The organism is Pseudomonas fragi (assembly GCF_900105835.1).
GTDB lineage: Bacteria > Pseudomonadota > Gammaproteobacteria > Pseudomonadales > Pseudomonadaceae > Aquipseudomonas > Aquipseudomonas fragi.
Window position 1 is genome coordinate 1,087,702 of record NZ_LT629783.1, and the last position, 57,148, is coordinate 1,144,849.

Genomic DNA, 57,148 nt, shown 5'->3' on the forward strand with positions numbered 1-57,148 from the left:
GCGTACCCACCAGATACACCTGCATCTTGATCACATCACCCATGCTCAGGCCCAGGCTTTTGAGGGTGGCCTCGATATTTTTCAGCACATTGACCGTCTGCACTTCGGTGTCGCCATAAGCGGCGAGGGTCTTGGGGTCGGCCTTGCTGTCGGCAATGGGCGGCACCACACCACTGAGGTTGACCACGGTGACACCCGGCGGGATTTCCACGGCCAGGGAAATCGGAAAGTCGGAATTGGGCAGCTTGTGGCGGATCACTTCTGCCGCACTCACCTGGGTTGCCATCAGGCCGGCCAGCACCGAGGTCAAAACAAAAGCGGGGATCATTTTTTTAGTCATCGTTACATTCCTTTAGGGGTATGAAAAAACGCGCAGTCCATGATTGCTTGTCAGCGCCGGGTGACCGCGCGTACATCCTCGACGGTCACGGTGTCGGCATAATGGTTGCCAAAGTGGGTTCGCACATAGTTGACCACCTCTGCAATCTGCTGGTCATCCATGTATTTCTTGAAGCCCGGCATGCCGCCCTGCCCTGATGTCACCATATACACCGGGTACACCTTGGCCCCCAGTTTCTGGTTGGCAGCCAGCGCCGGATACGCGCCCGCCCCGTGGGAGCCCTGGCCATCAGCCATATGGCAACCCTGGCAGACCTGATTGAACAGGGCCTCGCCACTGGGCTGATCGAACTTGCCAGAGGTGGACAGTATCGGCGCATCTTCGGCAAACGCAGGCACACTGGCCAGCACGCCGGCCAGGATAGCGGTGGTTAAAGTCATTCGCATGGCTGTCTCCGGGCTCAGGCCGCTTTCGCGCTGGCGATGATATGGGTGTGCAGGCGTTTGATCGCATCCTGGGAAGACAGGATGGCGCCCTCCATCCAGGCCGGAATGTAAGAAGCATGTTCACCGGCCAGGACAATGCGCCCGTCAATCTGGCACAGGTTCTTGTAATGCTGCTCGCGGGTTTCGGGGGTCCACAGGCCGTAGCAGCCGTTGGTCCAGGGCACCCGGTGCCAGCCCACGGCGATGCCGTTTTCGAACTCTGCCGGGTATTGCGGGTGGATCTGGGCACCGTATTCAACGGCCTTTTGCACGCGCATTTGCGGGCTCATGGCGGTGAACTCGTAAGCGTTCGGCCCCCAGATATAGGCGCCGAGCAACACGCCTTTGCCCTGCTTGCCGTAATCGGTGCTCGGATAGCTGATCTTGCTGATGGGCGTATCGGTGTAACTGATGCCGCCATAGATATGCTCGTCCTGCTCCCAGAAACGGCGTTTGAATTGCAGCCCGACCTTTATCGAAGACTCGTAGGGCACGGCGCGGATCGCGCTCATCATCGGCGCGCTGACATCGATGGGCAGCTGTCCGAGGATCGACAACGGCAAGGTACACACGCACCAGTCGGCCTGCTCTTGCCGAGCCCCGCCACTGCCATCGCTGTTCTGGTAGGTAACGGTCACACCGTTGCCGTTTTGCTGGATACGCGTGACCTTGGCGTTGTACTGGATCAGGTCGTTGACCTGTTTCTGGAACGCCTGGGCAATCATGTCCATGCCGCCAACCGGCTGGAAGATGCTGCTCTGGAATTCGTACTCCTGGCCGCTGGCGATGCTTTGCCACAGATTGGAATCCAGCAGCGCCTTGCAGTCGATAGGCTCGGACGCCACCGCTGCTGGCATCAGGCCGCCGCCATCGTCCACGGCAAAACCGCGACGCATGCTGGTCTCCAGGGATTTCTTATAGGCATTGCTGCTATCGAGCGCGCCCCATTTGCGCATCACCTCCAGCAGGCGCTCGCGGTCTTCGCGAGTCAGAGCCTGATCCAGGCCGTGCTGGTTGACGGCCTTGCTCAGCAGTTCGGCCACATGCCCCTGAAAGTCGGCCTGCACGGCACGGTAACGTTGCGGCTTGCCCTCAAACGCCTGGGTGGAATGCACCATCGCGTTGTAGTTGACCTGGATAAAGGGCTCCAGGGCGACGCCGAATTTGTGGCAGTAGTCGAGCACGGCATGATGGTGATACGGGATGCGCCACGGGCCGGGATTGAGGTACAGGCCCTTGTCGAATTCGCAATGCTGGGTAGCGCCGCCCAGCTCGGTGAAACGGTCACCGCCACGCAGCGTCCAGCAGCGCCCGCCCGGCTTGGCATTGAACTCCAGCACCTTGACCTGATAGCCGGCCTTGCGCAGCTCATAGGCGGCGGTCATGCCCGCCAGCCCCGCCCCAAGGATCAGTACACGGGTGCCCTTTGGCGCACCGCTCAAGGCAAAATCCCGCTCATAGTTCGATTCAGCGGCAAAACTCAAGGCAGTCATTGCCTGATACATCGCGGCGGCGCCCGCTGTCACGCCGATCCAGTTGAGTACTTTGCGTCGGCTCACAACCATTGCTTGCTCTTGCATGACCAGTCCTTTGAATCGAAGGGAAATACGCAGGCAATGACAGACGAGCAACCACGCTTGCTGCGTCGCCCGACCACAGAGTTGTCTGCGCCCGGTCATCCTCCAGAGCAAGTGGTGTGCCATAAAACTGTAATGGGCGGAAAACTGAAGATGTAGGAAGTTTCATAAAACTTAGACAGGCAGAATGCTTCACCATGAATCAGCCAAGTCTGTTTTTGGTGCAAGACACTTGCGCCAGGATTGTGCAGTTTTTTAGTGAGTGTGCCGCATGAGCGCATCGTACCCGGTGACGAAAAACCCCCAAGATCTGATCTAGACGGTGATGCAATAAAACATGCCGAAACAGCCCCCCATCTAGCAACTTTCACATCATGCAAAGCCCAATGCCGCAGCACAGCTTCAACCTACAAATCATATAAACAACTGAACACACTCTTTTAGCCCGAAAACTTTAAGGCCAGTATTTCGCTGCCTGATTGCAGTGCTAATGTTGATATAAGCGAGCCTGACGCTCGCCTTATAAATCGTTACTTTATAAAGGCAGATCAAATGACAAAACACTACTTCTTATTTACATATTCGATTTCTCCGACAGGAGATACGGATATTGCAGCCAAAGCAGCCGACAAGGTCAGAAAAAGCATCGCCAATATACAAACCCCCGACTGGAGCAAACTGTCTACGGTTGAAACCACCTTTGCCGGCCAGGTGACCTTGACGGCTGAAACAGCCTGCGAAAAACGAGAAGAAGCCAGAAACATCATCGACCGTGAACTCAGAAGCGCCATCGACCTGTGTAAAGCCCGTTGCGAAGTACAGGCCCATATATCCGTGCTGGTCGACGGGCTCGGCCCGCGCATGGATATCATCATCTGACCGGGCCAGCACGCTCTTGCATGCACAGGGCCTGACAACTCGCCTATAACTCTTCCAGCCAACAGCGGGCGCTCTATTGCGGGCGCCCCATCGATGGCACTGATAATTACTATCGAAGTGCCCGCGTGTTTGATCGGCAAAACTGCCCCCTATAATCCCCTCCAGCTTCCCCCGCCCCCAGCCTGGCTTCAGGCGACATCTCCCCTTCTGGAACTCACCACCATGCCAAGCGCCAGCCTGCCGCCTCGCGGCCGCCCCGAACATCCTCAACAGAGCGTCAAACAGCAGTGGCTGGCGATTCTCTCGGTCGCCGTGGGCGCCTTTGCCCTCGTGACCAGCGAGTTTCTCCCGGTGGGCGTACTCAACGACGTTGCCAGTGACCTTGGCATCAGTGCCGGCCACGCCGGGCTTATGGTCACCCTGCCCGGCATAATGGCCGCGCTCGCGGCGCCCTTGCTGTCCATCGGCATTGGTACGATGGACCGTCGCTACCTGCTGGTCGGCCTGACGCTGGTCATGATCATTGCCAACTCAGTCGTGGCCTTCGCCAGTGATTTCAACCTGCTGCTGGTGGGTCGTGTGCTGCTGGGTATCAGCATCGGCGGTTTCTGGGCGACCGCCATCGCCCTGAGTGGCCGCCTGGCCCCCAAGGGCGTGGGCGTCGCCCAGGCCACCTCGATCATCATGGTCGGCGTAACCCTGGCCACCGTCCTGGGCGTGCCCGTAGGCACATGGCTAAGTGGCTTGCTGGGCTGGCGCATGACCTTCCTGGTGACGGCGCTGGTGGGCGTGCCGGTGCTACTGGCGCAGATCTTCCTGCTGCCGCGGCTCACCCCCGAGAAGGCCATTCGCGTCAGTGACCTGCCGGCCTTGTTTATCAACCCGCAATCGCGGGTGGGGTTGATTGCGGTATTGCTCATTGGCCTGGCGCACTTTGCCGCCTACACCTATGTCGCCCCCTTCTTCAAGCACAGTGCCGGTTTCGACGGGCCGACCATTGGCTCATTGCTGTTGCTCTATGGTGTTGCTGGGGTAATGGGTAATCTATTCGCCGGCTTTGCCGCCAATCGCAGTGTGCGTCACACCCTGTTGCTGGTGGCCCTGATGATTGGCACCAGCACCGCCCTGTTCCCCTACTTCGCCACCGGCATGACTGGCGCTGCGATGCTCATCGCCCTCTGGGGCTTCGCTTTCGGCGCCTTCCCGGCCTGCGCCAGTATCTGGATGTTTGTGGTAGCGCCCAAGGATGTGGAGCGCGGCATGCCGCTGTTCGTGGCTCTGTTTCAGGTGATTATTGCCCTGGGCTCGTTCTTCGGCGGGCAAATCGTCGACCAGTTGGGCAGCTCGGTGCTGCTGAGCCTGGCCACGGCCCTGGTGGGATGCGGTTTTGTAACGGTGCTGGTGTTAGGGCGTAACGTCAGCAATAACCTGGTGGCCCAGCCCGCCTGAGCAGCGCGCTGCCTGCCGGGCGAGTACACGGGGGGATTGCGTACTATCGCGATCTGAAAACGGGCAAGCAGGCTCTGATGCTTGCTGGCAAAGCCTCGACACTCTTCAAAACGCTGGATATCCAGGATCTCTGGGCCAGATGTGCGTTACATCATCTGTAACGCACATCCCGCGGGTCAGAAGCGATAGGTGATCGAAGTACCAAAACCGCTCGCGCTGTTTTTGTAGGTAGAGCTGTACGCGCCCTTGGAAGCCGAGCTGTCGTTGACCTTGGTACTGTCTTCCCACAGGTAGGAGTACGCCAGGTCGATCGTCATGTTACTGACCGGCGTCCAGCCAGCGCCGAAGCTGATGGCGGTACGGTCACCGGTAGGAATGCGCGGCGAACGATTGGTGTTGTTGGTTGGCGACTGGTCAACCGACAAGCCGGTGCGCAGCACCCATTGCGGATTCAACTGATACGCGGCACCAATGGCGTGGGCCCAGGTGTCATGCCAGTTCTGCTCTTCGGTAATGGTGCTCAACGAGCCGCCAAGACGCGGGCTGACATCACTGTTTTGCACGGTAATGTCCTTGAGGCGACTCCAGCGCGTCCAGGTGCTGCCCGCATACAGCGTCCAGTCATCATTGAGCTGGTGGGTAACCGAGAAGTCCACCGACTCCGGCGTATCCAGGCCCAGCTTGGCATCGTAGCTCTGGCCGCTCAGGCCCAGCAGGCTGAAGGTACCGCCAGTGACCTTGGTAGTACCCTTGAGGTTGTAGCTGACCTTGGAGTGATAGGTCAGGCCCACACGGGTGCTGTCAGTGGCCTGTACCAGGATACCGGCGTTGAAACCGATGGCCGTGTCATCGCCGCTGATCTTCACCTTGCCGTCGTTTGTGCCCGGAGTGAAGGCATTCGGCACCTGGGACGTCAGTTCACCGTCAATGCGGTTGATAGTCGGACCAAACCCGATCGATACCTTGTCATTGAAGGCATAGCTGACCGTGGGCTGGAACGTCATGACCTGAATTTTGCTTTTATTGGCGAAGTAACGCCCTGCGAAACCACTGCCATAGTCCGTAATCAAACCAAACGGCACATAGAAACCGACACCGAAGGCCCAGTGCTCATCAATCGGCTTGACGTAATAACCCATGGGCACCGCAGTCAACGGCACCATATCGCCGTCTTCCTTGCCGCCAAAGGTACTGCGCGTATGGCTGATATCGGTTTTCGCCACGAGCAAGGCAGCACCTGCACTCACCTGCTCCTGTTTCAGGCGCGCCATGCCGGCAGGGTTGCCGTATACGGTACTGGCATCATCGGCAGAGGACGATCGACCGGCGAAGCCGGTGCCCATGCCGCTGATACTTTGTTCATTGATTGCAAGACCGCTGGCAAGTAGCTGAGAAGACGCAAGTGCAACGGCAAGACCGAGGGTGGTCTTGAAGAATAGTTTTTTCATTATTAGAGGTCCAGTGATCAACGGGGCGCAAATTACCAATATTCCCGACCCGCTGCCATAGTCTGTTATATAGAAACCAGGCGCCTTGTCGGACAATACAACAAGAACTCACCGTTATTCAGCGTGCGAATATCCAGTGATCGGCAAACCTGATCAACTACCTGATTTCGCTAACATATTTAACCATTCAAGATCATTAAACATGACGCGACAAAGATGAAATCGCAATGTGCCTGCCGGGATCTGCCGGCGCCAGGATTGCATGAAGCGGGGCAAGTGCGCCCTTTATTGAAAGAGCGGCGAGCTTAAAATAAGCCACTATTAGAGTGGCCCTCTAAATAGCCCGCCCACTCTATGGCGAACAGCGCGAACATCATCGCCGTCTCAAGCTAACTTGCCAGAAAATACCACCCGGCTGCAGCTTCACAAGAGCGACTCGGCAAACCTGGATGAAATGCCAGAAACGAAAAAAGGACCCGAAGGTCCTTTTTTCTTGCTCTATCAAATTGCATACAATTCAACAGAGCCATATTTGGAGCGGGAAACGAGACTCGAACTCGCGACCCCGACCTTGGCAAGGTCGTGCTCTACCAACTGAGCTATTCCCGCTTGGTGATGCGCATTCTATAGAAATCTAATAACGCGTCAAGCCCTTGATTCAAAAAAGTTTTATTTATTTTACCGAGGTGGTCTTCAGGTGCGGCCAGGCAGCCCGCAAATACTGAAGCATCGACCACAGGGTCAAGCCGGCAGCCACCAGCAGCAGCCCGTAACCCACCAACACCCAGAAGCTGAAGTCCGAAGGGTTGGCCAGCAAGATCACCAGGGCCAGCATCTGCGCCGCTGTTTTCCATTTGCCCATGTTCGATACCGCCACCTGGGCCCGTGCGCCCAGTTCGGCCATCCACTCGCGCAACGCGGAAATGACGATTTCACGACCGATAATCACCGCCGCCGGCAACGTCAGCCATACGTTGTGATGCTCTTGCACCAGCAACACCAAGGCCACCGCCACCATCAGCTTGTCAGCGACCGGGTCCAGAAAGGCACCAAAAGGCGTGCTTTGCTCCAGTCGACGGGCCAGATAGCCGTCAAGCCAGTCGGTCGCCGCGGCAAATGCAAAGACTGAGCTGGCGGCTGCATAACTCCAGCTGTAGGGCAAATAGAACAACAAAATGAAGAAAGGAATAAGTAGAACGCGTAGTACGGTGATCAAATTAGGGATATTCATCGGCACAACTGGCTACGAGGTGAGGTGGCATTCTACTCGCTGTGCAGGTTTGCATAAATCAACTCAGCGAGCTTTTTACTGATCCCGGGTGCTTTGGCGATCTCCTCGATGCTGGCACGAGATAGCTCCTGTAAGCCACCAAAATGTTTCAATAAATCTCGGCGACGGGTCGGCCCTACCCCTGCAATGCCTTCCAGGGTTGAGGTTCGTCGGGTTTTACCCCGTCGTGCCCGATGCCCGGTAATTGCAAAACGGTGAGCCTCATCGCGGATCTGCTGGATCAAATGCAAGGCCGGCGAGTCGCCCTTGAGGGTGAATTCATGGGCTGCATCGTTCAGGTACAGGGTTTCAAAACCCGCCTTGCGTGTCGCCCCCTTGGCCACGCCGAGCAAAATCAGGTCAGGGACGGCCAGTTCATTGAGCACATCGCGGGCCATCGACATCTGCCCCTTGCCACCGTCGACCAGCAGAATGTCCGGCAACTTGCCCTCCCCTTCCTTGAGCCGGCTGAAGCGGCGCATCAGGGCCTGGTGCATGGCGGCATAATCGTCACCCGGGGTTACGCCTTCAATATTGAAGCGCCGGTAGTCCGACTTGATCGGCCCCTCAGGGCCAAACACCACGCAGGACGCCACCGTGGCTTCGCCACTGGAGTGGCTGATGTCATAACATTCCAGGCGCTGGGGTATCTCATCGAGCTTCAACACCTGGGCCAGGGCTTCAAAACGTGCCGCCACATGCAGACGGTTGGTCAGGCGAGCCATCAGGGCCTGCTCGGCGTTGGTGACAGCCAGTTGCTGCCAGCGCGCACGGGTACCACGCACACGGTAGCTGATCGCCAGCTCACGGCCGCGCAGCGCCTCGATCGCCTCGGTGATCGCCTCGAAGCTCTCGTGCTCGACGTTGACGATCAATTCGCCGGGCAGGTCGCGCTCGGGGCTGCTGATGTAGTACTGACCGAGAAAGGCGGCCATAACCTCGGCCACGTCTTCCTCGATGCCCACTTGCGGGAAGAAGTTCTTGCTGCCCAGCACCCGCCCGCCACGCACATTGATCAGGTGTACGCAGGCGCCACCCGGGTTCACAAACGCGGCAATCACGTCCACATCCCCGGTGCCGCCTTCCATGCTTTGCTGGTCCTGAACCCGGCGCAGCAGGGAAATCTGGTCCCGCACCTGGGCCGCACGCTCGAAGTCCAGCGTACTGGCGGCCTGCTCCATTGCGGCGTTCAGCTCATCGGTCAGGGCACTGCTGCGCCCTTCCAGGAACATGATCGAGTGGCGTACATCCTCGGCGTACTCCTGTGGGTCCACCAGCCCTACACAAGGGGCCTTGCAGCGCTTGATCTGATACTGCAAGCAGGGTCGCGTTCTGTTTTTGAAGTAGCTGTCGTCGCACTGACGCACCAGAAAAGTCTTTTGCAAGATGCTCAGGCTTTCGCGGATGGCGCCCGCACTGGGGTAAGGGCCGAAGTATTTGCCTTTGAGCTTTTTGGCCCCGCGATGGATGCTCAGGCGCGGATATTGGCCATCCGACAGAAACACATAGGGGTAGGACTTGTCGTCGCGCAACAGGATGTTGTACGGCGGGCGCCACTCCTTGATCAGCGTCTGCTCAAGCAGCAGCGCTTCGGTTTCGTTGGCGGTGATGGTGGTTTCAATTTGCGCAATGCGCGCAACCAGCGCGGCGGTCTTGGGCGCCAGGCCGGTTTTGCGAAAGTAACTGGCCAGGCGTTTTTTCAGGTTCTTCGCCTTGCCCACATACAAGAGCCGCGCTTCGCGGTCAAACATGCGATACACGCCGGGCCGGCCGCTGCAGGTGGAGAGAAATGCGCTTGCGTCGAACACGTCAGTCATGATCAACCAGCATCAACCATGCCATGACGAACGGCCAGCAAGGCCAGCTCCACATCGCTCTTAACCGAGAGTTTCTCGTAGATCCGGTAGCGGTATGTATTGACCGTCTTGGGCGACAGGCAGAGCTTGTCGGAAATAACCTGGACCTTCTGACAGCCGACAATCATCAGCGCGATCTGGATTTCACGCTCGGACAGGGCATCAAAGGGGGAGTCACTGGCAGGCTGGAAGGACTTGAGCGCCAATTGCTGGGCGACTTGCGGGCTGATATAGCGCTGGCCGGCGAAGACCTGGCGAATCGCCTGGACCATTTCGGCCAGGCCCGCACCCTTGGTCATGTAGCCCGCCGCGCCTGCTTGCAGCAAGCGCGTCGGGAAAGGGTCTTCTTCACACACCGTCACGGCAACCACCTTGATATCCGGGTGGCTGCGCATCATCTTGCGGGTCGCCTCAAGGCCACCAATGCCAGGCATTTTGACATCCATCAGGACCACATCCGGTTTCAGTTCGCGAGCCTTGAGCAACGACTCTTCACCGGACTCGGCCTGGCCGACCACTTGCAAGCCTTCGATATCGGCCAGCATTCGTGTGATCCCTGTACGCACAAGATCGTGGTCATCGACCACTAGAACCCGAATCAAGTCGACACCTCGCAAATTGGTCTTGGTTGATTGCCGACACCTTAGCAAAAACTAATGCACCAACCTACCGACTTGCGTCATCTATCGCTGGCAAAACGTTAATTCCTTGTAAAGACTCATTCCTTGACAGGCTCAACCTCCTCGGGATCACGTCGTTCCTTAACCGGTTGCGGCGCGGACAACTCTGCCAGGGTGACGGTCAGGCGGCGGATGGCGTCCTGATTCTCCTTGTGCAGCACCCGGTAGCTGATCAGAACCTTTTCTTCAATTTGACTCAAATTATCGATCAAGGTCGGGGTCGGACTGCCCGTCAATACATACAGCACGTCCACACCGCGTGCGGCAACGCGCGACAAATAATCCGCCTTGGGCGCACGATCTCCATTTTCATACTTGCCCTGGGCGTTGGCCTCGACACCACCGATTTCGCCAAAAATTTTCTGCGACAAACCAAGCCGCTCTCGCTCCTGCCTCAAGCGCAAACCAATTCCACTCATTTGGATGTAGGATCCCATTTTAAACACCCGCAAGGATGGTATAATCCATAAATATTAAACAACTTTGAACGGTTTTGAACTATGACCGGAATTCGTACCGCCGCACAAGCCAAGGCATGGCTGGAACACCAGGGAAAGTCCGTTCAAGAGTTCGCTCGGGAACATGGCGTCGACCCTGCTACCACTTATCAAGTGCTCGCCGGGCGCAAAAAGGGGAGGCGTGGTGAAGCCCACAAGGTAGCGGTTCTTCTGGGCATGAAAGACGGCATCATTCCGTCTCAGGGCACGCATCTGACAGAAGCAAAAGATGGTGAGTCAGCTTGAGTATGCGCTTAATTGAGGCAAGCTCCCGATTTACTATGCAGGCCCCGCAAACAGCGCCGTGCAAGGCATGACAGGGGCTCAAGCGAGGGCCATAGCCAGCACAATTGCGCCGCATGGTATTTTTTTATTGAATCCGCAGGCTCGCCTCAAGTAAGCTGCGGAACATCAATTGGAGACAACCCATGTTGCACCACGCCATCACTGCCGCCTGTAAGACCACACGCCAATCGCGTCTGGCTGCTGCCGTGTGCGCGAACAACATGCACTCCGCTGCACGATTTTATTTTGGGTATTGGTTTAGCCACTGGCGCGCCTGATACCCACACGGCGCCCACTACTTAGGGGTCGCCTGCCAGAGAAATCTAACCCCCGGTCGGCTCCCCGACCGGGGGTTTTGTTTTTTCAGCCCCGCACATTTTCTTGAATTGAGGATTTACCCCATGAACTACGCCACTTATTACCGCTTCGACCTTTGCACTGCATGGCGATTTATCAGCCGCCGTTCGGGACAGCCTGCCGCCTCCGAACGGACCCACATTGGTGGCACGCCTGTACTCACGGCCAGTCTGGCCAATTGTCGAACACCCCAGTAGGGCTGAGCGCGCGGGACAACCCGCCGCCTGCCCAGGAAGCCCATACCATGAACGCATCCGTTTCAGCTCTGCCAACCGTACACACTGCCACTGCTCCTGTTTCGACCCGTCGCCTGCCAACCGCAGCGCAACTCAAGCAGCAACTGCCGCTGAGTACCCCACTGGGTGCCCAGGTCAGCAGCCAGCGCCAGGCCATTCGCGCCATCCTCAACGGTGAAGACTCCCGCTTGCTGGTGGTGGTCGGCCCCTGCTCCATCCACGATCCCGTCGCCGCACTGGAATACGCCAGCAACCTCGCTGCCCTCGCCCATGATGTGCGCGATGACATGCTGCTGGTGATGCGTGCCTACATCGAAAAACCGCGCACCACCGTGGGCTGGAAAGGCCTGGCCTACGACCCGCACCTGGATGGCAGCGATGACATGGCCCACGGCCTGACCCTGTCGCGGGAACTGATGCTGGAAATGCTGCGCATGGGCCTGCCGGTCGCCACCGAGCTGTTGCAACCCATCGCCGCCGGCTACTTCGACGACCTGCTGGGCTGGGTGGCCATTGGCGCCCGCACGACGGAATCGCAAATCCACCGCGAAATGGCCAGCGGTCTTGATCTGCCTGTAGGCTTCAAGAACGGAACCGACGGCGGCGTTGCCATCGCCTGTGACGCCATGCGTTCTGCGGCACACAGCCATCGTCACTTCGGTGTCGACAGCCAGGGCCACCCGGCCATCGTCGAAACCCGTGGTAACCCCGACACCCATCTGGTATTGCGCGGCGGCCACAGCGCCCCTAACTACGACCGTGCCAGCGTCGCCAAGGCCCGCGCCGGGCTGCAGAAGTCAGGTATCCCCACCCGCCTGATGGTCGACTGCAGCCACGCCAACAGTGGCAAAGACCCGCTGCGCCAGCCCGAGGTGTTCAACGATGTGCTCGAGCAACGCCTGGCGGGCGATCACTCGCTGATCGGCATGATGCTCGAAAGCCATCTGTTCGAAGGCTGCCAGCCCCTGGGTGCATCGATGCGCTACGGCGTGTCCGTAACCGACGGCTGCCTGGGCTGGGATGCCACCGAACACCTGCTGCGCAACGCCGCCCGCAGGCTACAAGCACAGCGCCACACGACCAAGGCCACCGCCTGACAACCACGTTCGGCAAAACCGTGCGCAACCTGGGAAAAGCCCCACGGTTGCGCAAAGACGATCTCGGCTAAGGTGTTTTCATGGATCAAAAACACCCTGCGAGATTGAACATGGACGATTCGGTAAATACACGCTATCCGATCTTATTGGTACACGGCCTTTTTGGATTCGACCGGATAGGCTCGCATCACTACTTTCATGGTATCAAGCAAGCACTCAATGAGTGCGGTGCCAGCGTCTTCGTTCCAATCATTTCAGCCGCCAACGACAATGAAGCCCGAGGCGATCAACTGCTCAAGCAGATCCACAACCTGCGCAGGCAGGTCGGTGCACAGCGTGTCAACCTGATCGGCCACAGCCAGGGCGCCCTTACCGCGCGTTATGTGGCGGCCATCGCCCCTGAACTGATCGCCTCGGTGACGTCAGTCAGTGGCCCCAACCACGGCTCCGAGCTGGCCGATCGCTTGCGCCTGGCCTTTGTCCCGGGGAGGCTTGGCGAAACGGTGGCTGCCGCCCTGACCACCTCGTTCAGCGCATTTTTATCCGCCCTCAGCGGCCACCCGCGCCTGCCCCAAAATGCCTTGAATGCGCTTAACGCCCTGACCACCGATGGGGTTGCCGCCTTCAACCGCCAATATCCCCAGGGGCTGCCCGACAGATGGGGCGGCATGGGCCCCGCACAGGTGAATGCTGTGCACTATTATTCCTGGAGCGGCATCATCAAAGGCTCGCGGCTGGCCGAGTCACTCAACCTGCTCGACCCCTTGCACAATGCCTTGCGTGTGTTTGACAGCTTTTTTACCCGCGAAACCCGAGAAAACGACGGCATGGTTGGCCGCTTCAGCTCGCATCTGGGCCAGGTCATCCGCTCCGACTACCCCCTGGATCATCTCGACACCATCAACCATATGGCAAGAGGAAGCCGCAGGCGCATCAACCCGGTAGAGCTTTACATCGAGCACGCCAAACGCCTGAAGGAAGCGGGCTTGTAGCCTGTAATCAATTCATTCAAGCGCAGTTTGCCGAGAAAAAAATCACCGAATCCGGTAGGCTCAGCACCTTATTCAAAGGAGTACTCCCTCATGGCCAAAGCCACTGCCCGTCACATCCTGGTTGCCACCGAAGACAAGTGCAACGAACTGAAAGCGCAAATCGAAGGCGGCGCTGACTTCGCCGAAGTTGCCAAAGCCAATTCCTCTTGCCCGTCGAGCCGTCAGGGCGGCGACCTGGGTTCTTTCGGCCCGGGCCAGATGGTCAAGGAATTCGACACCGTGGTTTTCAGCGCGCCAATCAACGTGGTGCAAGGCCCGGTTAAAACCCAGTTCGGCTACCACCTGCTGGAAGTCACCAGCCGCCAGGACTAATCCTCCCAGCGCTGCGTGAAGACGGCCCACCTTTTGGTGGGCCGTTTCGTTTGGGCTACAGCAAACCCCGTGCTACGTTTCCTCATTCACGAACCCATCGTGTTTCATTGAGGAATTGATCATGAGCCTTAAGGGCAAAACTGCATTGGTTACCGGTTCTACCAGTGGTATCGGCCTGGGCATCGCACTGAGCCTGGCCAAGGCCGGAGCCGACCTGATTCTCAACGGCTTTGGCGATCCGGGCAAAGTGATTGCCGAGGTCGAACAGTTTGGCGTAAAGGTTGGCCACCACCCGGCAGATGTCAGCGACCCGGCGCAGATCGCCGACATGATCAATTATGCCGAACGCGAATTTGGCGGCATCGATATCCTGGTCAACAACGCAGGCATCCAGCATGTGGCCAGCGTCGAGGAGTTCCCGGTAGAGCGTTGGGACTCGATCATCGCCATCAACCTGTCCAGTGTGTTCCACAGCACCCGCCTCAGCCTGCCCGGCATGCGCAAGCGCGGCTGGGGGCGTATCGTCAATATTGCCTCGGTGCACGGGCTGGTGGGCTCGGTCGGCAAGGCCGCCTATGTTGCCGCCAAGCACGGGGTGATCGGCCTGACCAAAGTGGTGGGCCTGGAAACCGCCACCAGCAATATCACCTGCAACGCCATCTGCCCGGGCTGGGTCCTGACGCCGCTGGTGCAAAAACAGATTGATCAACGTATCAGCCAGGGCATTGACCCCTATCAGGCGCAGCACGACCTGCTGGCAGAAAAACAGCCTTCGCTGGAGTTCGTCACCCCGCCGCAACTGGGCGAACTTGTGTTGTTTTTATGCAGCGAAGCCGGCAGCCAGGTGCGTGGCGCAGCATGGAATGTCGACGGCGGCTGGCTGGCGCAATAAATACGCACATTACTGCATGGCTAACAGGCAAAAATGCACACCAACCCTGCACTTATCAGGGTTGTAATGGGCAAATTTGCACTGTTAGCATCGGTTATCGTTCGCCCGTGAACACCCACTAAAAATAATATAAAGCAGGGAGTTAGTGATGACTGCTCAGGTTTCATCCTCACCGACACCGGAAGTCGCGCCGCTTCCAGACACGATTCTGGCCGAGGTCCGCAACCATATTGGCCACCTGACCCTGAACCGCCCCGGCGGCCTCAACGCGATCAATCTTGAAATGGTGCGCGGCCTGCAACAGCAGCTGGATGCCTGGGCCACTGACCCGCAAATCAAGGCCGTTGTACTGCGTGGCGCAGGCGAGAAAGCCTTTTGCGCAGGCGGTGATATCCGCTCGCTGTACGACAGCTATCAAAACAACGACACCCTGCACAGCCAGTTCTTTGAAGAGGAATATGCCCTCGACCTGACCCTGCACCGCTACCCCAAACCCGTCGTCGCCTTGATGGACGGCTTCGTTCTCGGCGGCGGCATGGGCCTGGTACAGGGCGCGGATCTGCGCCTGGTCACCGAGCGTAGCAAACTGGCGATGCCGGAAGTGGGTATCGGTTATTTTCCTGACGTTGGCGGCAGCTACTTCCTGACCCGCACCCCAGGTCAGTTAGGCACCTACCTGGGCGTCAGCGGCGTGCAAATCCGCGCCGCCGATGCGTTGTACTGCGGGCTGGCAGACGGCTATCTGGAAAGCAGCGCACTGCCTGAACTGGACAAGGGCCTGGACAGCCTCAACTGGCAAAAGTCCCCTATTGATGACCTGACTGCACTGGTCGCCCGTTTCGCAGTAACCGTACTGCCCGACCCGCCGCTGGCCAGGCTGCGCCCGCTGATTGACAGCGTTTTCGCCCAGGCTGATGTACCGCGCATTGTCGCCCATCTGCGCGCAGTCATCGCCCCGGAAACCCGCGAATGGGCCAATCAAACCGCCGACCTGCTGCAAACCCGCTCACCGCTGGCGATGGCCGTGACCCTTGAAATGCTGCGCCGTGGCCGAGAACTGCCCCTTGAGCAATGCTTCGCCCTGGAGCTGCATCTTGACCGTCAGTGGTTTGATCGTGGCGATCTGATGGAAGGTGTGCGCGCATTGCTCATCGACAAAGACAAGAACCCGCGCTGGAACCCGCCAACCCTTGAGGCACTGGACAGCGCCCATGTGGCCAGCTTCTTTACCGAATTCAACGCCAAGGGAGCCTGAGCCATGCAAGATATCGAACTGAGCGAAGAGCAAGTGATGATCCGCGACATGGCCCGCGACTTTGCCCGGCGTGAAATCGCCCCCCATGCCCAGGCGTGGGAAAAGGCCGGCTGGATCGACGACGCGCTGGTGGCCAAGCTTGGCGAACTGGGCCTGCTGGGCATGGTGGTGCCGGAGGAATGGGGCGGCACCTATGTTGATTACGTCGCCTACGCCCTGGCGGTGGAAGAAATCTCCGCGGGCGATGCCGCGACCGGCGCCCTGATGAGCATTCACAACTCGGTGGGCTGCGGGCCGATACTGAAGTACGGCAGCGAGGAACAAAAACAGACCTGGCTGGCGGAGCTGGCAAGCGGCCAGACCATCGCCTGCTTCTGTCTGACCGAGCCCCAGGCGGGCTCCGAAGCCCATAACCTGCGTACCCGCGCAGAGCTGCGTGATGGCCAATGGGTGATCAACGGCGCCAAGCAATTTGTCAGCAACGGCAAACGTGCCAAGTTGGCGATCGTGTTTGCAGTGACCGACCCTGACCTGGGCAAAAAAGGCATTTCGGCGTTTTTGGTACCTACGGCAACACCCGGTTTTATCGTCGACCGTACCGAGCACAAAATGGGCATCCGTGCTTCGGACACCTGCGCCGTGACCCTGAGCAACTGCAGCGTGCCCGAAGCCAATATGCTCGGCGAGCGCGGCAAGGGACTGGCCATCGCCCTGGCCAACCTCGAAGGAGGCCGTATCGGCATTGGCGCCCAGGCACTGGGCATCGCCCGTGCGGCCTTCGAAGCAGCACTGGGCTACGCCCGTGACCGGGTGCAATTTGACAAGGCCATCATCGAACACCAGAGCGTGGCCAACATGCTGGCCGACATGCAGACCCGCATCAACGCGGCGCGGCTGCTGATCCTGCATGCCGCGCGCCTGCGCAGCGCGGGCAAACCCTGCCTGTCAGAAGCCTCACAAGCCAAACTGTTTGCTTCGGAAATGGCTGAGTACGTGTGCTCCAAAGCCATCCAGATCCACGGCGGCTATGGCTACCTGGAAGACTACCCGGTGGAGCGTTACTACCGCGATGCGCGGATTACCCAGATTTATGAAGGGTCGAGCGAGATTCAGCGCATGGTGATTGCGCGGGAGTTGAAGAACTATCTGCTTTGAGTGGTGCTACAAGAGCCCCTCACCCCAACCCTCTCCCAAAGGGAGAGGGAGCCGATCTGCGGTTAAGCACAAATCTGCTTTTAGTCCCCTCTCCCTCCGGGAGAGGGCTAGGGTGAGGGGCCTTTGATTTTTAGCGGTTTTTAAAATCAGCCTCGCGTTTTTCAACAAACGCCGCCATCCCTTCCTTCTGGTCCTGTGTGGCGAACAAGGCATGGAATACCCGACGCTCGAAACGCACACCTTCCGCCAGATTGACTTCAAAGGCACGGTTGACGCATTCCTTGGTTTGCATCAGCACCGGCAGGGATTTTTTGGCGATGGTCGCCGCCACTTTCAGCGCTTCGTCGAGCAGTTCATCCACCGCCACCACACGGGCTACCAGCCCCGAACGCTCCGCCTCTTCAGCCCCCATCAAACGCCCGCTCAGGCACATTTCCATGGCCTTGGCCTTGCCCACTGCACGGGTCAGACGCTGTGTGCCGCCCATGCCCGGCAATACACCGAGGTTGATTTCCGGCTGGCCGAATTTGGCATTGTCACCGGCCAGGATAAAGTCGCACATCATCGCCAGTTCACAACCGCCACCCAGGGCAAAACCTGCCACCGCAGCAATGATCGGCTTGCGTCGGGCCGCCACGCGGTCGCTGTCCGAGAACAGGTCGTCGAGGTAGATTTGCGGGTAGCTCAGGTCGGCCATTTCCTTGATGTCCGCACCGGCGGCAAAGGATTTTTTCGAGCCGGTAATGACAATGCAGCCAATCCCGTGATCGGCTTCCAGCGTGTCCAGCGCGTGGTTCACTTCGCCGATCAATTGCGCATTCAGGGCATTGAGCGCCTGGGGCCGGTTCAGGGTAATCAGGCCCACTTGCCCATGGATGTCCAACAGAATGGTTTCGTAGCTCATCGCTAATGTCCTCGATTCAAAGATTGCGCGAAATGACCATGCGCTGAATATCACTGGTGCCTTCATAGATCTGGCACACCCGCACATCGCGGTAGATCCGTTCCAGCGGGAAGTCGCTCAAGTAGCCATAACCGCCCAGGGTTTGCAACGCTTTGGAGCACACGCGCTCGGCCATTTCCGATGCAAACAACTTGGCTTGCGAGGCCTCGACCAGGGCCGACTGGCCGCTGTCACGCAGTGCGGCGGCGTAGTGCACCATCTGCCGGGCGACGGCGATTTCCGTCGACATGTCGGCCAGGCGAAACGCCACGGCCTGATGTTCAACCAATGGCTGGCCAAAGGTCACACGTTCGCGGGCGTAGTCGCGGGCCGCTTCAAAGGCTGCACGGGCCATGCCTACGGCCTGCGCGGCAATGCCAATGCGCCCGCCTTCGAGGTTGCCCAGAGCGATCTTGTAGCCCTGCCCCTCCTCGCCCAGGCGGTTGGCCACAGGCACCTTCAGGTCAGTAAACAGGATCTGGCAGGTGTCCGATGCATGCTGCCCCAGTTTGTCCTCAACCCGGGCCACGCTGTAACCCGGCGCGTCCGTGGGCACGATAAACGCGCTGATGCCGCGCTTGCCCGCCGCCGGGTCCGTGACCGCAAACACGATCACCACGCCAGCGTTTTGCCCGGAGGTGATGAACTGCTTGCAGCCATTGAGAATGTAATGATCGCCTTCACGGCGGGCCCGGGTTTTCAGGTCACTGGCATCGGAACCGGCCTGGGGTTCGGTCAATGCAAACGCGCCGAGCATTGCACCGCTAGCCAGCGCTGGCAGGAACTGCTGTTTCTGCGATTCGGTGCCGTACTTGAGGATCGGCACACACCCCACCGAGTTATGCACGCTCATGATCGTGGGACACGAGCCGTCACCGGCAGCGATTTCTTCAAGGGCCATGGCATAGGCCTGATAGCCCGTGTCGCAACCACCCCACTGTTCAGGCACCAGCATGCCGAAAAACCCCAGTTGCGCCATTTCGTCAATCGCTTCGCGAGGGAAGCGATGCTGCTTGTCCCACTCGGCGGCAAAAGGCTTCAGGCGTTCCTGGGCAAACTGTCGGGCTGCTTCGCGTATTTGTAATTGTTCTGCTGTAGGCAGCATACGAAATCCTTAATACAGACATTCCACGGCAATGGCCGTGGCTTCACCGCCGCCGATGCAGATGGCTGCAACGCCGCGCGTAGCCTTTTGCTGACGCAAGGCCGAGAGCAAAGTCACCAGTATCCGTGCGCCCGATGCACCGATCGGATGCCCCAGCGCACAGGCGCCGCCGTAGATATTGACCTTGCTGTGAGGAATCTCCAGCGCGCTCATGGTCACCAGGCTGACGACCGCAAACGCCTCGTTGATCTCGAACAGATCGACCGTTCCCAGATCCCAGCCGGTCTTGCTCATCAGGCGTTTGATGGCACCCACCGGCGCTGTCGGGAACAGCCCCGGCTCATCGGCAAACGCGGCGTGACCGTGGATCACCGCCAGGGGCTTGAGGCCGCGTTTTTGCGCCTCGCTGCGACGCATCAGCACCAGTGCCGCTGCACCGTCGGAAATCGAACTGGAGTTTGCCGCCGTCACCGTACCGCCTTCGCGGAACGCCGGTTTCAGGGTCGGGATTTTTGCCAGATTGGCCTTGGGTGGTTGCTCGTCTTCGTTGATCAGGCGCTGCTCCTTGCCCACCGTGACCTGCACCGGGACGATCTCGGCGCTGAAGCTGCCGTCCTTGATCGCCTGCTGCGCACGGGTCAGCGAAGCCACGGCAAACGCATCCTGCGCTTCACGGGTAAAGCCGTGGCTCTGGGCGCAGTCTTCAGCAAAAGTACCCATCAGGCGGCCACGGTCGTAGGCGTCTTCCAGGCCGTCGAGGAACATGTGATCCAGTACCCGGCCATGGCCCATGCGGTAACCGCTGCGGGCGCGGTCGAGCAGATACGGCGCGTTGGACATGCTCTCCATGCCCCCCGCCACCACTACATCGGCGCTGCCGGCCAGCAGCCGGTCGTGCCCCAGAATCGTGGCTTCCATGCCCGAGCCGCACATCTTGTTCAGCGTGGTGCAACGCGTGCCTTTGTCCAGCCCGGCACCCAGGGCAGCCTGACGCGCAGGTGCCTGGCCGAGGCCGGCCGAGAGCACGCAGCCAAACAGCACCTCTTCCACGCCATTGTCGGCAACACCCGCGCGCTCAACCGCAGCGCGGATCGCCGCAGCACCCAGTTGCGGCGCTGTCAGGCCCTTGAAGTCGCCTTGAAAGCCGCCCATGGGCGTGCGCGCAGCACTTACGATTACAACCGGATCATTACTGATTGTCATTTCACACCTCTTATTTCGCGGCCATGCGCAAGGCGCCGTCGAGACGGATCACCTCGCCATTGAGCATGCTGTTTTCAATGATGTGGCGCACCAGCGCGGCGTATTCGTCAGGCTTGCCCAGGCGCGGCGGAAATGGCACGCCAGCGGCCAGGGATTCGCGCACTTCTGGCGTCATGCCAGCCATCATCGGGGTTTCAAAAATACCCGGGGCGATGGTCATCACCCGAATCCCGAAGCGGGCCAGTTCACGGGCTGCAGGCAAGGTCAGGCTGGCGATTGCGCCCTTGGATGCAGCATAAGCGGCCTGACCGATCTGACCGTCGAATGCGGCAACCGAAGCCGTATTGATGATCACCCCACGCTCGCCTTCGGCATCGGCAGTGGCTTCGGCGATCGCCGCGGCAGCCAGACGCAACATGTTGAAGCTGCCAATCAGGTTGACGTTGATCACCTGGCTGAACGTCTCCAGCCCATGCGGGCCGTTTTTGCCGAGGATCTTCTCACCGCGCACAATCCCGGCACAGTTGACCAGCCCGTTGACCGTACCAAAGGCGGCCACTGTAGCGGCCACGGCCGCCTGGGCGGCGTCTGCCTGGCTGATGTCGGCCACAGCGCTGCGCGCCTGATCGCCCTGCTTCAGGGCCTGGGCGGCCACTGCTTCGGCGTTCAGGTCCACGAGCATCACTTTGGCACCGGCCTTGACCAGCATCTGCGCCGTAGCGGCACCCAGCCCCGAGGCGCCACCGGTAACGATAAAAACCTTGTTTTCGATTTGCATGATGATTCCTGACAGTTAGGCGCTGACGCTGGCACTTGCGGCCAGTTCAGCCTTGGCGATTTCCTGGTTGCGCAAAATAAAGCGCTGCAGCTTGCCGCTTGGTGTTTTCGGCAGCTCGCTGACAAATTCAATTTCACGGGGATAAGCGTGTGCCGCCAGCCGTTGGCGCACATGCAGGCGCAGGGTTTCGGCCAGTTGCGCGTCACCCAGATACTGGGGGTTCAACACCACAAAGGCCTTGACCAGCTCGGTGCGCTCGCGGTCGGGCTTGCCCACCACGGCGGCTTCAACCACAGCGGGGTGCTCGATCAGCGCGCTCTCCACGTCGAATGGGCCCACGCGGTAACCGGAGGTGGTGATCACGTCATCGCTGCGCCCGACAAAACTGATGCTGCCGTCCGGGTTCAGCTCCACGGTGTCACCGCTCAAGTAATAATTGCCAACAAATGCTTTGGTCGGGAAACCTTCGTAACCGCCAAACCAGCACATCGGCGACTGGCTGCGATCCACCGCCAGAATGCCCGGCTGGCCCACGGGTAGTTCCTGGTGGTTGTCATCGAGCACCACGATGCGGTGCCCCGGTGAGGCGAAGCCGGCAGCGCCCATATGCACCGCATGCTCGAGGCCGTGGTGGTTGCACAGCACCATGCCGACTTCGGTCTGGCCATAGTGGTCATGGATGGTGACGCCAAGCTCATCGGCAAACCAGCGGATCACTTCGGGGTTGAGTGGCTCACCGGCGCTGCTGACTACGCGCAACTGGCCCTTGATCTTGCTCGAGAAGGCGTCACCGGCGGCAATCAGCATGCGGTACGCAGTGGGTGAGCCGGTGAGGTTGGTGATGCCGAGCTTTTTGATCACCCGGCAAGTGCTCTCCACGGTAAACGGACCATCGTAAAAGGTGATCGGGTGGCCCATCGACAGTGGCCCGGTGATCCCGAAGTAAATGCCATAGGCCCAGCCCGGATCGGCCAGGTTCCAGAACGAATCCTCGGGGCGCAACCCCACAGCATCACGGGTGTAGCTCTGGAATGCGACAATGGCCTTGAGCGGCACCAACAGCGGCTTGGCCGGGCCGGTGGTGCCCGAGGTAAACATCAGCAGGAACGGGTCTTCGCCGCTCAGCATCAGCGGTTCGCAGGTGGCCGGATAATTGTCCAGCTCTGCCCAGAAACTGAAGTCGCCACGTACCAGGCCCTGCCCCTTGGCGCCCGCCACCGTGACAATCGCCGGGCAGGCCATGACCTCGTTGAGCTTGGCGCGGTTGACCGCATCGGTGACTACCAGGGCGGCGCCGGAACTGTTAAGCCGATGCTCGATCGCCTTGGGACCAAATGCCGTGAACAACGGCTGGTAGATGGCGCCGATACGCCACGCGGCAAAGGCCACGATCAACAACTCGACATTACGCGGCAGCAGGCCCGCTACCTTGTCACCACGCTTTACGCCTTGGGCCAGCAAGAAATTGGCAAAGCGTGCGGCCTGCTCCTGCAACTGGGTGAAGGTGTACGTCGCGCTGCTGGCATCACGCCCCTCCCAGAACAACGCAATACGCCCCGGCAAGGCGTGACGGTCGCAGCACTCGACACAGGCATTGACGGCCGTCAAATGGCCGTCCAGGGCAGCGGTGACCGTGCGCTGGTAGTCAAAATCAGCCATCGAAGTCAGATAGTCGCGCATCAGCAGAATCCCTCGGTCTTTATTTTTAGGATGGGAACCGTGAAAAATCCTGTTGATAATCGCCCCGGCAAGGCTCTGCAACAATGGTCAAAACACTCAAGGTGGCTGACTGGTTTGGCCAATGGTTACGCGCTTCTTGTGCTTAAGAGAACCGGATGGCATTCAGCCAGTCACTTATCTATATTTGAGCCTCATAAGGAGATGCCCGTGACCACTGACAACCGCCACAACAGAATCGACAACATCGAATTCAACGTCCATGACATCACACGCAGCAAAGCCTTTTATGGTGCCGTGTTTGGCTGGACCTTCACCGACTTTGGCCCCACCTACAGCGAGTTCAGCGATGGGCGCCTGAGCGGCGGCTTTACCACCGGCGAACCTGTACGCCCCGGTGGTCCGCTGATCATTCTGTACGCCGACGACCTGGCCCAGGCTCAGCAGGCCATCAGCGCTGCCGGAGGCCAGATCACCCGGCCTGAATTCAAGTTCCCGGGGGGCAGCCGCTTCCACTTCACCGACCTCGATGGCTACGAACTGGCCGTCTGGTCGCAGGCGTAACCCCCCCCTCTTACCCCCTCCTCCTGGCTGCGGTAATGACCTGTTGCATTACCGCCACCCGCCGCCGCTTCGCAAAGGCCTCGCGTGTAAAAAAACCTGCACAACCTTGCGATCCGTCCTAATTGCCCTTGAGACACCACAGCCCTAGCGTTCCGATGGTCACCCTCTATCAAATTGGATGTGGGTCTGATCAGACGAACAGCCGCAGATGGCGGTTAAAAAAAAATTGACCATGAGTAGCTTCAAAGCTACATTTCTTATGATCGAGATAAGACACTATGTCAGCGAAACGGGTAACGACCACTACCAGCAATGGCTGGACCATCTAAAGGATCGAACAGCCAAGGCACGTATCACCGTCAGGGTTAACCGGCTTTCAGCGGGTGCTTTTGGTGATTGCAAACCCTTGTGCCGGGGCGTTTGGGAGTTACGTATCGATCACGGCCCGGGCTACCGGCTTTATTACGCTCAAGACGGTAAAAAGCTGGTGTTGTTGCTGTTGGGCGGCGACAAGCGCCAGCAGCAGGCTGATATCGAGAAAGCCGTGGGCTGCTGGAATGAGTATCAGAAGAGGAAGCCATGAACAGAACCAGAAATCACGACGAATCCGTTATCGAGATGATCCGCCAGGATCCCGAATTTGCCATTGAATACCTGCGCATCGCCATTGAAGAGCTCGATGAAGAAGGCGGCCAGGCCAGTTTTCTGACCGCGCTGCGCCATGTGGTCGAAGCACGGGGAGGCATGGCTCAAACAGCCGAAAAGGCCGGGCTGTCCCGCGAGAGCCTGTACCGCGCCCTTTCTCCCAAAGGCAACCCCACACTGCGCACCCTGCGCCAGGTGGTTCATGCCACCGGCATGACTTTTGCCTCACTGACCTGAGCCAACGAAAAAGCCCCGCAGGCGTTACACCTGCGGGGCTTTTGCTTGCAGCTTGCCGCTGGAAACCTAAGGCTTAGCGGCCCATCGCGCGTGCCGCATCGGCGGTGTACTGGTCAGCGGTAAACTTGCCCTCGTTGAGGATCGGGCCTTTCTTGGCTTCGTTGGTCATGCCGTAGCCAGTGTATTGCCCCGAGTTCAAGTCCATGAAGAACTGCGAGCCGGCCTGCCAGCCACTCATGTCCGGGTGGTAGTAGTAGTTGATCATCGCGTGCTTCCACAACTGCCCACGGGCGTCGTAGTTGTCCGCCAGTACCGAGTTCCAGGTGTCTTCGTCGAGGAACAACACACGCTTGCCGTATACATGACGGTAGCCTTCCTTGAGGTCGGCTTCAACCACCCACACCCGGCGCAGCTCGTAACGCATCAAGTCCGGATTGGGATGGTTGGGCGTCAGCATGTCGGCGTATTTCACCGTACCCGCGTTGGGCTTGTAGGCGTTGGCCGGGATGTAGATTTCCCGCTTGCCCAGCAGCTTCCAGTTGTAGCGCTCCGGTGAGCCGTTGTACAAACGGTCTTCGTCCACGGTCATGGTGCCGTTGGTGCCGATCATCGGCTGGTCATAGCCGTAACCCGGCAACAGCCGGACACGGCGGGTCGAAGGGCTGTAGCTCCAGGCCTGACGCGGGTCGGTGGCGAAGTTGTAGGGTTCGTGGGAGATGCTCAGTGTGCCATTGTCCCGGGTCGGCTTGAGGGTCATGTTGTTGCTCATGGCCTGCAGCTTGTCTTCAGTCTTGGGCTCTACTGTTGGCGAGTTGGCCATAGCCAGGTTGCGGGCATAAGCGCGCCCCCAGCCAATACTGCCGTTGGGCAGCACGGAGGCCAGGTCACTGGTTTTTTCTTCGGTCCAGGCACGGGCCGGGAGCTGGTGGTTCCACAGGGCTTCCATGCCATTTTTCGGAATCGGGAACGGTACCTGGCCCAAGCCTTCAAAGCCCATGCCGTCATTGACCAGCTTGGCATTCAAGGCGTTGCTCATGACCCGCTTGCACACATAATCCGGGTAGCGGTAATCGCGGTGGCCGGGGTAGATGTTCATCTTGTAGGTGGTCGGGTAGCGCTTGAGCAGGGCCTTCTGGCCCTCGGTCAGCTTGTCTTCGTACTGGGCCATGTTTTGCGCAGTAATCACCAGGATCGGCTTCTCGGCGGCGTAGGGATCCACCGGCTGGTCACCGGAAAATTTTACATGGTTCCAGCCCGGCACTTCCCCCAGGTACTTGCCGGTATACGGCGGGATGGTCCCTGCCGCGTTACCCGCCTGCTCGGCCCCGACACAGGTCAGTTCCTTGCCCAACTTGGCCGCTTCTGCGGGCGATACCTGGGCGGTTGCCGTACCGATGGCGGCCACGTTGACGGCCATGGCGGCTGCGAGCATTACGCCTGTTCTTGTTATTTTCATGTATTGCCTCCTACGCGAATAAGGCTTGCTGGGGGTATGCACCCATTCTTCGCCAATCAGCAGCGAGTACATCGTCCACTAAGACTATTCAGGCCGTTACAAGCAGCTCTTTGAGCACACTTTTGAGTGTCTTGCCCGAGGCATTGCGGGCAAACGGCGTGTGCTGGACATGAATCTGCGCCGGCACCTTGAAGCTCGCCAGGCGCTGCGCAATAAAGCTGCGCACCGCGTCGCCATCCGGGGTTGACGCCGGCTCGCCACGCACCACCAAAAACACCACTTCGCCCAGTACATCGTCGGGTACGGCAAAAGCCGCGGCTTCAATCACACCGGGCATTTCACAGGCACAGGACTCGACCTCGGCAGCGGCAATCTTCTCGCCGCCGCGATTGATCAGGTCCTTGGCCCGGTCGGTGATGTAGAGGAAGCCCTCCTCGTCCAGCAGGCCGATATCACCGGTGTCCAGCCAGCCCTGTTGCAGAGTCTGGGCGCTGGCCTCGGGCAGGTTCCAGTAAGCGTTCATCAGGGTCGGTGAACGGACCCAGATCAGCCCGCTGACACCGCTGGGCAACGGCCGCTCGGGGCTGTCGCCAATGCGCACATCGACAATGGGCAGCGGCCAGCCCGCCGACGCCGGTTTGTAGACAAACTGGTCGCCGCCGATCGCAGCACAAATGCCATTGCTTTCGGTCAGGCCGTAGCCGCTGCCGCCGATGGCTTCAGGCTTGCGCTGGGTCAGGTGGGCCAGCAGGCTGCTGGACGGAGCCGCACCGCCCAGGCCCAGACCGAACAGGCTGGCCGTGTCGGGGCTACCAAAGCGCGGTGAGGTCAGCAGTTGCTGCATCATGACCGGCGCCCCGTTGAACTGGGTGCAGTGCTCATCGCGGATCAGGTCAAAGGCTTTGTCCACATCCCACTTGTACATCAGCAACAATCGCCGGCCGCTGCGCAAGGCCAGTAAAAACTGCGCATGCAGGCCACTGACGTGGAACAGCGGCACGGCCATCAAGGTGGTGGGGGCATAGCCGCTGTTGATCACCACGCTGATGCGCTCCGGCGAACTCAACGCACAGAACGCGCCCTGAAACTCCAGCGCCACCAGCGCCTGGCACACCGCACCGTGGGTGGACAGCACACCCTTGGCCAGGCTCGTGGTGCCAGAGGTGTAGAGGATCATGGCCGGGTCCTGGGCCGTGACGGGCTGCACCGGCACATTCAGCGTCGGTGCCGCCAGCAGGTCTTCGAGGCGCTGGCAGTGTTCCTCCAGCAGCACGCCGTCGTCCAGGCCCACCACAAGGGTTGCCAGCCCTTGCGTACGCAGGTCGTCAGCCAACAGTTGCAAGCGCGGCGGGTCGCACAGCAACAGGTGCGCGCCACTGTCCTGCAAGCCGTGGAACAACTCGTCACGCAGCCCCCAACTGTTGAGCGGCACACACACCGCACCACAGCGCTGGATAGCGGCAAACGCGACCAGCCATGCTGGTTGATTGCGCATGGCAATGGCCACACGATCGCCCTTGCGCACGCCGAAGCGCTGCACCAGTTGCCCGCCCAGGCGGTCCACCTGATCGAAGAACTGGGCGAAGGTCAGGCGCTGCTGCTCCCACACCAGAAATTCACGATCACCGTGTACGCGGCCACTGTCGATCGCGGCCCAGACGCTGGCTGCACTGTGGCGAAAATACTTCACCCCGCCATCCGCTGGCGTCAGGACTTCAAAAGGCGAGCCGGCACCAATCAACTGCTGCCAGGCGCTCTGCCATTGCTCAAGTTTCATTTTATTATTCTCCTGACTCGAACCGTTCGCTACAGGCTCAAGCGTGCGCCAGCTCCAGAGCTGCATAGCGCTCGCAGTGAAAATCGGCATCGCCCAGGCAGGCCTGGGCCACGCGAATGCGCTTGAGAAACAACCCCACATCCAGCTCGTCGGTCACGCCGATGCCGCCGTGCATCTGTACCGCCTCATTGACCACCTTGAGTGCCATCTGCCCCGCTTTCCACTTGGCCAGGCTGGCTAGGCGCTGACGCTCACCCTCGCTCAGGCTGATGGCGTCCAGTGCGTCCAGCCCGGCCATCACCGCGCTGCGCGCCAGTGCCAGCTCGACAAACAGTTGTGCCGCACGGTGTTGCAGCGCCTGGAAGGTGCCAATCGCCACATCGAATTGCACACGGGTCTTGAGGTAGTCGAGGGTCATGTCGAAGAGTTTTTCGGACATGCCCAGCATCTCGGCCGCCAGGCATACGCGGCCACGGTCCAGGGCTCTGTTGAGCGCCGGCAAGGCCGACCCGGCGGCGCCGAGCAAGGCATCAGCCCCGACCTGTACCTGATGCAGGTGCAAGCGCGCATGGTTGCGTGAGTCAATCAGCGGCAACGGGTTGACGGTCAGGCCCGGGGCAGCTGCCGGTACCAGGAACAGGCTGATCCCCGACGTGCCGGTCTGTGCCGCTACCAGATAAGCGTCGGCGCCCACACCGTCGATGACGAAATATTTATCCCCGCTCAGGCTGTAGCCGCCGCCATTGGCCACGGCTTGCATCGCCACTTTTGTCGGGTTGTGCCGGGGCTGTTCGTCCAGCGCCAGCGCTACACGCCGCTCACCGCTGATAATCGCCGACAGCCAGCGGTCCTGCTGCTGCGCATTGCCTTGCAGGTGCAGCAGCGTACCGCTGAGTACCACGCTGGAAAGCAGCGGCGTAGCGCTAAGGTTGCAACCGATGGATTGAAAAATCGGCCCCAGGCCCTTGCAGCCGAAATCCAGACCACCGAGGTTCTCGGGAAAAGGAATCGCGCTCCAGCCCAGTGCCACGGCGTCTTGCCATAGTTGCGGGTCAAAGCCGCCCGCCTGGGCCTCATCGCGCAAGGCGCGCTGGCGCGATACCGGGCTGCGCGCGGCAAGGAACTCACGGGCACTGTCGGCCAGCATGCGTTGATCTTCGTTGTAAAGCAGGTTCATGGTGAGTTTCCTTACTTCACGTCAGGCAGGCCCAGGACCCGCTTGGCAATAACGTTGAGCTGCACTTCCGACGAGCCGCCAGAGATGGTCAGGGCAAAGCTGTTCAGCCAGCCACGGGTGATGGCCTGTTCCTGGGTTGTGAAGGTGCCCTGGTCCCAGCCGAGCGCGTGATAGCCCATGACATCCAGCAGCACCTCGAACTTGTCACGTTCCTGTTCGGTGTGGACCAGTTTCATGATCGCCATCAACCCGCTGACGTCCTGCCCGGCGCGGGCTTCTTCAGCCATGCGCTGTACGGTCAGGTTGTAGCTGTGCTCGTTCATCGCCGTGGCCACTGCCCGCGCCATCAGTGCTGACTCGCTTTGCCCCGAAGGGTCGGGCAAGTACTGGCTGACCAGAGGCAGCAGATGAAAGTGAGTGGGCAAGCTGAACTCGCCAAACTTGGACATGGCCTTGCGTTCGTGCTGCAACAGCCGCTTGGCCAGGTTCCAGCCACCGTGCAGTGGCCCGATCAGTTGGCTTTTCGGCACTTTGACGGCGTCGAAAAAGACCTGGCAAAACGCCGACTTGCCGCTGATCAAATCAATCGGCGCGACGCTGACACCCGGGCTTTTCATATCCAGCACGATCAGGCTGATGCCCGCATGCTTGCCGGCTGCTGGGTCGGTGCGTACCAAGGCATACATCCAGTCCGACTTGTCGCCGTAGGAGGTCCAGATTTTGCTGCCATCGACCACAAAGTGGTCGCCGGCATCCCGGGCTGAAGTTTTCAGGCTGGCCAGGTCAGAGCCGGCATTGGGCTCGGAGAAGCCCTGGCACCAACGCACCTCGCCGCGGGTCATGGGGGTGAGCAGCTGTTTTTTCTGTGCTTCGGTGCCGAATTCCAGCAGCACCGGGCCCAGCATCCAGATACCCAGGTTGATCTGTGGCGGGCGGCACTTGAGGCGGCGCAGCTCGCTCTCGAGCACTGCGTTGTATTCGTCACTGAGCCCTGCGCCGCCGTATTCGACCGGCCATTCGGGGCAGAACCAGCCTTTGTCGCGCATGCGCTCGAACCACACTTGCGCGTCTGCACTGGGGAACTCCATCTCGCGGGCGCCCCAGACCATCTCGCCTTCCGGGATGGCCTTGCGCTGCGAGGGCGGGCAGTTGGCCTCAAGCCAACTGCGGGTTTGTTCTCTGAACTGGTCAATCGTGCTCATGGTTGTTCACCTTTCGGTTCTTGTAGCCGCTGACGAGGTACGAGGCTGCGCCGGTGATCTGAAGGGCCTGCGCCCCTTGTCGCAGCCTCGTACCTCGTCAGCGGCTACAGGCTTTCGGCAATGTTTAACGCTGGGTACGCGGCATGCCCAAACCGAACTGGGCAATCAGCTCGCGCTGGATTTCATTGGTGCCACCGCCAAAGGTCAGGGTCACCGAAGCACGCACTTCGTACTCCAGGTCGCCATGCAACAGGGACGCGGCAGAACCACTGCGCACCAGGCCATTGGCACCGACGATATTGCTCAGCGTGCGCAAGATTTCGATCCCCGATTCCGAGCCGTAGACTTTGGTGGTCGAGGCCAGTGCCACGTCCATGCGCTCGCGCTCAAGGTCGGCAGCAATGCGCAGGTTAATCAGGCGCATGGCCTCCAACCGGGCATAACACTGGGCCAGCCCTGCACGCACCCAGGCCTTGTCTGTCGCCCGCACGCCGTTTTCATCCGCCGCCCTGGCCCACGCCAGCACCCGGCCAAACAGCCCCACGACCTTGTCCGACCAGGCCCCCAGGCCCAGCCGTTCATGGTTGAGCTGCGCGGTGATCAGCTTCCAGCCACCGTTCAGCTCGCCTACCAGCATGTCTTTGGGTACCCGTACGTTGTCGTAAAAGGTGGCCGTCGTCGGGTTGCTGGTGGTGGGGATCACCGTGGCCGAGAAACCCTCGGCCTGCGTATCGAGAATCAGGATCGACACCCCTTTGTGCCGTGGCCGCTCGGGGTCGGTACGCGCCGCCAGCCAGATGTAATCCGCCGACTCCGCGCCCGAGGTCCAGAGCTTGGCGCCGTTGACCACAAACGTGTCACCCTCAAGCCGTGCCGCGGTCTTGAGCACCGCCAGGTCACTGCCAGCATCCGGCTCGGAGTAGCCGATGGCGAAGATGATTTCCCCCGCAGCGATACCCGGCAAGAACCTGGCCTTTTGCAGTTCGGTGCCGTGGGCCATCAACGCCGGCCCCACCGTGCTGATGGTCACGAACGGCAACGGCGCACCGGCAATATTGGCCTCTTCAAAAAAAATGAACTGCTCGGTGGGGCCGTAGCCCTGGCCACCGTGTTCCTTGGGCCAACCCACGGCCAGCCAGCCGTCGCGCCCCATCTGGCGGATGGTGTCGCGGTACAGTTCGCCGCCCTCTTTGCCGCGCAATTGCTCACGCAGCTGCGGGGTCATCAGGTTCTGGAAGTAGTCCCGCACCTTCAGGCGCAGGGCGTGTTGTTCGGGCGTGAGGTCGACGTACATTCAGGCTGCTCCCAAAATCAGGCCGCTGGTAGGCACGCCGGTACCGGCAGTGACCAATACGTTTTCTACATGGTCGACCTGGTTGACCGCGCTGCCGCGTACCTGGCGCACCGCTTCCGCCACGCCGTTCATGCCGTGGATATAGGCCTCGCCCAATTGCCCGCCGTGGGTATTGATCGGGAACTTGCCGCCACGCGCATGGTGCCCGGCGCGGATAAACTCCTTGGCTTCGCCGCGTTCGCACAGGCCGAACTCTTCGAGTTGCGGCAGCACGAACGGGGTGAAGTGGTCGTAGATCACTGCCGTTTGCAGCGCATCAGGGCCAAGGCCCGACTGGCGATACAGCTCTTTGGCGACCACACCCATTTCCGGCAGCCCGGTAATGTCATCGCGATAGAAGGAGGTCATGATCTGCTGGCCTGAGGTGATCCCCTGCGAGCCGGCCTTGATCATCACCGGCTTCTGGCGCAGGTCCTTGGCCCGCTCGGCCGAGGTAATCACCATCGCCACCGCGCCATCGGATTCCTGGCAGCAATCGAGCAGGTGCAGCGGCTCGCAGATCCAGCGCGAGGCCTGGTGCTCTTCGAGGGTGATCGGTTTGCCATAGAAAAACGCCGCCGGGTTGGTGGCGGCAAAATCGCGCACGGCGACCGCCACGCGACCGAAGTCTTGCGAGGTGGCACCGTAGGTGTGCATGTAGCGCTGGGCAAACATCCCGACCCAGGATGCCGGGGTGTGCAGGCCGTGGGGCATGTACCAGCCGTAGTTGACGTTCTCGAAGATCGGCGTCGACGCAAAGCCGTAGCTGCCACTGCCAAAGCGATACCAGGAGCGTTCGTTCATGGCGCGGTACACCACCACCACTTTGGCCACGCCGGTGGCCACGGCCATGGCCGCGTGCATGATCGGCGCACAGGCCGCTCCCCCCCCGTGGGGAACCTGGGAGAAGAACTTGACGTCCTTGCAGCCCAGCAAGCGGGCGATTTCGTATTCCGGCACCTTGTCCACCGAGTACGAGCTGAAACCCTCGACCTCGCTGGGGTCGATACCGGCGTCCTGCAGGGCTGCCAGGGTCGCTTCCAGCGCCAGGCGCAGCTCGGTGCGCCCGGAGTTTTTCGAGAATTCGGTTGCGCCCAGGCCAACAATGGCTGCGCGGCCCGAGAGTGACGATTGCGTCATGTGCGTTGTCTCCCGCGATCAGGGCAGAACCAGCGCGACCGTACCGGTCACGTGGTTGCCCATGGAATTTTTGCCGCTGAGGGTGATTTCCACCGTGCGGGTGGCCGCGTCATGGCCGGTTACCGCGCCATTGAAGGTCATGCTGTCACCGGGGTAATTCGGCGCACCGAGCTTGATTTTCAGCGCGCTAAAACGCGCCTCGGGCCCCGCCCAGCTTTCGACATAACGCTGCACCAGGCCGTTGGTGGTGAGGATGTTCATAAAGATATGCGGCGATCCCAGGGCCTGGGCCGCATTGAGGTCATGGTGGCCGGGGAAGTAGTCACGGGTGGCAATCGCGCCGCCGGTGACCAATGCCACGGTGATCGGGATGGCCAGTTCCGGCAGGGTTTCGCCGGGGCGCACGTCGTCAAAGCGCTTGGTGTTCTGCAAGGTCATATTTCCATCCCAGCTTGTCGTTATGGCTCAGCCAGTCGCCGAGGCGTTCAAGGCATGCGGCCGACCCACCCAGGGCACAGCCCAGGGCGCGGCTCCAGTAGAGAAAGCGATGCATCGGGTAGGTCAGGTCGACGCCGATGCCGCCGTGCACATGCTGGGCGTTGTGCCCGATCAAGTGTCCGGCTTCGCAGGCTTGCCAGGCCGTGGCCAGGGCTTCGCTCGGTGCCGGCAGCCCGGCGTCGAGGCGGTAGCACAGCTGCCACAAGGTGCTGCGCAGGGCTTCGAGGGCGATATGGGTGTTGGCCATACTCATTTGCACCGCCTGAAAACTGCCGATGCTGCGTTCGAACTGGCGCCGCTCGGTGACGTACTCCACAGTGCGGCGGATCTGCTCGCTGCTCACCCCCAATTGCAACGCTGCCAATGCCGCGATGGCACGCGGCTCAAGCCAGTCGAGGGCTGCGGCCGGGAGCAGGTGTTCGGCGCCAATCAGCAGGCCGTCGATATGCAGGTCGGCTATCGCTTCGCCGTGGGTCATGCGCCCGGCGACAGGCTTGATCGCCGTGTTGGCCAGTTCGATCAGCGCCAGCCGCGGCTGACCGTCGACACTCACCAGCAGCAACGCCGCCTGTGATTGCTCGGCCAGCGCCAGTGCGCCCACCTGACCGTCGATGCGCCAGCCACCGTCAGCCGCTCGAGCGTGCAAGCGCATACCCTGGGCGGTATGCAAACCGCTCAGGTCAAGCGTCAGCAGCGCCCTGCCCGCCGCGGCTTCGACGGCCCATGACGACAAAGAGGCCTGGGCAAACTGCGCCAGGGTCGCGGCCGCCAACTGGTGACGCCACAACGGCACTTGCCCCAGGGCCCCGCCCTGCGCCTGCAACACCAGCATCAGCTCGGTCATGCCCAGCCCGCTGCCCCCCTGAGCTTCCGGGATGGCCAGGGCTTGCAGCCCGGTTTCCACGCACAGCTGCCACAGGGGCTGCATATAGGCCTGTTCGCAGGTGTCGAACTGGCGCAAACGATCATCGGTGCAATAGTCGGCAAACACACTGCCGGCCATTTCTGCGATGGCGCGCTGGTCTTCGGTAAATTCGAAATCCATGCTGGCTCCCTTACTCGGCCACAGGCCGGAACATTGGCAACGTCAGCTCGCCGTCAAAGGTGTGAAATTCCAGTTGCAAGGGCTGACCGATGCGCAACTCGTCACGCGCTGCCCCCGCCAGACCGGCCACCAGCCGCACACCTTCCTCAAGCTCGATCAGGCCGATCGGGTTGGGGTGGTCGAACGGTGCGACTTCGGGGTAATGCATGATCACGAACGAATACAGGCTGGCGCGGCCGCTGGCCTGCACGCTGTCCCAGTCGAAGGAGTGGCATTCGATGCACACCGGCGCCGGAGGATGGCGCAGGGTCTGGCATTGGCTGCAGCGCTGGATCAGTAGCTTGCCCGCGTCGCAACCTTCCCAGAAAAACCGCGTGTCATCGCTCATGCCCGGCTTGGGGCGCTTGGCCGCAGGCGGGGCTTCGGCCTTGGCCGGCGCCGCTGCAACGGCATGATTATTGGCCGGGCGAAACTTGAACACGCGAAACAGCAACTGGCCCACGGCCTCGTCACCCGCTTTGTGTTCAACGAAGTAATCCATCACCAGGGTGACAAAAAAACCGGTGCCCAGGCCGGTAGTTTTCTCATCCCCCACCGACTCCAGCCGGGTGGTGTAGTAGAGCTTTTCACCCGGGCGCAGATTGCGCTCGAAGGTCAGCTCGGAGTTGACCGCAACCACCGACGGGTAGCCGTAGGACTCGATCAGCTTGAGCACTTCATAGGGGTTTTCGCGGGTCGAACCCGGGGCGTAGTTGTTCTGGTGAAAACCTTCCATGCACCACACCTGCAGCATTGCAGGCGGTGCCACCAGGCCGTCGTGGACGCTGCTGGCGGCAACCGCCGGGTCGCTGTAGAGCGGGTTGTCCACACCCATGATCTCGCACCATTGGCGGATCATCGGGGCGTTGACTTCGTCCCAGGCGTAGACGCGACCATATTCACGCCCCACCAGGGCGCGCACGTCGGTTAGCAATTGAGAATCAGCCAAGTTCGTCTCCTGCGTGTCAAGGGCAGCGACCCGGTGGTCGCCGCTGAAGGTCGTCAGTGCGCGGCGCTGAGAAACGCCGGGCGCTCGCCGCCACCGTGCAACAACAAATTGCAGCCGCTGGCATAACCGGCCAAAGGCGAAGCGATAAACAGGCAGGCGTTGCCGATGTCCTCGGGCAGCGCCATGCGCCCGGCCGGGATCCCGGCGCTGACAGTGGCGATGCCCTGTTCGTCGCCGTAATGCAGGTGTGCCTGTTCGGTAAGCACCAGCCCCGGGCTGACCGCGACCACCCGCACTTTGGGCGCCCATTCCACGGCCAGCGATTGCACCAGGGCCAGCACCCCGGCCTTGGCTGCGCCATACGCCGCTGTGCCGGGCGATGCACGCAAGGCGCTGATGCTGCCGATAAACACGATGCAGCCACCTTCGGCCTGTTGCTGCATCAGGGCATTGGCCTGCTGGGCAACATTGAGGGGGGCGATAAGATTGAGGCGGATGATGCCTTCATGAAAACGTGGCGATACGCTGCCCGCTTCGGCCGCAGGGCTGCCACCGGCATTGTTGACCACCACATCGAGGCGACCGAAATCGGCGCGAATGCCGTCGAACAGCGCCTTGAGCGAATCCCCGTCACGCACATCGCAGGCCATGAACACGGCCTGTGCCGAACCTGCGTGAGGCAACACCTCAGGCGCTGTCCTGGCGCAGACGATGACCTGCGCGCCGGCCTGTAGAAAGCTGCAGGCAATACCGGCACCGATGCCTTTGGTACCGCCGGTAACCAGCACCACCTTACCGCTGTAGTCCAGCCCTGAGAGTTGGCCCATGACGTGCTCCTGTTCTACTGATGGAGCCACTCTAGGGGCAATCGGCGGGCTGCTCGTCGTCTGAACGGACGATGAACCACACTCGGTCGGGCGCAACAATCCAGCGCACGCTGTGGTGACAGCCCCCGTTAATGAGGAACCCCATGTCAGACCCATCTGCCGCGCCGGTATTGCTTGAATTTCCGACCCCGGGCGTGGCCCTGCTGCGCCTTAACCGACCCCAGGCCACCAACGCCCTGAGCCTTGAATTGCAGGCGCTGTTATCACATTACTTCACGCAACTGGCGGCAGACCCTGATGTGCGCTGCATTCTGCTGACCGGTGGTGACACGGTGTTTGCAGCAGGTGGCGATATCAACAGCATGGCGGGGGTTGGCCCCATCGATATTTACCAGCGCCATACCGAGCGGGTCTGGGCGCCGATCCAGCATTGCCCCAAACCGGTGATTGCGGCGGTGTGCGGCTATGCCTACGGCGGTGGCTGCGAGCTGGCCATGCTGGCGGACATTATTGTGGCCGGGCGCAGCGCCAGGTTTTGCCAGCCTGAAATACGCATCGGCATCATGCCGGGCATCGGCGGCACCCAGCGCCTGGTGCGGGCGGTGGGCAAGGCCAAGGCCATGCGCATGGCCCTGACCGGGCAGCCGATCAGCGCTGAGGAAGCCTGGGTAGCAGGGTTGGTCAGCAACCTGGTGGACGATGATCAGGTGCAGGCTTACGCCCTGGAGATGGCGCAAGTGATCGCGGCCATGCCGCCATTGGCGGCCGAGCAAATCAAGGAAGTGATACTGGCGGGCGTGGACGGGCCGCTGGAGACCGGCCTGGCCCTTGAGCGCAAAGCCAATGCGTTGCTGTTTGCCTCCCGGGATCAGAAGGAAGGGATGCAGGCGTTTATCGAAAAACGTGCGGCGCGGTTTGAGGGTAACTGAGCCTCTTAAAGCAAAAGCGCCCTCACCCTGGCCCTCTCCCTTAGGGAGAGGGGACTGATCGGGGGATGCTGTAGATTTTTGCCGGGCTGAAGGTATTGCACTGAATCCAGGAACGACTCACCCCGCCTGCCCTTCGAAACCACTCTGTTCAGCATCAACCCTGGCATCAACGCCCACGCGGCACTGCTTCAGGATACGCAGCCTCGCTACGCTCTTCAGCGACTACAGGAAAACCGTTGAGTCGAGTACATATCCAGCATTATTGTCCAACTGAAATTATGGTTTCGCCATTGCGGCGAGTCCCTGAATGAGGGGCATTCGCGTCGCTTGGACAATCGAGTGGCAACAGCAAAAGCAAAAATCTCAAACAACACCAACCCCCCTGTGGGAGCGGGCTTGCCCGCGATGGCAGCACTTTGGTCATCCAGGTAGAACGAGGTGCCTGCATCGCGGGCAAGCCCGGCTCCCACAGAGAACATATGTCGGTCGCCAATCCCACATTCAAACAGGCCGGTCGGCCGCCTCAGGGGCTTTTGATCTACCCGCCCCATCGGGAGGCCGAGTGGAGGTTCTGCGCAGTGGGCCTCCCGGCATGGATTGCCGGGAGAGCCGCGATGGGCCATGGATGGCCCGTGGCGGCGTGCCCACGGAGCTAACCTGCACGAGGGAACCTGAGCGCAGCGAAGGCCGTACGCCAGGGGCAAGCCTTTTTGGTGGGCCTGTCCCGTGACAACGGACGCCAAGAAGCGATACTTAAATCGTTCTCTTGGAGGTTGCCATGTATCCATCTACTCGCCGTAACTATACCGATGAGTTCAAGACTCAAGCGGTTGCGCTGGCTGAAAGCGTTGGCAGAACCGAAGCGGCCCGCCAGCTAGAGATGTCAGTCAAAACGCTCGATAACTGGGTGGACGCCACGCGCAGGGGCCAACCGCTGAGTTCGCCCGAGCGCAAGCCAATTACGAAGGAAGACAGTGAGCTTGCCCGCCTGCGAGCCGAGGTTGCCGAGCTGAAAATGGAGCGTGAAATCCTAAAAAAGGCGGCGGTATTCTTCGCCAGAGAGTCCAGGTGAGATACGCCTTCGTCGCTGCTGAACGGACTCAATACCCGGTACAGGTGTTGTGTCGGGTGATGGAAGTCTCGACTTCAGGTTTCTACGATTACACGCACAGACAGCCTCGCCCTGATCCTGACGCTCAGATTCGCATTGCGTTGCGCAGTGCTTATGCGGCCAGTCGAAAAACCTATGGGCGGCCACGGTTGGTAGCCGCCTTGCGCCAGAAATCGTTCGCAGTGGGCCACAAACGGGTCAGGCGGTTGATGCGCGAGGAGCGGATACAGGGCAAGTCCAAAGGAGGTTTCAGGCCCTGCACCACTGACAGCTGTCATTATTTGCCGGTGGCGAGCAATGTGTTAGCGCGTCAGTTTTCTATCGATAACCCCACGCCGACCTGGGTCAGTGATATCACCTATCTCCCAACCAGAGAGGGTTGGTTGTATCTAGCGATAGTGTTAAGCATCCAGACCCGCCAGATCTTGGGCTACAGCTTGTCGGACCGCATGCCAGATGGTTTGGTCGAAAGCGCGTTTTTGAATGCCTGGAGCGCCTGTTCTGGCAGCAGTGGAGCAGTATTTCACTCCGATCAGGGCCGTCAGTACGCAAGCAGTAAGTTCCGTTTGACGCTGGCCAAGAAGGACTTCACCCAGAGCATGAGTCGAAAGGGAAATTGCTGGGACAACGCAGTGGCCGAGAGCTTTTTCGCTACGCTGAAAAGAGAGGAGGCTTTCGGGGTCTACCCCACAAAAAAACAGGCACAGCTATCAATCGCCAGCTATGTACATGGGTTTTACAACAGCAGTCGACTGCACTCAGCTCTGGGATATCGTTCTCCGAACGAATATGCAAAGAGCTTGAGGCAGAAGACTCGATAGCCAGCTTCTTGGCGTCCGCTGCAGGGAGACAGGCCCATGGTTACTTTTTCGGCGCCTGGAAAAAGTGACTCGCCGTAAGGGCGAAACCATAATTTCGGTTAGACACACATTCTGGATATGTACCCGGTACACCCGTTAAAACCATCGAGTACATATCCACTCTATACGTCGCGGCACTCTGGGGTTCTGCCTTCACTCGGGCGCTGCTATGGGCATTCCCGTTGTTTGGATAATCGAGTGGCAAAAGCAAAATAATTAAACAACGAAAACTCTTGTGGGAGCGGGCTTGCCCGCGATGGCAGCACTTTGGTCATCCAGGTAGAACGAGGTGCCTGCATCGCGGGCAAGCCCGGCTCCCACAGAGAACATATGTCGGTCGCCAATCCCGCATCCAAACAGGCCGGCCGGTCGGCCGCCTCAGGGGCTTTTGATCTACCCGCCCCATCGGGAGGCCGAGCAGAGCCGGAACAAGGAAACCTGAGCACAGCGAAGGCCGGACGCCAGGGGCAGGCCCATGGTTACTTTTTCGGCGTCTGGAAAAGGTGACTCGCCGTAAGGGCGAAACCATAATTTCAGTTAGACACAAATGCCGAATATGTACGCAAGACTACAGTTAAACCCGGCGGCGGCCGCTTCGCGCAGGATCCCTATTGCCACCCCGCCCGCAACTCATTCTTCGCCACCTTGTTCGCCGCATTCACCGGCAGCGCCACATAGAAACGCACCAGTCGCGGCACCTTGTAGTTGGCCATGTGCTCACGCGCCCACTGGATCAACCCGGCTTCATCCAGCTGCCGGCCATGGCGCAACACCACACAGGCACAGCCCACCTCCCCCATGCGCTCATCGGGCACGCCAATCACCGCCACCTGGGCAATGGCCGGGTGCTCGATCAGGCCGGCTTCAATCTCCGCCGGGTAGCAGTTGAACCCGCCAACAATAAACATGTCCTTGAGCCGGTCAGTAATGCGCAGGTTACCCGCTGCGTCCTGCTCGCCAATATCGCCGGTATGCAGCCAACCCTCACTGTCGATGGTGTCGGCGGTGGCTTGCGGGTCTTCAAAATAACCCTGCATAACATGAAAACCGCGCAGGCAGATTTCCCCCGTGCTGCCCGCCGGCAAAGCCCGGTTCTGCGGGTCACGGATACTCACTTCGGTGCCCGGGATCGCCCGGCCACTGGTGCCGGCTATCACTGTCGCGCTGTCGCCGGGGTCGCAGATGGTTGCCAGGCCACCACACTCGGTCAGGCCATAGGCCGTGGTGACCACCGAAAAACCCAGCTCGCGGCGCATGCGCTCAATCAGGATCGGCGGGATGGTGGCCGCTCCGGTCACGGCAATGCGCAGGCTCGACAGGTCGGTTTCGGCCAGCTTGGGATGGGCCAGCATCGACAGGTACAGGGTCGGCGGCCCCGGCAACACGTTGATGCGCTCGGCGGCGATGCGCTGGAATACCGCTTCAGCATCGAACACCGGGTGCGGCAGGATCGTCGCGCCCGCCAACAGGCACGTCAGCCAGCCTGCCTTGTAGCCAAAGGCATGGAAAAACGGATTGATCACCAGATATCGATCACCGGCCTGCAAGCCAATCACCTTCGCATACTCGCCAAAGGCGCGGATAGTTTGCCCGTGGGCACTCATCACGCCTTTGGGCTTGCCGGTGGTGCCGGACGTGAACAGCAAATCGCTGAGGTCTTCACCGCTGACACTGGCCGCACGCAAGAGCGCTGCCGCTTCGCTGGTGGCCGCGCCCAAGGACAAGAAACCGTCCCAGTCCAGCCCCTTGGCGCTGGCCGACGGGGCTTCACCCAGCAGCACCAGGCACTCCAGGTTGGCCGGGCGATACGGTGCCAGCAAGGCCAGGTAGTCGGTGCCCAAAAACATCGGCTGCACAAACAGCAAACGGCTGGCGCTGCGCTGCAGGATATCGGCCGCTTCACCGCCTTTCATGCGGGTGTTGATCGGCACCATCACGGCGCCCGCACAATGGATGCCCAGTGCGGCGATGATCCAGTCGCGCCCGTTGGGTGCCCAGATCGCCACCCGGTCGCCCTTGCCAATGCCTTGGGCCATGAGGCTACGGGTCACGGCCAGGGCCAGACACGGCAGGTCGCTATAATCGATGCACTCGCCGTGCTCTTCGATGGCCGTGCGCCCCGCATGTTGCTTTGAGGCGTTGAACAGCAGTTGCGGGATCGAGCGCGGCAGGTTCTGTTGCGGGCTGGAAGTCATCGGTCACTCGTCTGGCAAGTTATTCGGGAAAGCACACACGCAGGTGTTCGCTGCTGGGCACGGACTGGCATGCCAGCACCCAGCCGTCATTCAGTTCTTGTGAGTCCAGGGCATCGTTGCGCAGCATCTCGACACTGCCGCGCTCCAGCGTACACATGCAGGTGGCGCAGGAGCCCACCAGGCAGGAACTGGGCGGATTGAGGCCCGCGCGCTGCATGGCGCCAAGCAGGGTTTCGCCCTCGGCGCAGGGCACTTCAAATTCTTCACCGTCCAGGCGCACCGACAGCTGACTGCCGATGACCTCGGTGTTGACCGGGGCCGGGGCCGCCACGCTGCCTTCTTCGGGCAGCGAGACAAAACGCTCGACATGAATGCGCCCGTGCTCCATGCCGATGTCGTGCAAGGCGCTGACGGCGGCGTCCATAAACGGCCCGGGGCCGCAGATAAACGCCTGGGCGTGCACAAAGGGCCGGGCCATTTGGGCCAGTTGCGCCACCGCCGGAATACCTTGTACCGAGTCCAGCCAGTGGATCACTTGCAGGCGCTCAGGGTAGGCGCTGGCCAGGGCCTTGAGTTCAGCGGCGAAAATCACCGAGGCCTCGTCGCGGTTGGCGTAGATCAGCAGGATCCGGCCCGTGCCGGCAATCAGCGCCGAGCGCAGGATCGACAGCACCGGCGTGACGCCGCTACCCCCGCCAAACAAGACAAAATCATCATCAAAATGCCGGGGCACGAACACCCCCGCCGGTGCCAGCACCTGCAGCTGATCGCCTTCGCTCAACTGCGTGCACAGCCAGTTGGAGGCGCGCCCGTCGCGCACTTGCTTGATGGTCACACGCAACGGTTCGTCTTGCAGCGGGGTGCTCGACAGTGAATAGCAGCGCGGTAACCAGCCGCCGTCAAACGGCACGCGCAGGGTCAAAAATTGCCCGGGTTTATAAGCAAAGCGTTCGCGCAAGGCCAGGGGAACATCGAATACCAGCGATTTGGAGTCCGCTGTTTCAGTGACGATTTGCGCCACGCGCAGGGAGAAGTACGCAGGTTGGTTCATATCAGATACTCATCACAAACTGGCCGCTGTCGATGCGCAGCTCGATACCGCTGATGGCGCGGGACTCGTCACTGGCCAGGAACAACACACTGGCGGCCACATCTTCAGGCAGGCACATGCGTCCCATCGGGTCGGCATCGATGGTGAGGCTCCACGGGTCGAGCCCCGCGGGCAGGCCGGCGGTGGTCATGGGCGTAAGGATGCCGTCAGGGTGCAGGGAGTTGCAGCGAATGCGGTATTTGCGCCGGCGGCACAACACCGCCACGGTGCGTGACAGGGCAGCAACGGCGCCTTTGGAAGCGCTGTAGGCAACGTAATCATCGCGTCCGGCCACGGCCGCAATCGAAGACATGTTGATGATGGAGCCGCCCTCACCTTCTTTCATCAGGCTTATGGCAGCGCGACAGCCCAGGAAGACACTGTCGGCATTGATGCGCTGCACCCGTTGCCATTCACTATAGGTGGTATTTTCAATATCACCCTTGAGCAGGATGCCGGCGTTGTTGAACAGGATGTCCAGCCGTGCGTGGTGTTTGCGCACGGTTTCAATGACCCGCGCCCAGTCTGCTTCGCTGCCCGCGTCGTGCTCGACAAACAGCGCCTGGCTGCCGATCTCCTCGGCCAGGGCCAGGCCGTCGGCCACATTGATATCGCTGATCACCACCCGGGCGCCCTCACGGGCCAGCAGCAGCGCCGTGGCCCTGCCTACGCCACTGGCACCGCCAGTGATCAACGCCACCTTGCCTGCAACACGTGCGCTCATGTTTTTGTCCTTTTATTGAGGATGCCGGCTCTGTGGGAGCAGGTTTGCAACCCTTTCTCAAACCGTTTCAAGGGTCTCTCTTTGCGCATTGGCAGTGCTGGCCGCCAGGCCCGCACGACGTCCCGAAAACACACAATCGGCCAACGACAGCCCGCTGATATACAGGTGCGACGCCACGCCAATGGCGGTGCGCCCGGCACTGAACAGGCCGGCAATCGGCTGGCCATTGTTATCGAGCACCGCGCCGTTATTTTCATCGACCTTGAGCCCGCCCAGGGTCAGCGCCCCCAGCGGAAAGATCGGGTTGCCGACGCTGATATCGCAGGCATAGAACGGCCCCTTGTCCAGCACCTGGCGGCTACCTTCAGACTTGCCAAAGGCATCCGGGGCATCACCTCGCGCGGCGGCGTTATAGGCGCGCAGTGCAGCACTCAACTCCCCCGCCTGCATGCCACACACATTGGCCAATTTGTCCGGGTTGTCGCCCTTGCGTACCTTGAGCAGCATCAAGGCCAGTGCCGGCAACGCCTGGAACCACCAGTAGCCGCCAAACAGCGCCTGGCGGATCGCCTGTTTGCGCAGACGCGCATCCAGCACCAGCCAGGCCTGGCCCCCCTGTTCATCGCACAGTGGCTGGCCCAGGGTGGCGCCATACACTTCTTCGTTGCAAAAGCGCTGGCCGTTGCTGTTGACCACAATCCCCTTGGGCCAACAGTGCGGGGGGTTGATAAAGCGCCAGGCCGACACCCGGCCCAGCCGCTCGCTTCTGGCCCCCACCGATTGCCCCAGCAGCAAACCGCTGCCGTCGCAGCCGGTGGCACCCACCTTGAAGTTGCGCCGAAAGTTGGGCGCATGATCGCGAATCAACCCGCGATTGAAGATAAAGCCACCGGTACTCAGCACCACCCCGCGCCGGGCGCGGATCAGCAGCGGCTGGCCGTGATCACGCTCAAGCGCACTGAGCTTTTGCCGCAGGCGGTCGCAATAACCGGGGGCGAAGTTCTGCAGGCGCTCGGCCCGCGCCGCCAAGCGCTCATGCAAGAGGGCTTCGCGGCTGCCCGCCGGCAAGCTCCAGAACTCGGCACCCACCACCCGGCCGCTGTCATCCACCACCAGGCGCCGCGCCGCTGACTGCAGCAACGGTTGCACCCCGGCCCGCAGGCATGCGGCTTTTAAATGACCGTACAGCACCGCACCACACTGGCCCTTGCCCACCGTTCGATGGCCACGGGGAGCGGGTGCCTGGGTGCCGGCATGGGACGGCACCAGTTCATTGCCCGAGTAATACAAGAAATAGCCATCGGACGGGTATGAGGTCTTCCCTCCCGGCGGCACGCTATGGGCATAACGCGCGCCGTGGCTTTCGAGCCAGGCCAGATTGCTGACGCTGTCATCGCAGAATTTGTGCAGGGTGGCATCGCTGACCACACCCTGGGTTTCATGCTTGAGGTAATCAAACATGGCTTGCGGGCTGTCGCTGAAACCTGCGGCCTGCTGGTGCTGCGTGCCGCCACCGGCGTACACCACCCCTCCGCTCTTGGCACTGGCACCGCCGCCTATGAAGCGGTCGGCAACCATCACCCGGGCGCCAGTACTGCTGGCCTCCAGCGCAGCACAGGCACCCGCCGCGCCCCAGCCGATCACCAGTACATCGCAGGTGTCATGCCAGTCCCGGGCGCTGAGGCGATCAGCGTGCAGGGGCGCGAGGATCTTGCTGTTGCTGGCGGTTTTTGTGCTCCGGCTCATGACAGCACCCGCACCTTGGCACTGGCCGGTGCCGACACAGCACTGGCGATATGGTTGGCGGCGATATAGCCGAAGGTCATGGCCGGGCCCAGGGTGCCACCGGCACCGGGGTAACTGGTGCCCATCACCGACGCCGAGCAGTTGCCGATGGCATAGAGGCCGGGGATCGGCTGACCGTCTTCGCGCACCACCTGAGCATGACGGTTGGTCAACAGTCCGCCCTTGGTGCCGATATCACCGGCATCCAGGCGCATGGCGTAATACGGGCCTTTGCGCAACGGTGCCAGGCACGGGTTGGGTTTGACATTGCTGTCGCCGTAGTAACGGTCGAACACATTGGCGCCGCGCTCAAAGTCCAGATCGACACCGCTTTGCGCGTAGCCGTTGACCTTTTGCACGGTGTTGGCCAGCCCCTGGGCATCGACGCCGATCTGCATGGCCAGCGCCTCCAGGCTATCGGCCTTCCAGTACACCGTGTTGAGCCATTCCTTGCGCAGACGGCTGTCGGGAACCACCTGGGCCGGCATCAACGGGCCCATCGCGTAGGTATGCCGGAAGTGGCCGTCGAAGATCACCCACGACGGTACCGAGCGGCCATCGGTTTTCTGGTTGTCCTGGTACATGGCATCGACAAATTCCAGGTACGGCGCGGCTTCGTTGACAAAGCGACGGCCCAGGCTGTTGACCACGATGGCCCCCGGGAATGCCCGCTCGGCAAATACGCCACGCGGTTTTTCTTCACCGGGCACGGCGATGGTCGGTGCCCACCAGGCCCAGTCCATCAGCGCGGTGGCGGCGCCAATGTGCATGCCAGCCTCAAGCGCTGCCCCGGTATTGTTGCCCGGTGGCGTGGCACTCCAGCTCGCGCGGGTGGGTTGCGGCAGGTACTTCTCACGCAGGGTCTGGTTTTGCTCAAAACCGCCGGAGCCGAAAATCACTGCACGCCGGGCCTTGAGTTCCAGCACCTTGCCGCCGGTAGAGACCTTGATCCCGCACACCCGGTCACCGTCGAGCAGCACATCCTGAAAGTCGGTGTTGAGCCACAGCGGCACGTTGCGGTCCATCAGCGAACGCCGCAACGACGCCACCAGCGAGCTGCCCAACGCGGCGCGGCGGTCGTATTTGCTTTTGCGTCGCCATTTGAAATCGAGCTTGTAGCGCGCCATCAACTTGAAAATCAGCCATTGCCAGCCAAAACTGCGCGCCATGGCCTTGTGCGCGTCACGGGCGGTCCAGGCAATGCGCCCCATCAACAGGGTGGAGGGTGAAGGCTTGCGCAGGTTGGGCAGTTCTTCAGCCAGCAGGCTGGTGTCGAACAGCTCCGGGTCCAGCGTGCGACCGCCAGGCAAGGCGCCGGGCAGTTGCGGGTAGTAATCGGGGTATTTGGCCGCCACGGCATAGCGCACATGGCTACTGGCTGTGAGCTTTTTGATCATCGGCGCGGCGTTGTCCAGATACGCCTGCAGGCGCTGCGGGTCACCGTGTTCACCGGTTGCAGCCTTGAGGTACTGCATGGACAGTTCCGGGCTGTCCTGGCCGCCGATTGCGGCGAAGTAATGGTTATTGGGGATCCAGATACCGCCGCCGGAAATGGCCGAGGTCCCGCCGTATTTATCACTTTTTTCGACAATCAGAACCGACAGGCCCTGATCAGCCGCAAACAGGGCCGAGGTCATGGCGCCGGCACCGGAGCCGACAACAATTACGTCATAGCTGGACTGAGACTGATCGTGAGCCGTCATTATTGTTATGCCTTGCGCTGAGGTCAGAGGTTTGAAGGTGGATCAGGTCAAACAAACGGGTCTGCGTTGGGCAGGCCCAGTTGCACCAGGCCGTAACTGCGACGGTAGGCCGCCTCGTTATTGGCGATATGCCCGCGGGCCTGGTGCAGGTCGCGGAAGAACCGCGCCACCGGGTTGGTGTGGTACAGGCCAGAGGCGGCCATGCAGCGCAGCAGGTCACTGACCCGGTCGGCACACACATTGGTCACATGAGAGGACTGGTAGCGGTACAGCAAGCGGGTTTCCACATCCGGGTATCCCCCGGCGGCGGCCAGCGCCATCAGGTTGGCGTAATTGCGCATCAGCACCAGCTTGAGCGAGTCGACGGTGATGATGGCTTCGGCCACGGCGGCCTGTGCCGCAGGGTCTTCGGCGGTTTTGGCACCGTGCTTGCCGATATGCTTGGCCGCGTTGTCACGGAATTCGTTGATGGCGCCTTGCAGGGCGCCCAGGGCCGATGTCGAGACGGCGCGGGCAAACACCTGGGCAAACGGGATGGCGTACATCGGATTGGTGTTGACCAACCGCCCCGGTGTGGCTTCGATGCTGTAGTTGTTGGTGCGCTGCACGCGATGGGCCGGGACAAAGGCGTCTTCGACGACGATATCGTGGCTGCCACTGCCGCGCAGGCCCAACACGTCCCAGTTCTGTTCAATGCGGTAGTCGCTGGCCGGGATCAGGAAAGTGCCGTGTTCGGTGGGGCCGGTTTCGTCTTGCGGCACAATGCCGCCGAGCAGGCACCATTGGGCATGCTGGCTGCCACTGGAGAACCCCCAGCGCCCGCTGACCTGATAGCCACCCTTGACCGGGGTGACCTTGGCCACCGGCATATAGGTGGAGGCCACCAGCACCGAGCTGTCTTCGCCCCACACATCGCGCTGGGCCTCAACCGGGTAGCGAGCCAGCTGCCACGGGTGTACGCCGACCACGCCGAAGACCCAGGCAGTGGACATGCAGCCTTCGGCCAAGGTCATTTGAATCTCGAAAAAAGTGCGCAGATCGACTTCATGGCCGCCCCACATTTTCGGTTGCAGGGCGCGAAACAAACCGGCTTCCTGCATGTCACGAATGGTTTCGTCGGGCAGCTTGCAATCCTTGTCCGCCTGGGCTGAACGGCTTTTGAGTGCGGGGATCAGGTCACGCGCACGTTGCAGCAGCTCAAGCTCAATCGGACTTTTCTCTCGTATCTGATCCATCCGTGTGTTCTCCGTCAGTCTCTCGCTGCGCGAATGCGCGGGCGGTGTGTGACGAATAATCCCGCCAGCGGGGTTGGCGATCATCGTCAAAGCGGACTAGTCGCCAGATCGCGGTGAGGTTGACCCTCTCCCTGGGGGCGAGGGTCAGGCTGAGGGCGCGTTTAAACCACCGGCAACTTGGCAAACGGCCGGTCCTGCTCGATCTGCGCCCCCAGGCGCAGCAACACGTCTTCACCGCCCAGTGGCGCCGTAAACATCATGCCAATGGGCAGACCGCTGTCGCTCATGCCCACCGGCAATGACAATGCAGGCTGCCCGCTGACATTGGCCAGCACGGTAAAGGCCGCGCTGCCCATCGCGTTATGGGCGTAGCTGTCCCAGGGCTGATCGAGGCTCAGCAGGCCCAGATCGGGGGTGACATTGGCCGTCACCGGCGACAGGATCACATCAAAGGCCTGGAACTGATCTTCCATATAACCGCCAATGCCTTCGAACGACTGGCGCGCCCGGTACAAGCCCTCCCCCGTGACCTTTTGCGCATTGCCCAGCACCACCTGGGTGATGCGCTCATAGTCATCGGCCGTGGCACTGCGGCCCAGTACCTGTTCGCGGTCGCGCACCATGGTCAGCAGGGCATCGCCAATCACCGCACCGTGGGCACCGAACAGCTGGCGCGGGTCGATATTCAGGCGCAGCTCTTGCACCTCATGGCCCTGGGCGGCCAGGCGCCGGGCGGTGTCGTCCAGTACCCTGGCCACGGCCGGGTCCAATGGCGCGCCGGTCAACGAGTCACGCACCAGGCCGATGCGCAAACGACCGGGAGCAGCACGCAACTCTTCAACATACGGGCGCACCAGCGGCTTGGCCCAGTACGGACTGCCCGCCTCATGCCCCTGCCCCACATCCATAAACAGCGCCATATCGCGCAGATTGCGCGACACCACATTGGCCACGCTGGCACCAAACCAGCCTTCGTATTTGCCCGGGCCGCTGGGGGTGCGGTAGCGCGTGGGCTTGAGCCCGACCAGGCCGCAGTAGGACGCCGGGATACGGATCGAACCACCGCCGTCAGTGGCATGGGCCACCGGCACAATACCTGCGGCCACCGCCGAAGCCGCACCCCCGGACGAGCCGCCGGCGCTTTTGCCCAGGTTCCAGGGGTTGCGGGTCTGCCCCCAGAGCAAAGATTCGGTGGTGGTGGTCAGGCCGAATTCCGGGCAAGTGGTCTTGCCAAACGGTACGGCACCGGCCGCCTGATAACGGGCAATCAGGGTGCTGGTGTGGGGCGCTGGCGGCGCGTCCTTGTACAGGCGGCAGCCGTTGCTGGTGGGGGTGCCTTGCAGGTAGGTGTTGAGGTCCTTGATCAGGATCGGCACCCCGGCCAGGGCGCCGCTGCTGGCCACGCCAGCGGTACTGCGGGCCTTGAGCAATGCCTGGGCATAATCGTCGTGGCGCATATTGACGGCATTGACCTTGGGGTTGACCGCATCACAGCGGGCCATAGCCGCAGCCAGCAGGTGCTCGGGTCTCAGCTCACCCTTTTGCACGGCGCGGGCCATGTCCGTGGCATCCATTGCCAGATACTCGGCGGGTGAAATGGCTGTGCTACTGGCGGCATTGGCAAACCGTCCCAGCAGGCCCGCGCCCACGGCCAGGGCGCCAGCCTTGAGCACATGGCGACGGGGCCAGCCGGCAGGTTGTTCAGGTGTTTCGGCAGGGTTTGGCAAGGTCAATCTCCACAACAGTTATTGTTTTTATAAAACCATCTGTCTTGACCTGTGGGAGCGGACTTGCTCGCGATGCCATCGACGGGCTGATGCTGACAAACCGCGCCGCCTGCATCGCGAGCAAGCCCGCTCCCACAGTAGAAAGTTGAGGGGGATCAGTCGGCTGTGACCATCGCCTGCATGGTGGGCAAGAAGTGCTCGCCGTAAGGCGGCAGCAAGCCCCATTCGCGGCGTGGGTCATGGGCCGGGGCCTTGTACACGGTGCGCATATGGCTGAATTGCAGAAAGCCTTCACGGCCGTGGTAATGACCCATGCCCGAGGCGCCAATGCCGCCAAACGGCGCATCGTGCAAGGCCGCATGCATCATCACGTCGTTGATGCTGACCCCACCGGAAATCGTATGCTGCAGCACGTAGCGCTGCTCTTCTTCACTCTGGCCGAAGTAGTACAGCGCCAGCGGGCGCTCGCGCGAGTGGATGTCATCCAGTGCCCGCTCAAGGTGCTCATAAGGCAATAGCACCAGCGCCGGGCCGAAGATTTCTTCCTGCAGGATGCGGCTGTCGCGAGGTGGCTTGATCACCACTTGCAGGGGGCGTCGACGTGAAGCGCCAGTGTCCAACTGCACTGGCGGGAAATGCTCGACCCGGGCACCCCGTTCGCGGGCGTCTTGCACATAACTTTCGATGCGCTGCAAATGCCGGTCATTGACCACCGCCACCACGTCCGGATTGTCTTGTGTGGTGGGCAGCAGCTCGCTGTAAGCCGCGCCCAGCAGAGCGAGAAAATCCTCCAGTTGCTCACGGGGCACATAGACCACGTCCGGGTTGATACAGATCTGCCCGCCGTTGTTGGCCTTGGCCACGGCAATGCTGAAGGCCGCCTTGGCCAGGTCGGCACTGCGGGAAATGATCACCGGGGACTTGCCCCCCAGCTCCAGGGTCAGGGGCACCAGGTTCTCGGCCGCATTGCGCATCACCGAGCGCGCGACTGCGGTGCTGCCGGTGAAGACCAGATGGTCGAAAGGTTGTGCGGTAAACACCTGCGCCAACTGCGCATCACCGTTGACCACCGCGACCTCCAGCGGGTCGAACAACTCGGCAAACGCCTGGGCCAGCACCTGCGCCGTGCGCGGCACCACTTCCGAGGGCTTGAGGATCGCCCGGTTGCCCGCCGCCAATACGCAGGCCAACGGACTGAGCAAGGTGAACAACGGTGCATTCCAGGTACCCAGAATGCCGATGGAGCCTTTGGGCTGGTGCATGACCCAGGCCTTGGCGCCCAGCTGATCATAGGGCGCGAACACTTGGCGTGGCTCGTCTTCGAGCCAATGGCCGAGATGGTCGCGGGCGTATTTGAGCGATGCCAGTGAACCCAGCACATCATTCATCAAGGAAAAGCCCTGGGGCCTGCCGCCAAAATCGGCGTCCATCGCCTCGACCAAGGGTTGCTGAAAACGCACCAGCAGCTCTATCACCCGCTGAATCCGCTCGCGGCGCTGTTCGGCACTGACAGGGCCGGCCGCAATAAAGGCTTTTTTCTGCGCCGCCAACAGGCTGGACAGCTGTTCTGGGGCAGTGCTGCTGAACGTCATGGGCAAGTCCTCTGATACACGGGTTCGATGAGCCGACGCTAGCGAACTGTGCCCCGTACTGCCTCGTCCGATCGGACGATAATCGGCTGTATTCGTTAGTCCATTAAGACGATGTAGTGCCCCGCCACGAGGCGAATACTGCCAGCACGAAAATTCAATCCATGGGGTTCGTCATGGCAATGCAAAGCAGCTTTGACCCGCAGGCCTTCCGTACCGCACTGGGCACGTTCACCACCGGGGTGACGATCATCACCACCCAGGCCGAAGACGGCTCGCCCATCGGCATTACGGCCAACAGTTTCAACTCGGTATCGCTCAACCCGCCGCTGGTGCTGTGGAGCCTGGCCAAGTCCGCTCGCAGTTTGCCGGTGTTCAGCTCGGGCAAGCACTGGAACGTGCATGTGCTGTCCACCGAACAGGAGCCGCTGTCCGGTCGTTTTGCCATGCAGGGCGAGAACAAGTTTGCCGAGATCGAACTCGACAACGGCATCAGCGAAGCGCCGCTGTTGCAGGACTGCACCGCACGTTTTCAGTGCCGCACCGCCTTTCAATACGAAGGCGGCGACCATGTGATATTCGTAGGTGAAGTGCTTGCCTTCGATCACAGCGACCGCGCCCCGCTGGCTTTTCAAAGCGGCCAATATGCCCTGGCCACCCGCAAGCCGCGCAGCGAACTGCGCCTGGCAACCACCCCGCCACCGCCTGAATGCAGCTACACCGAGGACCTGCTCGGCTACCTGCTGGGCCGCGCCCACTACCAGTTGCTCGACGCCCTGCATCGCCTGCTGAGCAATCAGCAACTGGACGAGCATGCGTTCTTTATCCTGTCGGTGCTGTGTATCCGCGACAACCTGACCCTCAACGAAATCAATACGTTCGTCAGCTACACCGGGCATGTGGTCAGCGTGGCAAGCATGCGTTTTCTCGAAAAGCAGAATCTGGTCGCCCTCGAGGGCAGCCAGCAGCAACCGCGCTATGTGCTGACCGCCACTGGCCGTGAGGCTTCATTGCAACAGTTGGCGCTGGCCAAGGCGGTGGAAGAAAACGTATCGGCCAAACTGGGGCCCGGTGATGCCCAGGCGCTCAAAGTGCTGCTCAAGCGCCTGATTGCCGCCAGTGATCCTGGCCTGCCTGACCTGTGGGCGCCCCGCCAATAAAAAAGGACCCGTTATGAACATTATTCAACGCTTCAACCTCAGCGGCTGCGTGGCCGTGATCACCGGCGGCGGTCGCGGCATTGGCCGCGGCATCGCCCTGGCCTACGCTGAAGCCGGTGCCGATGTGGTCCTGGCGGCCCGCACCCTGGCCGACGTCGAAGCCGTGGCCGAAGAAGTACGCGCCCTGGGCCGCCGGGCCCTGGCCTTGAGCTGCGACGTAAATGACAGCGAACAGCGCAGCGCTCTGGTCACCCAGGCCCGCGAGCAGATGGGCCGTATCACCCACCTGGTGAACAACGCAGGCGGCGCCGGGCCCAATGACCCCTTGACCCTGAGCGTGGAGCGTTTTGAGGAAATCATGCGTTTCAACGTGTCCTCGGCCTACCACCTGAGCCAGCTGTGCGTGCCGCACATGCGCGAGGCGGGCCAGGGCAACATCATCAATATCACCTCGGGGGCGGCGCGTTATGCGCAAACCCAGTTCAGCGCCTACGGCACTGCCAAGGCCGCGTTGAGCCATATGACCCGCCTGCTGGCCCAGGACTTTGCGCCGCAGGTGCGGGTCAACGGCATTGCCCCTGGCCCGGTGCTGACTGCCGCCCTCAATGGCGTACTGCCGGTGGCCATGCGCGACGGCATGATCAAGGCCACGCCGCTGCAAAGCCTGGGCGAAGTGGAAGACATCGCCGCTGCGGCACTGTACCTGGCCAGCCCGGCGTCGCGCTGGGTCACCGGCAAGATCCTGGAAGTGGACGGCGGCGCCGAATCGAGCGTCTGGCCGGGTTGAGCCACCGGACACAAAAACGGTGGGAGCGGGCTTGCTCGCGATGGAATCAACGCGGTCTGCCTGAAAGACCTCACCGCCTGCATCGCGAGCAAGCCCGCTCCCACAAAGCGTTTTCTGGCGTTTAAGAGAGCCAATTTATGGACACACAGTTGATTGAAGCCCTGGGCGACGAGCTGTTTCACGCCCTGCGTGAACGCCGCAGCCTGCAGCCATTGACCGCCCGCTACCCGGACTTGAGCCTGGACACTGCCTACCGGATTTCCCTGCGCTTTTTACAGCGCCGCCAGGCGCTGGGCGAGCAAGTGGTCGGCAAAAAAATCGGCGTTACCAGCCGTGCCGTGCAGGAAATGCTCGATGTGCACCAGCCCGATTTCGGTTTCTTGACTGACCGCATGCAGGTCGCCGACAACAGCGACGTCAGCTTTGCCGCCCACCAGTTGGTGCAGCCACGGGCCGAAGGCGAGATCGCCTTTATCCTCGGCGAAGACCTGCACGGCCCCGGCATCACCGCCGAAGACGTGATGGCTGCCAGCCAATGGGTGGTGCCGTGCTTCGAGATTGTCGACTCGCGCATTGCCGACTGGAAAATCCGCATTCAGGACACCGTGGCCGACAACGCTTCCTGCGGCGTATTCGCCCTGGGTGAACAACGCATCAACCCACGCGAACTGGACCTGGCCAAAGTCGAGCTGCATCTGCTGAAAAACGGCCAGCCCGCCGGTCATGGCTTTGGCTCGGCAGTACAGGGCCACCCCTGCGAGGCCGTGGCCTGGCTGGCCAATACCCTGGGCAAGTTCGATATTCCGTTTCGCAAGGGCGAAATCATCCTCTCCGGCGCCCTGGCGCCGCTGGTGCCGGTGCAACCCGGCGATGAGGTCAGCCTGACCCTCAGCGGCCTGGGCTCTGCCCGCCTGCGCTTTGTGCCCTAACTCCCGTTCGAGACCTTTCCCATGAGCAAAAAGATAAAATGCGCCCTGATCGGGCCGGGCAATATCGGCACCGACCTGCTCTACAAATTGCTGCGCAGCGAGGTGCTGGAACCGGTATGGATGGTGGGCATCGACGCCACCTCCGAAGGCCTGAGCCGCGCCCGCGAAATGGGCCTCAAGACCACCAGTGACGGGGTCGACGGCCTGTTGCCCCATGTGCTGGCAGACAATATCCAGATCGCCTTCGATGCCACCTCGGCTTATGTGCATGCTGAAAACAGCCGCAAGCTCAACGAGCTGGGCGTGCTGATGATCGACCTGACGCCCGCCGCCATTGGCCCGTATTGCGTACCGCCGGTCAACCTCAAGGCCAACCTCAAGCGCGGCGCGATGAACGTCAATATGGTCACCTGCGGCGGCCAGGCCACCATTCCGCTGGTGGCGGCCGTGTCCAGCGTACAGCCGGTGGCTTACGCCGAAATCGTCGCCACTGCCGCGTCCAAATCGGTGGGCCCGGGCACGCGCAAGAATATCGACGAATTCACCCGTACCACGGCCAGTGCCATCGAACAGGTAGGCGGAGCGAAAAAGGGCAAGGCGATCATTATCGTCAACCCCGCCGAGCCGCCGCTGATCATGCGCGATACCGTGCATTGCCTGACTGAAACCGAGCCGGATCAAGCCGCGATCAGCCTCGCCATCGCCACCATGATCGAGCAGGTGCAGCAGTATGTGCCGGGCTACAAGCTGGTCAACGGCCCGGTGTTCGACGGCAACCGGGTATCGATTTTCATGGAGGTCGAAGGCCTCGGCGACTACCTGCCCAAGTACGCCGGCAACCTGGACATCATGACCGCCGCCGCTGCGCGCACCGCCGAGATGTTCGCCGAGGAAATCCTCAAGGGCGAGCTGCAACTCAAGGCATCCGCCCCTCAACCTGCCCTCGCTTAAGGAGCCGATCATGGATCTTCGCGGCAAAAAAATTACCGTGCATGACATGTGCCTGCGCGACGGCATGCACCCCAAGCGTCACCAGATCACCCTGCAGCAGATGAAAGACATTGCCTGCGGCCTCGATGCTGCGGGCGTGCCCCTGATCGAAGTCACCCACGGCGATGGCCTGGGCGGCAGTTCGGTGAACTACGGCTTCCCGGCGCACACCGATGAGCAGTACCTGTCGGCGGTGATTCCGATGCTCAAGCAGGCCAGGGTCTCGGCCCTGCTGCTGCCCGGCATCGGCACGGTGGACCATCTGCAAATGGCTTACGAGCTGGGGGTCAACACCATTCGCGTGGCGACCCATTGCACCGAAGCCGACGTGTCCGAGCAGCATATTTCCTATGCGCGCAAGCTGGGCATGGACACCGTGGGGTTTCTGATGATGGCCCATATGAACAGCCCCGAGGGCCTGGTCAAACAGGGCAAGTTGATGGAGAGCTTCGGCGCCAACTGCGTATACCTCACTGACTCAGCAGGCTACATGCTGCCCCACGATATCCAGGCACGGGTCGCGGCCCTGCGTGCAGCCCTGCACCCGGATACCGAGATCGGCTTTCACGGCCATCACAACCTGTCGATGGGCGTGTCCAACTCCATCGCGGCCATCGAAGCCGGCGCCACGCGCATTGATGCTGCGGCTGCCGGGCTGGGTGCCGGTGCGGGCAATACGCCGATGGAAATCCTGGTGGCGGTGTGTGACCGCATGGGCATTGAAACCGGGGTCAGTGTGTTCGGCATTCAGGACGTGGCCGAGGATCTGGTGGTGCCGATCATGGACTTCCCGATCCGCAGCGACCGCGACGCCCTGACCATGGGCTACGCCGGGGTGTACGGCTCGTTCCTGCTGTTTGCCAAGCGCGCCGAGAAAAAGTACGGCGTGCCGGCCCGGGAAATCCTCGTGGAGATGGGCCGTCGCGGCATGGTGGGCGGCCAGGAAGACATGATCGAAGACACTGCCATGACCCTGGCGCGCCAGCGGGCCTGAGGCATCGCACCTTGCCGAAGGCGCTGACCGGGTCAGCGCCTTCGGCGTTTTTATCTGACAGGAAACCCACCATGTCCAACGCTCATGTCGGCTGGCGCAGCCATGCTTTGCTGTTATTGCTGGCGGCGGTGTTTGCCGACAATTTTGTCGGGCGCCAGATTCTGGCCGTGATGATTGAGCCGATCAAAGCCGAATTCGGCGTCAGTGACACGGCAATGGGGCTGATTTCCGGCCTGGCCTTTGCCGCGGTCTTTGCCCTGCTGGCCTTGCCCGCCGGGCGCCTGGCCGACCGTATGGTACGCACCCGCTTGCTGGCGATCGCCTGTTTACTGTGGGCCGTGGCCACCCTGCTGTGCGGGCTGGCAGTGAGTTTCTGGATGCTCGCCCTGGCACGCATGGCCGTGGCGGTGAGCGAGTCGCCGACCACCTCGACCTCGATGTCGATCATTGCCGACCTGTACCCGCCCCATCGCCGTTCGTTTGCCATCAGTTGCTTCACTGCGGCACCGACCTTCTCTGCGGTGATCGGCCTGAGCCTGGGCGCCTGGGTGGTCGAACAGTATGGCTGGCGCACCGCATTTATCGCGATCGGCCTGCCAGCACTGTTGTTCTCCACGCTGCTGGCCTTTGTGGCAAAGGACCCGGCGCGGGGCCGCTGGGACCTGGCCAGCGCCCATGCGGCCCACCCGTTGCAGAGCCTGGGCAAGGAAGCGCGCAAACTCTGGGCCCTGCCCGCCTACCGCTGCCTGGTCATGGCAGGCGGCCTGACCACCCTGGGCTCGTATGCGATCGGCATGTGGAACACCAGTTTTCTGGTGCGCTCCCACGGTTTGTCACTGCAACATGCAGGGCTGCTGGCGGGGTTTATCTGTGGCGGCTTTGCCGGGATCGGCGCCTTGTTCAGCGGCTGGTTGAGCGACCACCTGACCCGGCGCAACCCGCACTGGCAAGTCGGTATTCCGGTGATCGGGCATGTCACGGCACTCAGTGCACTGTTCGCGTACCTGCTATGGCCAAACACGGTCTGGCTGCATGTGGCCGGCGTGCCGGTACCCAGTGCGATGCTGCTGTGCGCGCTCTACAGCTTTTTTTCGGTGTGGTGGGTGGCGCCGTCATTCAACCTGATCACCCAGTTGGTCCCGGCCAACCGCCGGGGTACGGCGATGGCTTTGCAGACCATTATTTCGACCCTGCTGGGAATAGGCCTGGGGCCATTGCTGGCCGGTTTACTCAGCGATGCCCTGCAGCCGGCGTTCGGTATTGAATCGCTGCGTTATGCATTGCTGCTGGTGAGCCTGCCGGTGGCAGGTGCGATCATGCTGCTGATTCGCACCGCCAGCCATGCCGGGCAAAACCGCTATATGCATGCAGAACGGGCGGTATAGTCCTCGACAAACTGGCGTGTCAGCTCAAAGGACGACAGTTCGGCGGTGCGCCCGGGGCTCAGGGGGAAACCCTGGCCGGCCCAGAGGTTGATAAAGTCGCCGCTGTCAGCTGCGGATTTGGCCTTGAGCGGCAGCAGCACACCCCCCGCCAACGGAAAGGCTGGCGCCTGGGGATTGATCGGGCCCAGTTCGCGCATCACCCGATTGACGATGCCCCGTGCTGGCCGCCCGGTAAACA

Annotated in this window: 53 protein-coding genes and 1 tRNA gene (2 of these 54 running past the window's edge); 21 read left to right on the forward strand and 33 right to left on the reverse strand. The window is 61.2% G+C overall.

Features of this window, described 5'->3' with window-relative positions; all coding sequences use genetic code 11:
* The 3 genes in view from BLU25_RS04685 to BLU25_RS04695 are tightly spaced (at most 50 nt apart) and all read right to left on the reverse strand, a layout consistent with a single transcriptional unit that may run on beyond the window.
* Positions 1 to 340, reverse strand: partial view of a RidA family protein gene (locus BLU25_RS04685; protein WP_016781228.1) — the 5' portion only. 164 nt of this gene lie to the left of the window's left edge; 340 of the gene's 504 nt are visible here — the first part of the coding sequence; it begins with the start codon at positions 338 to 340; its stop codon lies off the left edge, out of view.
* A 50-nt stretch (positions 341 to 390) separates the two neighbouring features.
* Positions 391 to 786, reverse strand: a complete 396-nt coding sequence (locus BLU25_RS04690) for a c-type cytochrome (protein ID WP_029611456.1) — start codon at positions 784 to 786, stop codon at positions 391 to 393.
* 14 nt (positions 787 to 800) lie between these two features.
* On the reverse strand, positions 801 to 2,330 hold the full coding sequence (locus BLU25_RS04695; RefSeq protein ID WP_037001250.1) for a flavin monoamine oxidase family protein: 1,530 nt from the start codon (positions 2,328 to 2,330) through the stop codon (positions 801 to 803).
* Between the two features lie 624 nt (positions 2,331 to 2,954).
* Between BLU25_RS04695 and BLU25_RS04700 the strand changes: the two genes are divergently transcribed.
* Together BLU25_RS04700 and BLU25_RS04705 are read left to right on the forward strand one after the other, a co-directional pair.
* Positions 2,955 to 3,281: a hypothetical protein gene (locus BLU25_RS04700; RefSeq protein WP_016781231.1), complete on the forward strand. Its 327-nt coding sequence runs from the start codon at positions 2,955 to 2,957 to the stop codon at positions 3,279 to 3,281.
* Positions 3,282 to 3,503: 222 nt separating this feature from the next.
* Positions 3,504 to 4,730 carry an MFS transporter gene (locus BLU25_RS04705; protein ID WP_016781232.1) on the forward strand — a complete coding sequence of 409 codons (1,227 nt, stop codon included), beginning with the start codon at positions 3,504 to 3,506 and terminating at the stop codon, positions 4,728 to 4,730.
* A gap of 176 nt (positions 4,731 to 4,906) precedes the next feature.
* On the opposite strand, the gene BLU25_RS04710 is transcribed toward BLU25_RS04705, so the two are convergent.
* From BLU25_RS04710 to BLU25_RS04735, 6 genes are all read right to left on the reverse strand, one after another.
* Entirely contained in the window at positions 4,907 to 6,178 is a 1,272-nt protein-coding gene (locus tag BLU25_RS04710) for an OmpP1/FadL family transporter (protein WP_016781233.1), read from the reverse strand.
* A 533-nt stretch (positions 6,179 to 6,711) separates the two neighbouring features.
* A tRNA-Gly gene (locus tag BLU25_RS04715) sits at positions 6,712 to 6,787 on the reverse strand.
* A gap of 64 nt (positions 6,788 to 6,851) precedes the next feature.
* A complete protein-coding gene (pgsA, locus tag BLU25_RS04720; protein ID WP_016781234.1) occupies positions 6,852 to 7,409 on the reverse strand; it encodes a CDP-diacylglycerol--glycerol-3-phosphate 3-phosphatidyltransferase in 558 nt (185 codons plus the stop codon).
* A 32-nt stretch (positions 7,410 to 7,441) separates the two neighbouring features.
* Entirely contained in the window at positions 7,442 to 9,265 is a 1,824-nt protein-coding gene (gene uvrC / locus BLU25_RS04725; protein WP_029611458.1) for an excinuclease ABC subunit UvrC, read from the reverse strand.
* Between the two features lie 2 nt (positions 9,266 to 9,267).
* Positions 9,268 to 9,906 (reverse strand): response regulator transcription factor GacA, encoded by a 639-nt coding sequence (gene gacA / locus BLU25_RS04730; RefSeq protein WP_029611459.1) that lies wholly within the window; start codon positions 9,904 to 9,906, stop codon positions 9,268 to 9,270.
* Between the two features lie 116 nt (positions 9,907 to 10,022).
* Positions 10,023 to 10,403, reverse strand: a complete 381-nt coding sequence (locus tag BLU25_RS04735) for a helix-turn-helix domain-containing protein (RefSeq protein ID WP_029611460.1) — start codon at positions 10,401 to 10,403, stop codon at positions 10,023 to 10,025.
* Positions 10,404 to 10,484: 81 nt separating this feature from the next.
* Between BLU25_RS04735 and BLU25_RS04740 the strand changes: the two genes are divergently transcribed.
* From BLU25_RS04740 to BLU25_RS04770, 7 genes are all read left to right on the forward strand, one after another.
* Positions 10,485 to 10,727: a DNA-binding protein gene (locus BLU25_RS04740; RefSeq protein WP_016781238.1), complete on the forward strand. Its 243-nt coding sequence runs from the start codon at positions 10,485 to 10,487 to the stop codon at positions 10,725 to 10,727.
* A gap of 640 nt (positions 10,728 to 11,367) precedes the next feature.
* Positions 11,368 to 12,456: a 3-deoxy-7-phosphoheptulonate synthase gene (locus BLU25_RS04745; protein WP_016781239.1), complete on the forward strand. Its 1,089-nt coding sequence runs from the start codon at positions 11,368 to 11,370 to the stop codon at positions 12,454 to 12,456.
* A gap of 110 nt (positions 12,457 to 12,566) precedes the next feature.
* On the forward strand, positions 12,567 to 13,448 hold the full coding sequence (locus tag BLU25_RS04750; protein ID WP_016781240.1) for an alpha/beta hydrolase: 882 nt from the start codon (positions 12,567 to 12,569) through the stop codon (positions 13,446 to 13,448).
* Between the two features lie 90 nt (positions 13,449 to 13,538).
* On the forward strand, positions 13,539 to 13,820 hold the full coding sequence (locus BLU25_RS04755; RefSeq protein WP_016781241.1) for a peptidylprolyl isomerase: 282 nt from the start codon (positions 13,539 to 13,541) through the stop codon (positions 13,818 to 13,820).
* A 121-nt stretch (positions 13,821 to 13,941) separates the two neighbouring features.
* Positions 13,942 to 14,712: a 3-hydroxybutyrate dehydrogenase gene (gene hbdH, locus BLU25_RS04760; protein WP_016781242.1), complete on the forward strand. Its 771-nt coding sequence runs from the start codon at positions 13,942 to 13,944 to the stop codon at positions 14,710 to 14,712.
* 148 nt (positions 14,713 to 14,860) lie between these two features.
* Positions 14,861 to 15,967, forward strand: a complete 1,107-nt coding sequence (locus BLU25_RS04765) for an enoyl-CoA hydratase/isomerase family protein (protein WP_016781243.1) — start codon at positions 14,861 to 14,863, stop codon at positions 15,965 to 15,967.
* Positions 15,968 to 15,970: 3 nt separating this feature from the next.
* Complete coding sequence (locus tag BLU25_RS04770; protein ID WP_016781244.1) at positions 15,971 to 17,122, forward strand: acyl-CoA dehydrogenase family protein; 1,152 nt, start codon at positions 15,971 to 15,973, stop codon at positions 17,120 to 17,122.
* 130 nt (positions 17,123 to 17,252) lie between these two features.
* Here the strand turns inward: BLU25_RS04770 and BLU25_RS04775 are convergent, their stop codons facing one another.
* The 5 genes from BLU25_RS04775 to BLU25_RS04795 are packed head-to-tail and all read right to left on the reverse strand — an operon-like array spanning position 17,253 to position 22,831.
* Positions 17,253 to 18,026: an enoyl-CoA hydratase gene (locus tag BLU25_RS04775; protein WP_016781245.1), complete on the reverse strand. Its 774-nt coding sequence runs from the start codon at positions 18,024 to 18,026 to the stop codon at positions 17,253 to 17,255.
* A gap of 16 nt (positions 18,027 to 18,042) precedes the next feature.
* Positions 18,043 to 19,170 (reverse strand): acyl-CoA dehydrogenase, encoded by a 1,128-nt coding sequence (locus tag BLU25_RS04780; RefSeq protein ID WP_016781246.1) that lies wholly within the window; start codon positions 19,168 to 19,170, stop codon positions 18,043 to 18,045.
* Between the two features lie 9 nt (positions 19,171 to 19,179).
* Positions 19,180 to 20,373 (reverse strand): acetyl-CoA C-acyltransferase, encoded by a 1,194-nt coding sequence (locus BLU25_RS04785; protein ID WP_029611462.1) that lies wholly within the window; start codon positions 20,371 to 20,373, stop codon positions 19,180 to 19,182.
* 10 nt (positions 20,374 to 20,383) lie between these two features.
* A complete protein-coding gene (locus BLU25_RS04790; RefSeq protein WP_083369546.1) occupies positions 20,384 to 21,151 on the reverse strand; it encodes an SDR family NAD(P)-dependent oxidoreductase in 768 nt (255 codons plus the stop codon).
* Positions 21,152 to 21,166: 15 nt separating this feature from the next.
* Entirely contained in the window at positions 21,167 to 22,831 is a 1,665-nt protein-coding gene (locus BLU25_RS04795) for an AMP-binding protein (protein WP_016781248.1), read from the reverse strand.
* A gap of 201 nt (positions 22,832 to 23,032) precedes the next feature.
* Between BLU25_RS04795 and BLU25_RS04800 the strand changes: the two genes are divergently transcribed.
* The 3 genes from BLU25_RS04800 to BLU25_RS04810 all read left to right on the forward strand — a co-directional run bounded on the left by BLU25_RS04800 (position 23,033) and on the right by BLU25_RS04810 (position 24,274).
* The gene (locus BLU25_RS04800; protein ID WP_081481044.1) at positions 23,033 to 23,392 is read left to right on the forward strand and encodes a VOC family protein; all 360 of its coding nucleotides are present in this window, start codon (positions 23,033 to 23,035) and stop codon (positions 23,390 to 23,392) included.
* Positions 23,393 to 23,600: 208 nt separating this feature from the next.
* A complete protein-coding gene (locus tag BLU25_RS04805; protein WP_016781250.1) occupies positions 23,601 to 23,975 on the forward strand; it encodes a type II toxin-antitoxin system RelE/ParE family toxin in 375 nt (124 codons plus the stop codon).
* Positions 23,972 to 24,274: an addiction module antidote protein gene (locus BLU25_RS04810; RefSeq protein ID WP_016781251.1), complete on the forward strand. Its 303-nt coding sequence runs from the start codon at positions 23,972 to 23,974 to the stop codon at positions 24,272 to 24,274. The genes BLU25_RS04805 and BLU25_RS04810 overlap by 4 nt, the downstream gene beginning before the upstream one ends.
* 73 nt (positions 24,275 to 24,347) lie before the next feature.
* On the opposite strand, the gene BLU25_RS04815 is transcribed toward BLU25_RS04810, so the two are convergent.
* The 10 genes from BLU25_RS04815 to BLU25_RS04860 all read right to left on the reverse strand — a co-directional run bounded on the left by BLU25_RS04815 (position 24,348) and on the right by BLU25_RS04860 (position 35,717).
* Positions 24,348 to 25,730, reverse strand: coding sequence for a DUF1329 domain-containing protein (locus BLU25_RS04815; RefSeq protein ID WP_029611464.1), 1,383 nt, complete (start codon positions 25,728 to 25,730; stop codon positions 24,348 to 24,350).
* Between the two features lie 88 nt (positions 25,731 to 25,818).
* The gene (locus BLU25_RS04820; protein ID WP_083369547.1) at positions 25,819 to 27,507 is read right to left on the reverse strand and encodes a class I adenylate-forming enzyme family protein; all 1,689 of its coding nucleotides are present in this window, start codon (positions 27,505 to 27,507) and stop codon (positions 25,819 to 25,821) included.
* Positions 27,508 to 27,544: 37 nt separating this feature from the next.
* Complete coding sequence (locus BLU25_RS04825) at positions 27,545 to 28,684, reverse strand: acyl-CoA dehydrogenase family protein (RefSeq protein ID WP_016781254.1); 1,140 nt, start codon at positions 28,682 to 28,684, stop codon at positions 27,545 to 27,547.
* Between the two features lie 11 nt (positions 28,685 to 28,695).
* On the reverse strand, positions 28,696 to 29,886 hold the full coding sequence (locus BLU25_RS04830) for an acyl-CoA dehydrogenase family protein (RefSeq protein ID WP_016781255.1): 1,191 nt from the start codon (positions 29,884 to 29,886) through the stop codon (positions 28,696 to 28,698).
* A gap of 124 nt (positions 29,887 to 30,010) precedes the next feature.
* A complete protein-coding gene (locus BLU25_RS04835) occupies positions 30,011 to 31,180 on the reverse strand; it encodes an acyl-CoA dehydrogenase family protein (protein WP_083369548.1) in 1,170 nt (389 codons plus the stop codon).
* Positions 31,181 to 32,359, reverse strand: coding sequence for a lipid-transfer protein (locus tag BLU25_RS04840; protein ID WP_016781257.1), 1,179 nt, complete (start codon positions 32,357 to 32,359; stop codon positions 31,181 to 31,183).
* Positions 32,360 to 32,377: 18 nt separating this feature from the next.
* Entirely contained in the window at positions 32,378 to 32,797 is a 420-nt protein-coding gene (locus BLU25_RS04845; protein ID WP_016781258.1) for a MaoC family dehydratase, read from the reverse strand.
* A complete protein-coding gene (locus tag BLU25_RS04850) occupies positions 32,769 to 33,902 on the reverse strand; it encodes an acyl-CoA dehydrogenase family protein (RefSeq protein WP_016781259.1) in 1,134 nt (377 codons plus the stop codon). The genes BLU25_RS04845 and BLU25_RS04850 overlap by 29 nt, the downstream gene beginning before the upstream one ends.
* Positions 33,903 to 33,912: 10 nt before the next feature.
* The gene (locus BLU25_RS04855) at positions 33,913 to 34,890 is read right to left on the reverse strand and encodes a bifunctional MaoC family dehydratase N-terminal/OB-fold nucleic acid binding domain-containing protein (RefSeq protein ID WP_016781260.1); all 978 of its coding nucleotides are present in this window, start codon (positions 34,888 to 34,890) and stop codon (positions 33,913 to 33,915) included.
* A gap of 53 nt (positions 34,891 to 34,943) precedes the next feature.
* Positions 34,944 to 35,717, reverse strand: a complete 774-nt coding sequence (locus BLU25_RS04860; protein ID WP_016781261.1) for an SDR family oxidoreductase — start codon at positions 35,715 to 35,717, stop codon at positions 34,944 to 34,946.
* A gap of 143 nt (positions 35,718 to 35,860) precedes the next feature.
* Between BLU25_RS04860 and BLU25_RS04865 the strand changes: the two genes are divergently transcribed.
* The 3 genes from BLU25_RS04865 to BLU25_RS04875 all read left to right on the forward strand — a co-directional run bounded on the left by BLU25_RS04865 (position 35,861) and on the right by BLU25_RS04875 (position 38,578).
* Positions 35,861 to 36,646, forward strand: coding sequence for an enoyl-CoA hydratase (locus BLU25_RS04865; protein ID WP_016781262.1), 786 nt, complete (start codon positions 35,861 to 35,863; stop codon positions 36,644 to 36,646).
* A 778-nt stretch (positions 36,647 to 37,424) separates the two neighbouring features.
* The gene (locus BLU25_RS04870) at positions 37,425 to 37,718 is read left to right on the forward strand and encodes a transposase (RefSeq protein WP_083369542.1); all 294 of its coding nucleotides are present in this window, start codon (positions 37,425 to 37,427) and stop codon (positions 37,716 to 37,718) included.
* Positions 37,715 to 38,578, forward strand: a complete 864-nt coding sequence (locus BLU25_RS04875; protein WP_083369543.1) for an IS3 family transposase — start codon at positions 37,715 to 37,717, stop codon at positions 38,576 to 38,578. The genes BLU25_RS04870 and BLU25_RS04875 overlap by 4 nt, the downstream gene beginning before the upstream one ends.
* Positions 38,579 to 39,225: 647 nt before the next feature.
* On the opposite strand, the gene BLU25_RS04880 is transcribed toward BLU25_RS04875, so the two are convergent.
* From BLU25_RS04880 to BLU25_RS04915, 8 genes are all read right to left on the reverse strand, one after another.
* Entirely contained in the window at positions 39,226 to 40,812 is a 1,587-nt protein-coding gene (locus BLU25_RS04880; RefSeq protein WP_016781263.1) for a FadD3 family acyl-CoA ligase, read from the reverse strand.
* 19 nt (positions 40,813 to 40,831) lie between these two features.
* Positions 40,832 to 41,863, reverse strand: a complete 1,032-nt coding sequence (locus BLU25_RS04885) for a ferredoxin--NADP reductase (RefSeq protein ID WP_016781264.1) — start codon at positions 41,861 to 41,863, stop codon at positions 40,832 to 40,834.
* A gap of 1 nt (position 41,864) precedes the next feature.
* Positions 41,865 to 42,626, reverse strand: coding sequence for an SDR family oxidoreductase (locus BLU25_RS04890; RefSeq protein ID WP_016781265.1), 762 nt, complete (start codon positions 42,624 to 42,626; stop codon positions 41,865 to 41,867).
* Positions 42,627 to 42,683: 57 nt separating this feature from the next.
* On the reverse strand, positions 42,684 to 44,372 hold the full coding sequence (locus tag BLU25_RS04895) for an FAD-binding protein (RefSeq protein ID WP_016781266.1): 1,689 nt from the start codon (positions 44,370 to 44,372) through the stop codon (positions 42,684 to 42,686).
* The gene (locus BLU25_RS04900) at positions 44,369 to 46,114 is read right to left on the reverse strand and encodes an FAD-binding protein (RefSeq protein ID WP_016781267.1); all 1,746 of its coding nucleotides are present in this window, start codon (positions 46,112 to 46,114) and stop codon (positions 44,369 to 44,371) included. The genes BLU25_RS04895 and BLU25_RS04900 overlap by 4 nt, the downstream gene beginning before the upstream one ends.
* A 47-nt stretch (positions 46,115 to 46,161) precedes the next feature.
* Positions 46,162 to 47,349: an acyl-CoA dehydrogenase family protein gene (locus tag BLU25_RS04905; RefSeq protein WP_016781268.1), complete on the reverse strand. Its 1,188-nt coding sequence runs from the start codon at positions 47,347 to 47,349 to the stop codon at positions 46,162 to 46,164.
* Positions 47,350 to 47,510: 161 nt separating this feature from the next.
* Complete coding sequence (locus tag BLU25_RS04910; RefSeq protein WP_016781269.1) at positions 47,511 to 49,076, reverse strand: amidase; 1,566 nt, start codon at positions 49,074 to 49,076, stop codon at positions 47,511 to 47,513.
* Between the two features lie 155 nt (positions 49,077 to 49,231).
* Positions 49,232 to 50,668, reverse strand: a complete 1,437-nt coding sequence (locus BLU25_RS04915) for a coniferyl aldehyde dehydrogenase (RefSeq protein ID WP_083369549.1) — start codon at positions 50,666 to 50,668, stop codon at positions 49,232 to 49,234.
* A gap of 173 nt (positions 50,669 to 50,841) precedes the next feature.
* Here BLU25_RS04915 and BLU25_RS04920 point away from each other — a divergent pair, with 173 nt between their 5' ends.
* From BLU25_RS04920 to BLU25_RS04945, 6 genes are all read left to right on the forward strand, one after another.
* The gene (locus BLU25_RS04920; RefSeq protein ID WP_016781271.1) at positions 50,842 to 51,825 is read left to right on the forward strand and encodes a flavin reductase family protein; all 984 of its coding nucleotides are present in this window, start codon (positions 50,842 to 50,844) and stop codon (positions 51,823 to 51,825) included.
* 13 nt (positions 51,826 to 51,838) lie between these two features.
* Positions 51,839 to 52,612, forward strand: a complete 774-nt coding sequence (locus BLU25_RS04925) for a glucose 1-dehydrogenase (protein ID WP_016781272.1) — start codon at positions 51,839 to 51,841, stop codon at positions 52,610 to 52,612.
* Between the two features lie 137 nt (positions 52,613 to 52,749).
* Positions 52,750 to 53,541 (forward strand): fumarylacetoacetate hydrolase family protein, encoded by a 792-nt coding sequence (locus tag BLU25_RS04930; protein WP_016781273.1) that lies wholly within the window; start codon positions 52,750 to 52,752, stop codon positions 53,539 to 53,541.
* 21 nt (positions 53,542 to 53,562) lie between these two features.
* Positions 53,563 to 54,492, forward strand: a complete 930-nt coding sequence (locus tag BLU25_RS04935; protein ID WP_016781274.1) for an acetaldehyde dehydrogenase (acetylating) — start codon at positions 53,563 to 53,565, stop codon at positions 54,490 to 54,492.
* A gap of 10 nt (positions 54,493 to 54,502) precedes the next feature.
* Positions 54,503 to 55,525 carry a 4-hydroxy-2-oxovalerate aldolase gene (gene dmpG, locus BLU25_RS04940; RefSeq protein ID WP_016781275.1) on the forward strand — a complete coding sequence of 341 codons (1,023 nt, stop codon included), beginning with the start codon at positions 54,503 to 54,505 and terminating at the stop codon, positions 55,523 to 55,525.
* 71 nt (positions 55,526 to 55,596) lie between these two features.
* Entirely contained in the window at positions 55,597 to 56,910 is a 1,314-nt protein-coding gene (locus BLU25_RS04945) for an MFS transporter (RefSeq protein WP_083369550.1), read from the forward strand.
* On the opposite strand, the gene BLU25_RS04950 is transcribed toward BLU25_RS04945, so the two are convergent.
* Positions 56,883 to 57,148: the 3' end of an NAD(P)H-dependent flavin oxidoreductase gene (locus BLU25_RS04950; protein ID WP_016781277.1), read on the reverse strand. It continues 817 nt past the right edge of the window; only the last 266 of its 1,083 coding nucleotides appear in the window; its start codon lies beyond the right edge, outside the window — the gene reads right to left on this strand; the stop codon is at positions 56,883 to 56,885. The two genes, BLU25_RS04945 and BLU25_RS04950, sit on opposite strands and share 28 nt — an antisense overlap.

Coding starts and splice junctions, on each gene's coding strand:
- BLU25_RS04850 (WP_016781259.1), bottom strand. CDS start 33,902: ATGGATTTCGAATTTACCGAAGACCAGCGCGCCATCGCAGAAATGGCC.
- uvrC (WP_029611458.1), bottom strand. CDS start 9,265: ATGACTGACGTGTTCGACGCAAGCGCATTTCTCTCCACCTGCAGCGGC.
- pgsA (WP_016781234.1), bottom strand. CDS start 7,409: ATGAATATCCCTAATTTGATCACCGTACTACGCGTTCTACTTATTCCT.
- BLU25_RS04860 (WP_016781261.1), bottom strand. CDS start 35,717: ATGGGCCAACTCTCAGGGCTGGACTACAGCGGTAAGGTGGTGCTGGTT.
- BLU25_RS04890 (WP_016781265.1), bottom strand. CDS start 42,626: ATGAGCGCACGTGTTGCAGGCAAGGTGGCGTTGATCACTGGCGGTGCC.
- BLU25_RS04775 (WP_016781245.1), bottom strand. CDS start 18,026: ATGAGCTACGAAACCATTCTGTTGGACATCCATGGGCAAGTGGGCCTG.
- BLU25_RS04945 (WP_083369550.1), top strand. CDS start 55,597: ATGTCCAACGCTCATGTCGGCTGGCGCAGCCATGCTTTGCTGTTATTG.
- BLU25_RS04785 (WP_029611462.1), bottom strand. CDS start 20,373: ATGACAATCAGTAATGATCCGGTTGTAATCGTAAGTGCTGCGCGCACG.
- BLU25_RS04805 (WP_016781250.1), top strand. CDS start 23,601: ATGGCGGTTAAAAAAAAATTGACCATGAGTAGCTTCAAAGCTACATTT.
- BLU25_RS04845 (WP_016781258.1), bottom strand. CDS start 32,797: ATGACCTTGCAGAACACCAAGCGCTTTGACGACGTGCGCCCCGGCGAA.
- BLU25_RS04900 (WP_016781267.1), bottom strand. CDS start 46,114: ATGACGGCTCACGATCAGTCTCAGTCCAGCTATGACGTAATTGTTGTC.
- BLU25_RS04930 (WP_016781273.1), top strand. CDS start 52,750: ATGGACACACAGTTGATTGAAGCCCTGGGCGACGAGCTGTTTCACGCC.
- BLU25_RS04815 (WP_029611464.1), bottom strand. CDS start 25,730: ATGAAAATAACAAGAACAGGCGTAATGCTCGCAGCCGCCATGGCCGTC.
- BLU25_RS04925 (WP_016781272.1), top strand. CDS start 51,839: ATGAACATTATTCAACGCTTCAACCTCAGCGGCTGCGTGGCCGTGATC.
- dmpG (WP_016781275.1), top strand. CDS start 54,503: ATGGATCTTCGCGGCAAAAAAATTACCGTGCATGACATGTGCCTGCGC.
- BLU25_RS04800 (WP_081481044.1), top strand. CDS start 23,033: ATGCCCGTGACCACTGACAACCGCCACAACAGAATCGACAACATCGAA.
- BLU25_RS04795 (WP_016781248.1), bottom strand. CDS start 22,831: ATGCGCGACTATCTGACTTCGATGGCTGATTTTGACTACCAGCGCACG.
- BLU25_RS04745 (WP_016781239.1), top strand. CDS start 11,368: ATGAACGCATCCGTTTCAGCTCTGCCAACCGTACACACTGCCACTGCT.
- BLU25_RS04690 (WP_029611456.1), bottom strand. CDS start 786: ATGCGAATGACTTTAACCACCGCTATCCTGGCCGGCGTGCTGGCCAGT.
- BLU25_RS04780 (WP_016781246.1), bottom strand. CDS start 19,170: ATGCTGCCTACAGCAGAACAATTACAAATACGCGAAGCAGCCCGACAG.
- BLU25_RS04920 (WP_016781271.1), top strand. CDS start 50,842: ATGGCAATGCAAAGCAGCTTTGACCCGCAGGCCTTCCGTACCGCACTG.
- BLU25_RS04790 (WP_083369546.1), bottom strand. CDS start 21,151: ATGCAAATCGAAAACAAGGTTTTTATCGTTACCGGTGGCGCCTCGGGG.
- BLU25_RS04880 (WP_016781263.1), bottom strand. CDS start 40,812: ATGACTTCCAGCCCGCAACAGAACCTGCCGCGCTCGATCCCGCAACTG.
- BLU25_RS04755 (WP_016781241.1), top strand. CDS start 13,539: ATGGCCAAAGCCACTGCCCGTCACATCCTGGTTGCCACCGAAGACAAG.
- BLU25_RS04770 (WP_016781244.1), top strand. CDS start 15,971: ATGCAAGATATCGAACTGAGCGAAGAGCAAGTGATGATCCGCGACATG.
- BLU25_RS04915 (WP_083369549.1), bottom strand. CDS start 50,668: ATGACGTTCAGCAGCACTGCCCCAGAACAGCTGTCCAGCCTGTTGGCG.
- BLU25_RS04835 (WP_083369548.1), bottom strand. CDS start 31,180: ATGTACGTCGACCTCACGCCCGAACAACACGCCCTGCGCCTGAAGGTG.
- BLU25_RS04740 (WP_016781238.1), top strand. CDS start 10,485: ATGACCGGAATTCGTACCGCCGCACAAGCCAAGGCATGGCTGGAACAC.
- BLU25_RS04865 (WP_016781262.1), top strand. CDS start 35,861: ATGTCAGACCCATCTGCCGCGCCGGTATTGCTTGAATTTCCGACCCCG.
- BLU25_RS04820 (WP_083369547.1), bottom strand. CDS start 27,507: ATGAAACTTGAGCAATGGCAGAGCGCCTGGCAGCAGTTGATTGGTGCC.
- BLU25_RS04935 (WP_016781274.1), top strand. CDS start 53,563: ATGAGCAAAAAGATAAAATGCGCCCTGATCGGGCCGGGCAATATCGGC.
- BLU25_RS04710 (WP_016781233.1), bottom strand. CDS start 6,178: ATGAAAAAACTATTCTTCAAGACCACCCTCGGTCTTGCCGTTGCACTT.
- BLU25_RS04825 (WP_016781254.1), bottom strand. CDS start 28,684: ATGAACCTGCTTTACAACGAAGATCAACGCATGCTGGCCGACAGTGCC.
- BLU25_RS04895 (WP_016781266.1), bottom strand. CDS start 44,372: ATGAGCCGGAGCACAAAAACCGCCAGCAACAGCAAGATCCTCGCGCCC.
- BLU25_RS04870 (WP_083369542.1), top strand. CDS start 37,425: ATGTATCCATCTACTCGCCGTAACTATACCGATGAGTTCAAGACTCAA.
- BLU25_RS04695 (WP_037001250.1), bottom strand. CDS start 2,330: ATGTATCAGGCAATGACTGCCTTGAGTTTTGCCGCTGAATCGAACTAT.
- BLU25_RS04750 (WP_016781240.1), top strand. CDS start 12,567: ATGGACGATTCGGTAAATACACGCTATCCGATCTTATTGGTACACGGC.
- BLU25_RS04705 (WP_016781232.1), top strand. CDS start 3,504: ATGCCAAGCGCCAGCCTGCCGCCTCGCGGCCGCCCCGAACATCCTCAA.
- BLU25_RS04765 (WP_016781243.1), top strand. CDS start 14,861: ATGACTGCTCAGGTTTCATCCTCACCGACACCGGAAGTCGCGCCGCTT.
- BLU25_RS04830 (WP_016781255.1), bottom strand. CDS start 29,886: ATGAGCACGATTGACCAGTTCAGAGAACAAACCCGCAGTTGGCTTGAG.
- BLU25_RS04735 (WP_029611460.1), bottom strand. CDS start 10,403: ATGAGTGGAATTGGTTTGCGCTTGAGGCAGGAGCGAGAGCGGCTTGGT.
- BLU25_RS04905 (WP_016781268.1), bottom strand. CDS start 47,349: ATGGATCAGATACGAGAGAAAAGTCCGATTGAGCTTGAGCTGCTGCAA.
- BLU25_RS04885 (WP_016781264.1), bottom strand. CDS start 41,863: ATGAACCAACCTGCGTACTTCTCCCTGCGCGTGGCGCAAATCGTCACT.
- BLU25_RS04810 (WP_016781251.1), top strand. CDS start 23,972: ATGAACAGAACCAGAAATCACGACGAATCCGTTATCGAGATGATCCGC.
- BLU25_RS04700 (WP_016781231.1), top strand. CDS start 2,955: ATGACAAAACACTACTTCTTATTTACATATTCGATTTCTCCGACAGGA.
- hbdH (WP_016781242.1), top strand. CDS start 13,942: ATGAGCCTTAAGGGCAAAACTGCATTGGTTACCGGTTCTACCAGTGGT.
- BLU25_RS04840 (WP_016781257.1), bottom strand. CDS start 32,359: ATGACGCAATCGTCACTCTCGGGCCGCGCAGCCATTGTTGGCCTGGGC.